Below are 57,671 nucleotides of genomic sequence, written 5' to 3'. Positions count from 1 at the left end.
ATCTATTTAAGGTCTATAAGGTGCTTTGCTCCAGAAAGGTTAAAATACTATATTTTGTTATCTTTAAAATTAAATAGTCTAGTTTGCATTAAATTATTAAAATTAATTGTTTTGTTGCTAAGTTTTCCGATAAGCCCAATTTAGGATAAAATTTAGGAAACAGATAGACTGGGAAACGAATATGGATCATTTTAAAGATAAACAATTTCAAAAAGATGTGATTATTGTAGCCGGAGGCAATTATCTTCATTACAACCTCAGCTATCGTGAAGTTCAAGAAATCCTGCATGATCGTGGAATTCATGTATACTACACGACGATTTATCGTTGGGTTCAGGAATACGGAAAGAGACTCTATCAAACTTGGAAAAAGAAAAATAAGCAGTCCTTTTATTCATGGAAAATGGACGAAACCTATATCAAAATTAAAGGAAAGTGGCATTACTTATATCGAGCAATTGATGCAGGTGGATCAACTTTAGACATTTGGTTGCGTAAGAAACGAGATACATAATCCGCCTATGCCTTTCTTAAACTATTTAGGAAGCAGTTCGTAGAACAAAAGGTTCTCGTAACAGACAAAGCGCCATCAATCAAAGCAACATTCAAGAAATTACAAAAAAGGAGTTGTATCAAAAAACAGAGCACCGAACAGTGAAATATTTGAACAATTTGATTGAACAAAATCATCGTCCCATCAAATGCCGGAATAAATTTTATCAAAGTTTACGTACCGCCTCCACTACGTTTAAGGGCACGGAAGCGATTCGAGGAATCTATAAGAAAAGTCGAAAAGAAGGAACTTTTTCGGTTTTTCAGTGACGTTTGAAATCAAGCAGTTGTTGGATATTTCAACTTAAAACAAAGCCATTCTAGGAGACACTCTCTATTTTTTGAAATTTTGCAACAGAACCGTTTTATGCTTGAAAAATCATAAGTCGTTAATCTTGGCAGACTAAGATATTTTACTCGGTTGTTTTTAAAATTGACTAGAAATTCGTGTTTCTTACTATTATTCAGTATATTTAACTAACTATTCTTCACCAATCTAAATTCCTTAAATAAACCATATTTCCCCTTATATGGTATACCTCATCATCATGACCATCACGCTAAAAAAATGCTACATAACTTTTACATATCTTTTTTTATGCATGTATTCTCTGATTTTGGTATCTGGCAACAATATGTATAAAAAGAGCTCACTTCTCTCAATTTTAAGTGTCATTCAACATAATAACGAGCAAATAGTCGAAGTGTATCTAATTCTTTATCATATAAGCCAATTAGAACACCTAAATTGTCGCTTTCCCCAATAAATGGATTGAGGTAAATTAAAAAGAAGCGATTATTTTTAGATTCAATACTTATTTTAACTAGGGACATGACCTGTTCTTCCTCTTAAAAAAACCAGAATCTGTTGCTTGCTCCGTAAAAAGTTTTGAAATGTTTCGGTTGTTAGTGTCATAATTCTTACCTGCTTTCTCTTTTTTTGATTTGTTTTTTGGTACTTGTCAATGGAACTAAGGTAAGTTACACTTGTGATACATCGATTTTTCAAGTATAACTACCTTTTTAGAAATCTTTTGTTCATAGCAAGTGGTTTCTTTTTTTACTTTTCAAGGGCGTTATTCCGATATTCTTCCCACTATTTACCAATAACGATATAAAGTTCGTTCCAGTCTTTGTTCATTAATTCCAACATTTGCTCTAATTCTTCGTTAACCTCAGAGCGGACAATTCCGTTTTCTAGTTTTTCCATTGCGTAAGCTAGTGAATCTAATGTTTTAAGGACTTATTCTTTGTTCATTTGATTTTCCTTCTTTTGGTTTTGATTCTGGCTTTTGACAATTCATTTTTTTGAAGACTTAGGAAGGGATGTTCTTTTGATTTTGTTGGTTCGGCATTTTTTTGTATGAGCCTCCTTTCGTTGTTTGCTGTTATGGTGTGAGCTTGAGGTTTCGGGCGTGCAGTGAAAAGACAACGGACACAAAGTCGCTCACTGGAAAAATCATCCCTGCAACCAAGTGAAGCGGACAAAAAACATGCCACAGAACCAATGCTCTTGACCTTTTCCTTGTGAAAAAAGGCTTTCTTCAGGTGGCGGTTGTAGTAAGGAAGAAACCGCTATTTTCTTTTAATTTTTCTCTATGTAGGGGTCAATTAAATATTTGGAAGAAAAGATACGCTATGCATCTGTTTGTCATCTTTTTGTATTATTTCTCTCGTGTCCTAAAAATCCTGATTTTCTGGACGTTCAGTTTATCGTTTGCTAATACTAATAATATCGTTTAATCTAATATTATATAAAAGAATAAGTTATGGGAGGGATTTTATGAGAAAAAGTAGTTTATTTGTGTTTGTACTACTAGTTATGGGTTGTTTATTTTCTTTAAATGTAGAAGCACAAGGAATTGAGAAAAAGGAGATTTTTAATATTTCGGAACCTACATGGATTTTTAATGCTGGAATGAGCAAAGGAAAAAATCATGATCGGCAAGATTTAGGTTTTATCTTGCGAGAAAATACGGAATTAAAGATGAGGCAAACAAATCCTAATTTTAAAGATAAATTGACGGTTAAATTATTAGGGAATGACTCTAAAATAGAAAAGAGTGTACAAGTCGGTACAGATTGGATAACTATTCAGGCATCGGATCCCTTGGTACCGTTTGTTGACACACCTTATGGAGACAATGCTGCACAATTAGAATATGAAATTAATGATTTTAAATCACAAAAGCCTTTACCAATTTATGAATACCACAATAATAGAGATGAATTTTTTAATACATGGGATAAGTTTGATGGAAATTATGCGTTGGTTAAAGGGGTAGATTTTCAATTACTGATACCTAAAAAAGACAAAGAAAGCGTAAGAAATTTAAAAGATTTTCAGTCTATAGATCAATTAATCGAGCATTATAATGACTTATTTTCTTACTACAATCAAATTGCTGGATTCGATAGCTCTTCTGATGTAAACAAAAATGGACAAAATCGTTATTTTTTAAAAGCAGATAAGAATGGTGCGGGCGGCGCATACTATGGCACTAACTGGACAGCAAATAGCTATGATACAATCGACATGTGGTTGACAAAAAACAGTTGGGGGACGTTACATGAAATTGCTCATGGCTATCAAGCAGGATTTGATGGTGTAGGAATGTATACAGGAGAAGTATCCAATAATTTATTTGGTGTACAGTATCAATACAATAAATATGGAAAAGAAGCCGATAATATCGGTTGGTTATTTGATTATGGAAATAAAGAAAAAGTGGATACTGATCTTTACACGAAAATGATATATCAAGAAGGATCCTATGATTCGGTAGGTCTACGAGAAAAACTGATTCTGTTATCTTTGTTGAAGCAAAAAGCTGGTGATAATTCATTCACGAAAATGTATCAAGAATACCGTAAGTTAGCAAACCAGCAAAATTTCAATAGAGCAGATTATCCTTTACCAGATTTAATGAATCGTATTTATAGTGAAAATAGTAAGCAAGATTTCACCCCCGTTTTAGAAAGATGGGGCTTATCTGTTAATGATTCTCAAGGAGAAAAGAACCGCGTTTCTGGATTCCCAGCCATTGCTTCTTTAGCTGACATTGTTCCAGAAAGTGAACTTGCTCGTGCACGTGAATTAATAGACCCTTCTTATTTAATTAACTCAAATTTTGAGATGGTTAGTAATGCTGAAATATCCTCTCTTAATTTAGCTGGAAATCTTACGATACAATTAAATACAACAAATATTAATGAGTTGAATGGTGTAAAAGTAGCTTTAAAAGATGGTAAACAAGAACTAGCTACGCAAGATATTCAAGAAGGAAAACTGACATTTAAAAATATCCCTAATGGCGTATATCACTTAGAATTTTATGGTGAGCAAATGAAAAATTATGTGCCAAAAACTCTCTATGTATATGTTAAAGATGCTGAAAATACTTCAAGTCTTAACGTAGAAAAAATCAATAGGAGTTCTTTACTGAACCAACAATTAAATTTTCTTGGTTTAGGTAATGCAAACTTTGGTTCATTTTCAACTAATCTGAATAATCAAGAAGCCACTGTTTCAATTACCAATGCAAACCCACATAGTTATTTTCAAGGAGAGTTATATACGAAAGTCACTATAAAGAATTCAAAGGGAGAAACAAAATATGAAAAATCTGTCGAAGGAACGAACGCGGAAGTTGGAACAGATAAGATTAAACTAGAAGAAAGTGATGTGGTTGAAATCTTCCATGCAGAGACAAAAGGACGCTTAACTTGTTTAGAAAATATTATTGATAAAACGAAAAACACAAATAATTGGGTTGTCACAAAGTTTGGATTACAAAACCAAACGCTGAAAAATGATCCTCAGCAAGATTTAATTCGTAAAATTGATGAAAGCGGGAACGTTCTTTTAAAGCAAGAAGAATTATATCCGATATCATTTGAACTATCGTCAGAAAAAAAACAATTGTTACATGCAATTCAGGCTTTGGATGAGCCGTATAAAGCACAATATATTGAAAAATTTTCAGTGTTATTTTCGTAATACTTAATAAGGACGTTTATAAAGCTAACAGATAGCAAGCAGTATTCTTACTATCTGTTAGCTTTATTTCTCATACTATATGCAATTATCAGATCAAGAATTATCTATGCCAAATAAAAATAAAATTTTTGCCATTTAAAAAGGAAAATAGCATCCAATATAGCACTAAAAAACAAAGAGATCAAAAACTTAGAAGTTTCTGACCTGCTAGTTTTAAATTAAGAACAAGACACAACTGGGTTGTGTCTTATTCGTAGTGCCGCTTTCTGTATTTAAAAATGGGTATGGGATCGACGATACGAAAAGTCACGCTTTGAAATTAAACACAAAGGATAGAAAAGCTACCATAAATCCTTCTATCTTTTTGGTATGTGCAAAAAATGTAAAGTTGGGATTCTGACACATGAAATGTCGGTCTTATCGAAATCTAAAGTCAACTAGCACCACAGGTAATTACTTATCTTCTAATAACCACAAAATAAGAAATAGCCCCACAAAAGGATAACAATCAAGAATTTCTTGAAAGTAAGCAAAATACAAGCATACTATAGCAGCAACAAACCAATACTTTTTAAAAAATCTCCATTTTACCTTTTTCATATGCATATTAATACACCTCATAAAAATAATTTTAAAACTTAAGTGAAGCATCTTTAAACCACTCATAATTAAAATAATTACGAAGGTTCTGTTGCAAAGTTTAAAGAAGAAGTATGCTGACCCCATTCAATCAGTGCCTTAGGCTGAGATTCCCAATAAACTCTTGATTTCAATGCAAACGGAAAAACCGAAGAGCGGTCCTTCTTTTCGGATTTTTTTATAGATTCCTCGAATCGTTGCCATACCTTTGATTGTGTCTGAGGCAGTACGGAGGCTTCGATAAAATTTACTTCGCCGTTTAAATGGACGATGATCTTGTTCAATCAAATTGTCCAAATATTTCACTGTTCTGTGTTCTGTTTTGCTGTACACCCCCTTCTTTTGTAATTTTTTAAAGGCACTTCTAATAGAAGGTGCTTTGTCTGTTACCAGGACCTTAGGTTCTCCAAACTGTTTTTTCAATCGCTTGAGAAAAGAATAGGCTGCTTGTGTATTTCGCTTTTTTCGTAGCCAAATATCTAAGGTTAAACCATCCGCATCGATTGTGCGATAGAGATAATGCCACTTTCCTTTGATTTTAATGTAGGTTTCGTCCATTTTCCACGAATAAAAGGATTATTTATTTTTCTTCTTCCAAAGTTGATACAGGACTTTGCTATATTCTTGTACCCAACGATAAATAGTTGTATGACAAACATGTATGCCACGATCAAACAAAATTTCTTGCACTTCACGATAACTCAGGTTGTAACGAAGATAGTAGCCCACGGCTACTACAATCACGTCTTTTTGAAATTGCTTCCCTTTAAAATGATTCATTACTTCGTTTCTCCCAAGTCTTTTTAACTAGATTTTACACTAATTAGACTTTATTGAAAAACTTTGCAACAGAACCGGTCTGTCTTTTACGGAATTATTTATCCAGTTTTTCCTTTGCAGCTTCAACAACATCTTCCACTTTGTCTTTCGCGTCAGAAGCGACTTCTTTCACCTTACCGATGGCTTGATCTAAAAAGCCTTCTGCTTTTTGTTTATCATCTCCAGTAACGTCTCCTGTGACTTCTTTTGCTTTTCCTTTGATTTTATCTGTTGTCCCTTTATCTGTCATGGTAAATTCCTCCTGATATTTTGTTTTAGTTATTTATTACTTTTAAAGACGCTAATTCTTTGTTTCCCTGTCAATGGATTTATTGACGCTGATGCTCACAAAATTTTAAGGTTATTTTGTTATAGACAAAGTATTACTTTTTCTCCCATTTTTTTAGCAGACATCCAATGAGGAATACAATAATACTATTTGAGTATAAGGATCCTTTGATAGAAATTTTTAGAGATAGGTAGACCATTGTTCCGATTAAGTTACCGATTAACACTATTAAAAAAATAAATAGATATGGGTGGTTTTTATTAAGCTCTTTAAGTTTTTTCATAATTACTCTGTTTTGTACCTAGTCGCTACAACTCTACCTGCAGCATCACACCCACGCTGATGATAGAATCCTACCCAACCATTCCCATTTCTATCCCATTTTTTAGCAACTGCATCTCCAGGAGCACCACCTATTCCTAACCAATTAGCACCTTCTAGTAAACCAGTAACAGCACTTGCAGGAATACCTACTGTTGAAGCTACAATTCCTATTCCGCCATTAACTGCCAAATTGATAGCATGTGCCACTGTTCCTGTAGGCAGAGCTATGTTGGTGTATTCCCAACCACCCCAACGATATACTGCCGCTCTTGCAGCTCTATTTTTTTGGGTAGTACCTTCTTCATAGACAGTTACACTAGGTCCTTCTTCTGTGTACTCTAAAGTAACATTTTCTGGGAGATTATCATTAGATGGTTTCGTATCATAAATAGGATTCGTTTCTTCCTCAATATCCCATAAACTGGGTTGCTGTTCTGGAGTTCTTTCGTCAGCGTATACATTTGTGCCAGTAATTACAATCGGGGTAACACCTAGTATCACAGCTGCACCAAACAAACAAAATTTTGTTTGTTTCAACTGAATAATCCTCCTAAATATATATTAGTATAATACGCTTAAACAATAGCATATTACAAGGCAGTATATGATAAAAATCCCTATTTAACGTTTATCCCATCCTAAAAAACCACAATACTGTTAGGATTGAAGTTTCTTCGGCTCTTAGCCATTTCATTTTAACCAAAAAAATGAGTTAAATATATAATAGAGACTGTCTCTTGGGGGAAGACAGTCTCTAAGGTTATAACTTATTTTAGCCTTTCATTTCTAACGAATAATCATAGAGCTAAACGATTGATTCATTCAGTCTGTAAGAAAATAGTTAAATCTGAAATAGCTATTTTTATTTTACAGTATCTATCTTGGCCTTTCAATTGCCTTGATATTACTTTTATTTCAGGATTATTTAACATGAACAAATACTTCTGAATCTTTTACATAAATGTCATGGTAATAATTAGATTTCATTAACTCACTTTCTTCTTTATTCTATGCGTTAATATCAAAGATCTCCATGTTCACGTTTAAACCAGTGTACGTTCTAAATAAAAACTGATTTGGCCAATAAAGGGCTTCATTTGGTGGAACCAGTTCTTTTAATATAGGATAATTCTTCGAACTATTGACAAATACTGGCGAATCCTTAAATAAAGACGTACTATGCACGGTCACCGTGTCACGGTTCACTAGGTCTTTTAAATCATCGGTTAATATCATACTTTGTCGTTCAAAAGATTCCTTTTGGTGGCTTAACGCACTAGCATAAACAAATGTAAAAGATAAAAGATAAACACAGAAAAGACAAACCGCTGTTTTTGACACATATCCTAGCACGTTTTTAGAAGTATTTGCCAAAGTAAGCATGATAATTGAAACTACAAAAAAACTAAATCCATAGCCGTATCTAGGCGAAATTAACAAAAGTTTTTCCGGAAAGATTAAAAAGACCCCGTAACTCAAAATAGAGCCTAAAAATAGAAATAATACTGCGTATAAAAAGCTTTTAACAGGCGATACTTTCCCATTAAGAACCGTACTTAAAACAAAGAAAATTACTAGAATAACAAACAAAAGTATCCATAGTTTTGTACTCTGTTCAGTTATTTTTGACAGATACATTTGACTATTAACCAGGTTTGTTTTAGGTATATCCTTAACACTTGCGATTGTTGTAATATCGCGAGTGTTGCTATTCTAGGATTAAATTTCGTTTCAATAAGATAAAAGTTTCTGACACCTAAAATTAATGGTTCTAAAATTCATTGACTCCCTATTTTTATCTGAACATAGATTTTGTTACAGACTTGTGTACACGATATAAAATTACTTCCGTATAAATTTTATACAAAAAAGAGTGCCCAGAACTATTCCTTTTTCTGGACACTTTCTACTTTGTTTGCTTATCCCTTAAGCTAAACAAAACCCACTCAATTATTTTGAGTTGTTTTCATTTTTACATATTAATTAGATTTTTCTTAGTACAAAAACTCTGCCAAAATTAAGCTAACTTAAAAAAACGTCCAAATTAGTAAATCAAATTTTGGAAAGCTGTGCCATTTGAAATGAAGTATGACTGCTGTAATTTTTTCATCTCAATCCTACTATTATTTTATTCAAAGAAATCATTTCAATCAACCCTTGAGCAACATCTGCTCCCTTATTTCCTGCCTTTGTTCCAGATCGCTCAATCGCCTGTTCAATGGATTCAGTTGTTAACACACCAAACATTACAGGAATTTTTGATTCCAGACCAATATGAGCCACTCCTTTTGCGACTTCATTGCTTACCAATTCATAGTGTGTCGTTGCTCCTCTGATGATGGTTCCTAAGGTAATTAAGCCATCATACTTTTTACTTTTAACTAATTTTTGGGTTATAAAAGGAATTTCAAATGCACCGGGTACCCAATAAATATCAACATTTTCTTCTAGTACACCATGACGAGTTAGATTATCCATTGCTCCACTCAATAGCTTTGCGTTAATAAATTCATTGAATCGTGCAACTACAATACCCACTTTCATATCTTTTCCATTAAGCTGTCCTTCAAACGTTGCCATATGTTTCTTCCTCTCTTAAATAGTTAGTAAATGATGAAATTTTTGTTTTTTTGTTTTTAAATAGTTTTCATTCTCCTTCACTGCTGGAATTTCCAGAGGTATCCGTTTATTGATATTTATTCCAAGAGCTTCTAATTGCTCTATTTTTTCAGGATTATTCGTGATTAAGTCAATTTTTTCTACACCCAAAGCATCCAGTATTTCTGCTGCAAACTGATAATCTCTTTCATCTGGTTTAAAACCAAGCGCCAAATTTGCATCAAACGTATCCATGCCTTGTTCCTGTAGTTGATATGCATGTAATTTATTTTTTAAACCAATCCCACGACCTTCCTGGCGAAGATATAAAATGGCTCCTCTTCCCTTTTTCTCAATCATTCGCATTGCTTCATGCAATTGTTCGCCACAGTCACAACGATGGGAGCCAAAAACATCACCTGTCAGACATTCAGAATGCACACGAATTAGCAACGGCTCTTTAGACTGTCGAATCTCTCCTTTTGATAATAGCAAATGTTCCTTAGCTTGTTGGTCTTCAAAAAGAGTCAGGTCAAATTCGCCAAATGCAGTAGGAAGGCTCACTGTTACCGGTTCTTCTGCGTTTAGGTAGTTTACTAATTCTTCCACTGTGATAAAAGGCAGCTTATGTTTTTGGGCAAATTGTTTTAATTGCGGTCTTCTTGCCATTGTTCCATCCTCATTTAAAATTTCACAAATATAGGCTACTTCACTTTGATTTGTAAGTTTCGCTAAATCGATGGCTGCTTCCGTATGCCCTCTTCGTTCCAGAACACCGCCTTCTTTACCAATTAGTGGAAAAATGTGTCCGGGACGATGAAATTCTTCCGAAACACTCTCTTTTTTTGCCAAAATTTCAATCGTTTTTGCTCGATCATAAGCTGAAATCCCCGTTGATGTCTCTTGGTGATCTACACTAACGGTAAATGCGGTTCCGAAGCTGTCAGTATTCTCTTTTACCATTTCTCTAAGTTTCAAACGATCAGCTATTTGTTTTGAAACAGGAGTACAAATCAAGCCTCGCGCAAATGTAACCATAAAGTTGACACTTTCAGGTGAAACTAAATTTGCTACACCAACCAAATCACCTTCTGCTTCTCGATCATCATCATCTGCTACCACAATCAACTTGCCTTTTCTTAAAAATTCAATTGCTTCCTGAATATTTTTTCTACTCAACTAATTCAGCTCCTTCCATTCTATTGACTTAGATATACTTAATTGTGCTTTTACATATTTCCCGAGCATATCTGTTTCAAAATTCACATACTCTCCACGCATTAACTCGCCTAAATTTGTCTGCTTCCTTGAATGAGGGATCAGGCTAATGGAAAAATTTGTGGCAACTACTTGTGTGACTGTTAAACTGACTCCGTTGATTGCGATAGAACCTTGAGAAATAATTTCGCCCTGAAATTCTTTAGGTAAATCAAAGGTCAAAACAAGGGCATTTTCCTGCACTATTTTTTCTCTAAGACGAGTAACACCATCTACATGCCCTGCGACTAAATGTCCTTCCAATCGTCCATTATAAGGCAGCGCCCGTTCCAAATTCACCTCATCATTTATTTTCAATCGTGAAAATGTTGTTCGCTGAAAGGTTTCCGGCATAATATCCACTGTAAACTGTTGATTCGCTTTTTCAACCGCAGTCAAACAAACGCCATTGATCGCCATGCTGTCACCAATCTGATAATCTTCAAGCAACTGTCGAGAAGCTTGACAAGTCAGCTTAATTGTTTGACCCATATGCTTTATTCGAAGAATTTTCCCTTTTTCTAGAATCAAACCTGTAAACATATTACGCTCTCCTTCCAACAATCTTAAGATCACTGCCTAATTTTTCGATATTCACAAATTTCAATGGGGTTCCGGAATTGCTTACTCGATTACTCGACATACTTGGAAGACTATTTCCACCAAGAAGTAATGGTGCTACGTAACAAATTATCTCGTCCCAGTAATCACTGGCTAAAAAAGCATCATGAATGACTGAGCCCCCCTCAACATAAACAGAGTGAATATTCCTTTTGTATAGTTCATTTAGAACATTCTGAATCGTAACGGAGGTTAAAGAGAGAACCTCTACATGCTTTGGTAATTGATTTGCATGTCCAGCTTTTTCAGTAAAAATCAATACTGGGACACTAAATTCTTTAAAAATACTTAACTTAGAATTAGCCAAAATTCTTCCTCTTCTATCCAATACGATACGAACAGGTGGAAATTGAGATTTTCTTGTTGTTAAAAGTAGCGGATCATCAATTAAAATCGTTTCACTTCCTACCAAAATTGCTTGATAATCTCCTCTTTCTTCATGAACTCTTTCAAATGCCTGCTTTTGAGTAAGATTTGTTCGTTTTTGCCTTAAAGAAATTTTTCCATCTAATGACATTGCCTGCTTTAAAGAAACAAACGGACGTTGCTTCTCAAAAAAGTGGTTATAATGTATATTTAAGTCTCGTGCCTCGTTTTCAAGTATACCTATTATTACATGAACACCTTGCTCTCTTAACTTATCCACCCCTTTTCCTGAAACCAGCGGATTAGGATCAAGCTGCCCGATTACGACACATTTTATTCCTGAATCAATGATTGCCTGCGTACAGGGTGGCTGCTTTCCATAATGAGCACAAGGTTCCAAGGTTACATAAATTGTTGAATTGAGTAGTTTTTCGGGAGACTTACATGCATTAATTGCATTTATTTCAGCATGTGCTTGGCCATATTTCAGGTGTGCACCTTTTGAGATAATTTCATTTCCACTGACAATTACTGCACCAACTAAAGGATTAGTAAAGGTTCTCCCCTCTCCCATTTTAGCTTCCTTAATCGCCAGTTCCATAAACGCTTCATGCAAGAAAATTCCTCCTTTCCAAACAAAACAGCCCTACGTATACACGCAGGGCTGGTAAAAAAATCAGACTTAAAGAAGACATGACAATAGAAGACACACTCCTCCTATCATATCCACTAAGTTCTTCTTCTCCCATCCAGACTTTAACTGTCGGTTCCAGAGTTTCACTGGATCAACCGCAAAAATGCGGGTCACGGACTTCAAGTAATTACTCGTCACCGTCGGTCGGGAATTACACCCTGCCCCGAAGAAATCTATTCAATTAACATATACAGAATACAAGTTAGAAAATAACTTGTCAACTTTTCATGTATTAGTTCCTCTATCGCTAATACTGCTTCACGTTCTTCTTTGGGTTTCTATTCAATAAAAGAATGACACCGACCATACTCCAGTCCCAAAAGTTAAGATTAGGATTTTTTACAAATAAAAAACTAGCTAATAATATTGATAATGCGTATCCAAAAGACTCCCAAGCTCTTGAGTAACCGCAAGAAAAACCAATTACTCTAGAGAATCTTTCTGCTGTATCTTCTAAAATACCTACTGCAGATAAATAAACTGTCGATAAAACAAGAGCTCCAATCCATGTTACAATAAGATGAAAAAGGGGCAAATGAGAGAGACAATTACTGCACTGAATATGAGTAAACTTCGTTTAATAAAAAGTTTATCTTGCACTATGACATATATAAACATAAGTAGTACACTTAGTATCAAATTAATAAAAAAATTTTTACTTACTCGAATCCTAGATAATCCTTAAACCAGTATCAGAGGTTAATCAAACTTGGTAAAAACTCCACTAAATTCCCCAAGATGCAAAAAAGAGAAACACTGTAGCAGAGCCTTGTAAATAATACGGATTTTTGTATTATCCATGTTTACTTAATGTTTTCATATTAAATCTACTCATAAATGACAACCAGTTATCATATTTCTAGCTTAATTAGAGCATAGGACATAAAACTGATTAAAAAATTCAATGTAACCGTACCGGCCATTCCACCTAGAAAGAAATTTTGCACCTGATCTGAAGCAGTTGCTAGCGCCATCGAGGAACGTCCTACTATATGAAAAGTAAACCACAATGGCGGTATATCCTATTAATAATTTTAAAAATATATATTTAAAAATTTTATCTACAACAATAGCTCGATGACTATCAGTTTTTATATTTGTATTTTTTAAGCCTGAGGTATCTGTATTGGATTTTCTAGCTATAGCTACAAGCAAATCAGACACTTCTGTTGTTTTACTTTACCAGCTCAAATATATATTATTTAAAAACAACTTTATATGATTCGTTTTATAGGTAAACCACACTTAATATCAATTTTCTTATCTAGAAAATCTATATATCAATGTTGAATTATCTTCTTCTCTATGCGTAAATTGATTGCTTTTTAACCCGTATTAATAAAAATTCGTTCTCCTTACACTTTGATCAAGTCTGGGCGTACTAAACGGGCAACTAGGTCCAAATATTAAAGTATGACCGTATCTTTCAAACTATGGCTAGGAAAGGAGCATGGTTAGATAATTCTTCTATGGGAAATTTCTTCAGTATTCTAAATAAGAAGTATATTGTGTAAAAGTTTATCAAAGCCGAAATGAGTTTCGACAAACCAATACGAACAATATTTATTATTACAATCATTATAGAATCAAAGAATACTTAATTGGAAAAGCCCAGTAAAATTTCGACGTTTCACACAAAAAACTGCATAAAAAATAGAGTGGATTGTTCCACTCTATAAAAAGTCTAAATTTTTTTGATCAATACATTTGTTTTTGTTAACAGTCCACTTTTATAGAATCAATATGTTTACAAATTACAAAACTATAGCAAAAGATATTACAAAAATTGTTTGAATTTGAAAGCTACATATTTATCTTGACATACTTCTTCAGACTATAAAGTAATACTTATTGTATATTTTTCTAGTTTTTTATAAGTTTCGTTTACAATATTTCCTAAAAAGTAAGGCTCTATTCTGATCTTGTTTTTTTCTAAAGTAATATAATACCCTATTCCTTTCTCAATTAAACCGTTCTCAGGGTAGCTGAAAGAAGGTGTATCTACTAAAAACCCAAATTTTTTCTTAATAATCTGATTACATCCTATTCCATTGTGTATATGGCCACTAAAAAAAACAATGTTTTTAGCTTTATTTAATATTGCCTCAACTTGACTATTCTGTGGACCAAAACCACGAAAATCATTGCTTCCAGAATGAGTATTATTTAATGCCTGATGCGACAGAATAAATACTATTTTCTTTTCTTTCTTTGATTTTTCAATTGTTTTTTCTAATGAGTTCAATTGTTTTCTTGTTAAATAACAGCTATCCTTTAAAGGTCTTTCCGTACATAAAGAAAAAATTAAACAATTATCGTATTCATACTCTCCAAAATTTTTTTTGTTAAATGAAGAAAATATACTTTTTACTTGATTGAATGAATTGAACCGTGAATCATTTAAAGTATCTTTTTTTGAATCCCAAAATACTTTCCAAAAATCTATCCAACCATCATTATCAACATTCTCAGCAAGCCCATTTTTTCTTCCTCTGACATCATGGTTTCCTAAAGTAATTATTGCTTCAGGAAAAAAATTTGAAATTTCAGTTAAACAACTTTTTGTATAGATTGAATCCCCATAATTTGTTAGATCCCCTAAATGAAAAAGATTTGCTTTTTTATTTATTTTTTTCATGTTTTTCAAAGCAATAGCAAGATCTTCCATTCCCACTGCTGAATTGCCTACATGACTATCAGAAATTAAAAAGAAACCTTCTAATTTACCTGACATTACTATCACCTCTTTCTTTTTTGTTTAAATCTTTATTTTCTTTCTGCTTTAATAAATAATGTAATAATAGTGATTGAAAATAGCTAAAAATAATACCGATTACAACTGAAATTAATCCATAAGTAAGCAAGCCGAAAGCTAATACAGTGTAATTTAAAAGTCGAATAGCTTTAGCTATGGCTATTTTAGGATTTTTTTTATGGATAACTAGCGCAATTACATCCATTCCAACAGTTGACGAATTTTCCGAAAGACAACAATAGTATCCTACTGCAATAAAAATAGTTGCAAGTATAAAATCAACTGGCAAATTTATTTCTATTCTAATTGGTAACGTATAAAAAAAACTAAAAAAAATATTATAGCACACACTACTTACAATAGACCGAATAAGATTTTGCCTTCCTAAAAAGAAAAATGAAGCAAAAAGTAGAAGTATCGTTATTCCAGACGTTAAATATAAAATATTAACATCTGTTACCTTGTTAACAATCATCGCAAGGCTTGTCACTCCGCCATTAATTATTCCTCGCGGTTTCATCCATTTTGAATAAGCTATTCCTAATAAGATATTTCCGCCTATAATTTTAAATAACGACTTACTATTTTTTATAAAATTTCCCATTATTACACTACCTTCGCTTCATTTAACTAAGTTTATGATTATCCTAAGATTTTCAAATTATATAGAACAATTGATAAGATTAAAAAGAATACAATCACACGCGTAGAATTCATTTTTTTTCGTCCTAACAACCAATAAGCAAGCCCTACTAACAATACAGGAACTAAATTAGGCAAAATCATATCTAAAGTGTCTTGAATGACAAGCTTTACACCATTATGTTTATAAACAAAGGGCACAGTCGTCCGAACTATTGTAGGAGCTAATGCACCAATAACTGTTATTCCTAAAATTAGTGCTGCATCTGTAAACGCATTCAATTTATCCTTCATAACAGTTACTAGTTTCACTCCTTGTTTATAACCTAAGTGAAGTAAACGTGATTGAAAAAAAACTAATACTAAATTAGCAATAACCCAAATAAATATACCTATTGGACTACCATTCATTGCTAATGTTGCAGCTAACGATCCAAACACCGTTCCCCAAATAACATGAAACAATGAATCTCCAATTCCCGCGAATGAACCCATTAAAGCCGTTTTTAATGCTACTATTGTTTCTTTTGCTTTGTACCCATCTGCTTCTTCAATAGCTAAATCAATACCCATAATTAGATTTCCAAAAATACCATTTGTATTAAAAAATTGGTTGTGAGTGTGTAACATATCTTTATATTCTTCTGGATTGTCTTTATATAGCTTCTTTAGTCCTGGTAGCATACCAAACAGGTAACCCGAACTCATCATTCGTTCATAATTCCAATTTAACTGACTTCCTAAGATAAATCGCCAGCTCATTACATTTAAATCTTTTTCTGTTAATATTTTTTTACTTTCACTCATCGCCATCATATCCCCCTTCTAAAAGTGCATGTTCTTTTGTAGTGGTTTCTTCTTTTTTTGTAGAATTCATTTTATAAAATAGCATAGCAATTACTAGTCCTAATAAAAAAACTCCTAATATTGGTAATTTTAAATAAGAAGATAAGACGAAGCCTAAAATTAAAAATGGAACAAACTTTTTCACAGGTAAATATCGCAATAACACACCTATACCAACTACAGGAAGTACTCCTCCTGCTGTTTTTAATCCACCCATAAGCCAGTCTGGCATGCTAGTTGTGATTGATTGGATTGTCGCGGATCCGGCAAGTAGCATAATTAAAACGGGAATTGCTCTACTTAACCCCCATAGCATAGAACCAGATAAAACAAGAGGACTTATTTTTTGATCTTCTAAATTATCAATTGCTTTATCGATTCTATGCAATAGAAATACATTACAAAAACGAGCTACAACATCCAGCTGTAACATTAATAATGATACTGGAACAGCTAATCCTACTCCAAATTTTGCTCCTTGACCTGATAATACTGCAAAAACAGTTCCTAGCAACGCACCAGAAAAGTAATCCGGAATGCTTGCTCCACCGAATGCTGCAATACCTAAGCGCATTAGCTGTAGAGTGGCGCCGACTGTTAAACCTACTTTCATATCTCCCATAATCAAACCGGCTACAAAACCTGATACTACTGGCTGAGTTAAAGTATTAGTGATAAGTGAATCATTGATTGCAATAAATGAATATACTGTAAGTAACATTACTTGATAAATAGTTAATTCCATTATCTTTCCTCCAAGCTTATAAATAAAATTGATTAGTTTCCTTATAAATCAATTACTTAGTTACCGTTTTTAAGCGCTTACATAAACGTCTTTAAATTCTATGATTTAAAAATATCTTCTTCAGATAAAACCTGAATACTCTTGGTAATCTTCTCTACCCCCTTTTTAATAACTCATATTTTCAACATTGGCTACTTTAAGCAAATAGCTTATAGATTCTAGTTGATAAAAATATCAGTTAATTTTTATATTTTTCAGAACTAATTTTTTTCAAGATTTTAATTGCCAAAACAAATAATCTTATTGAATAAGTAGGCGCCATTCGTATCAATGGCTTTTATAAATGATTGATAACAGCTTTACCATTAACTAAGACTATTATTGATTGTTTAGATTAATTGTCTAAATATTTGCAATTTGTCAATACATTAAGTGTTTATCAATTAGTGAATTGACTGTATTTTATTTCCTGTGTACATACTATAAATACTTAGTCCTCACTCCTTATCCGATCTATAATTTCCAATCGGCTTTGTTCTCCTCTACTTATGCATCGATATAATCTTTTTTTGAAAGATTAATTAACTATTTTATAGATGTTTGTGGATTAACTACTGCTTCAGTCACTAGACACAAAATCATTCTATCAATAACTTCAACTCCATTTTTATTTAACTGGTTCTTTGTTGCTACGTAGAATTCCACATAAAAAACCAGCAATAATAGTCAATCTGTTACAGAGTTTCATTGTCTCGGGTACTTCTTCTTTAAATTTTAAAGATTATCTTCATTTGGTCTTAATCAAAATGCATAAAAATTCTCTTGTTTACCAATGATTATTTCTACGCTATCTTTAGTTCCTACTGCCAGTCCGCTGTGATTAATTAATACAATGTTTTTCACTGAACCCTCTCCTTGTGTCTTTATTCATCAACTGTATAATCTATATTACAAAAACACTATATCACATATTAAGTTATCAGTAAACCTAACATTTTAACATATTAAGCAAAAATAGGTCGCTATTCTTCATTTATAATTGCTTATGGCTGTTTGCTTTAAGCTTTGTGACAATTCACCATGGATTGCAATATTGTTCACTTTTTCTCCCCTTCTTATTAACACTTTTATATATGCAATTTCCGCGCCAAATTTTGTTTATGTCAAAACTAATAGAAATTCCAACGATTTCCAAAAAAATAAATTTTGTCAAAAAAAAAATTGTATTAAAAATACTACTGTCCCTTCTGGTCGTTTAATAGCTTTTTTGTAATATATGATATTTATATATGAAAAGAGAGTTGTGCGCTAATACAACTCTCTGGTGTAGAACATTTTAAAATCATAGCGAAAAAATGATTATTTTAAGAAATAACCATTTTTTCACTAAAGTAGATAATTATTTCTTTTTTATTTTTAAACAATTTCACAACAGACTTAATCAATGCAATAGTAAACATATAAAAATTTAATGCCATATGATAAGAAACTTATCATCATTAATTCTACTCAATTACTCTTATAAGAATTATAAACTTACCAAAAATTACTTTTCATATATAATTTCTTCTAAACTGCATTTCAATTGTTTGACAGCTTTCTGTCGTTGGTACCAAATACTCCCTGCGCTGAGTCCTATCGGTTCACCTATTTCTCGATCATTGAAACCAGCATAATAAAATAATAAAACTATACGTTTTAGTTCATCAGGCAATTTGTTGATTGCCTCTGCTAATTCAGGATTCGCTACTAAAATTTTCATTCCATTAGTCAAAAACACCTCACTATTTCCTATATTTAGATCTATATAAGACAACTCCTCAAATTCTCGTTCTGTGAGCTCCGTCAATGGAAACTGTCTTTCTCGGAACCTTTTATATTGCTTTTGAATATTTCTGGCTTCATTTCTAATAACCGTACGACAATAGCTATCAAATGTACACTGAATAAGATTTTTTACCGAATCATTCATTTTTATGCCTCCTGCTTTACAAATATGTTTTTTCATATCTACAACAACTAGAAAAAACTATTTTCAAGAAAACTAGTCAAAGATATGAAAAAAACGTATAAGCTCTATTGCTTATACGTCATATAAGTGTTAATTTTATTTAAAATCTATACTAAAAAAACTAGCTGTCTACTAAATTATGTTGCTCATTTTTATTTCTGACATTGATAATCAATTTAATTTTTTAACTTTATCATAGAATAGCTTTCACCATGTAAGACCATACTTTAAATCTATTATATGTATTTTTTAACTTTTTCTACTTGTACTACTTTTTGAAAAATATTTTCCAGTTAGTCCTGTATTTAAAAAGAATCAATGAATACGCATCTTGCCAACTTTAACTATATTTTTCTTTGCAGGACTAATTCTCCCTAGGTTCTTTAATAATCAACCACTACAAAATATTGATTTCCTTTATTTAGGGATCGCGTTTATCCTATCAAGTGGCTTAACGACCTTTAATCGTCTCATAGATAGACAAAAAACACTACTACCCCATTGATATCTAAAAACGATTCAGAAAGTGAACTAAATATCATTCAAACTAGACAATAAAAAATCTATCAACAGATTACAAAGTGTAGCCGGTTGCTATATATACTAGGAATATGGTTTATTATAGATAGACTATTTATTTAACAAATAATGTTTCCAATAACCTCTGTCTTTGAATTGAAAATTATTAAGGAGTGATTACTATGTTTCATGACACCATGCTATTTTTTTATTACATAATCATAGCTATCTCAATCATTTTTACTTTGAAGTATCTAGTACAATTGTTATTGTTAAATAAAAAGTATCGACCAACATTAACTCTACAACAATTGAAAATTTATAACAAAAAGATACAAAACTATTTAGAAAGTGAAAATCCAATATTTAAGATTCAAAAAAAAGTTACTCTCTGTTTATTTTTAGTAATTATTTTATTTTTAGGATTAGTCTTTCCAAATTTAATACAGTTTATTAATCAGAATAAACTAGAAAATAAAAGACTTGTTTCGCTTTATATAGGAATCGCAAGCATTATTCTCAGTATCTTAGTTTTATTTAATTTGAAAATGGATATCAATAAAGATAAAATACTCCGCCAATATTTGAAAAGACAACCTAAAAACGAGCTTGGTGTGATTCAAATTAACAAAGGAGAAAAAGAAAAAATATTAAATGTTTGTAAAAAATTTGGTATTTCGTTACTTGTATGTGGATTGCTTTTTGTAATACATTATTTTTTCTAAATGATACAAAAAACAGAGGGGTTCATGAACCTCTCTGTTTTTGTATCATTTCAGACTAAAATTTAATTGAACTAGCTAAGAAAGTTACTGCCGAAACTATTAGTGTAATAATTTCATAACTTGTTAATGCAGCTCCTGCATACATCACAGTACCCGCACAAACTATTATGAATAATACAAATAAAAACCATCCAAAGACACTATTTCCTACTGTACTTTGAATCCAATCAAGCACATCTTGGAATGGTTTACCAATTTTGCCTAAGTCAATCTCAAGATTATATTTTACAGACGTTGTAATTTCTGTACCGTCCACTGTATTTTTTGTCATATTAAAGGTAATCGAACCAGAAATGACACTATTCTTATAACCACCACTAAATTCAGCATCACCTGTTTCAATGGCACTTGTTAATCCAGAAACACTGTCTTCAAGTTTCGCCGTAATTCCAGACCCCAAAACATCTTCAATTTTTGCAGTAAAGGCTGGATCTAATTTTCCATTCATTATACTAAATTTAAGTGAAAAGTCCTGTGCATCTGGCGATTGAGCTTGAGCGGCTAATGTTTGCGTTAGTTTAAAGATACCCCATTCAAAAATAACAAATTCTTTGCCAAATTCAAATTGTTGACTATCTAATATGTCATTAATTAATTTAATTCCTAATCCTCGCAACATACTAACGGCGGGATCTTTTTTTGACACTGCTGTCACACCTGAGTCCGTACCAGATACATTCACTTTATCAATCATAACCAGTCCAGCACCAGTGCCAATACCGTCTGCTGGCTCAGCAAACTGATCAAAAGACCAAGAAGCTGGCTGCGAAAATCCTAAGTTACCTGACCAACCGGTAGACATATTGGATACATAACTAGCTACTGCGTATCCTGCATCAACTACACGCATGCACGCATTTCTTGTCCCATAAATCCCGATGTTGTAGCGTCTATTATAGTTCATCGTATCAAACAGACCGTTAAAATAAGGAATAATATTGGTAGTAATATCTGAGTCTAACGCATCAACATCCACAGCAAAATAAATAATGGTCTCCGTTGCGAACCCTAGATTGTCTGCTGCTACAAAAGCTGATCGTGCATCTTAAACCCCTTGCCCATACGTGTAATAATCAACCGTCGGAAAATTATCTTGGTAAATAGGAATAATGGCCATTCCAGCTCCGATAATATTATTCGCTTCACCAATTGTTAAATACTTAGGTTTAAATTCAGAAGCGACTGTCCCCGTTAAATAACGTTCTACATATTTAATGCCAGCCTTTTTTAAAGTTTCAATTTGAGCAGGTGTCAACTGTGCAGCAGTATCCACCGCGGTAAAACTACGATTTGGGTCTCCTGAAGATAGTAACAATGACATCACCGTTGATAAATCGGGATACCCTGTTTCGACATTCTTTAAATGCAAGAATGATTGGAATAATCCAATAGCAAAAGAAGTTTCAACGTCTAGTGATCCTGAAAAAGGGACACTACTTGGTAATACGTTGATTAGATTTTGATACAATGCATACTGGATTAATGTTACTAATCCAGGCTAATAGGCTAATTGATGATTACCTGCAATTTCTCCGTAGTCTTTTTGAGTGGTAGGACCAAACACGCCGTTAGCGATATCCCCTAGTCCTTCTTCAACTTGCACTCCATAAATCAAGGCTGTATTCGTTGCACGCTGATAAATCCCATCACATGGTAAAATCCCTGTCCATTGGTAATATTTATTATTTAAATCTTGTTGCATTTGTCTTGTTCGTTCATCACCGCCAGGCACTAATACAAAGGCACTCATATCAAATAATGCACGGGCCCACATCGAATTGAATTTACTGTCTGGTTTGCTAAATCCAGCAGCTTTTTTTATTCAGTTAAAGCTGATACATTTTCTTTTGAATAAGTATCATCAAATTTTCCAGAACCCATTCCTTTACAACGAAATCCTGCATCAATTAACTTTACAATATTTCCATTTTTATAACCGATAGCTAAGTTAGGAGTTACTTGATTATCCCAAGCAGCTACAGTTCCAGCTCCAAAATTATTTACTGGTGTATCTGTAACTTTCAGCTCTAACTGAATTGCTCGAATGATTCCATAGACTGTATCCCACCCTGTTTGTCCTGTTTCTGCTACAGTACCATAGTTTGTATTGCTTCCAAATGTTTTATTTAACCATTGTTGGACCTCTAAAACCCAAGGATCTCCTAGATTTTTACGTGTGGCCATTTTACTCTCCTCTTTTCTCTTTTTTTGTTTATAATTGGTGCCTACCTGTGTTTATTTAGTTAGTATCAGCTATGTCTTTACTGTCATTACCGAATATATTCTTTCTAAAGTAACCACTCAATAACTAATGAGTTGCGATAATTTACCACTTTCACGTTCAATTTTTCTGTTGTAACCATCGTAATTTTTCTTAATAACTCCACCGATTTCCATAAAAATTCTATTCTTTGATATCTAGTGATTAGGAACTTGATATTTCAGAATGGCTTCCATTAATTTGGTTTCCAAACTCCTACGAAAAAATTCATCTACCTGAACAGATACACTGCCTTGCTCATCATAAACCTTCTGTAAAGCAAACCGACAGATATAATTTTGATAGTGACTTAAAACCAGTGCTATAGACTCCGCATCCCCTTTCTGAGCAGATAAAATAGTAGAGACATCCAACATATGCAACTGCTTTTCACTTCTTTTTTTCACTTAGCACCTCCACTGAATTAGACTAATTAATAAATTTTCCGAAAGATAACGGCTATTAATCATTTCTCTAGCTATAATCGTTAAATGATTGATTGCATTGGTTTAATTATGGTACAAGTTTCCAATTCTTTAATACTTAACTTTAAGTCTTCAATAAAATCACCACACACTGTCATTGACATTGATGGTCTGACTACAATGCGACTGATCGTGGTGTCTTCTCGATTTTTAGGTAATGGATACGCAGGAACTTGCCAGCCATGTTTAGACAACACTGACTCTAAATCGTATAAAGACCATGGAACATCCATATCCTCTCTCAGCTTCCAACAAACGATAGGTAATTGAGACCCGTCATTTATAATTTCAAAAAATCCTGTATTTGAAATTTCGTTTGAAAGTTCTAAAGATACTTTTCGAACACCTTCCATAATTTTTTTATAACCATAATACCCAAAACGAATAAAGTTGTAATACTGTGCAACAATGTGTGCACCACTATGAGAAAAATTAATCGCTATCGAATCCACTCGATCGCCTAAATAAGCGACTTCAAAACGCATACTTTTAGGTAAAATGTCGTAATTATTTTTCCGCCAAACAATCCAACCAATTCCTGGATATACCATTCCATATTTATGTCCCGAAACATTGATTGAAACCACGTTTTCCAGTCTAAAATCCCAAGGTTCAAATCCATCCATAAAAGGAGAAAACAATCCGCCAAATGCAGCATCAACATGAATACGTAGTTCAACTTTTGCTGTTCTATTGTACTCGGAAACCAATTTATCTAATGTTGCAATATCATCCACTGCTCCTGTATAAGTTATTCCGTGAATGCCTATGACTCCGATAGTGTTCTCATCAACATGATTCATAACCGAACTAGTGTCCAAAGACATATGCTTTTTATCGACAGGTACCGCTCTTAATTCAACATCCCAATATACACAAAATTTTTCCCAGACAACTTGGTATCCAGACATAATTACTAAATTCGGCCGATGATTTTTTAAATCTAAAACATCTATTCCAACTTTTGAAGCACGCTCTTTCCATGACTTCAAAAGGGCCAAACCTCCTAACATACATCCTTCTGAAGAGCCAACTGTCGAAGTACCAATAAAATCTTTATTTAATTTTTTAGAATCCCCGATATTCCATAAATGAGCAATCATACTAATGCAAGCATTTTCTAATGCCGCAGTTTTTGGATATTCTGATTTATCGATAGCGTTTGTATTCAAACTATCTAAAATCAATGCATCGGCCTGTTCTTCCATTTGGGTTGTGCAAAATGTGGCTAAATTTTGATTTGCTTTCGCTTCATTCAAGCGAAAATGTTTGATTAAATCTCTTGCTAAATTTGCATACATTGGACCTTCTGGCAATTTAGTATTCGGTAATAACTCCTGAGAACCTTCACTTCCTAAAAAAGAAGCCTCTAAATATTTTTGATAATCTATTGATGTTGTCATCCTATTCTCTCCTTATAATGAATCATTATTTTGTAATGCTGACTTCCAACTCTTTCTTTTTTTGTACATTAAGAATGGAATAATAAGAACTATTACAAAAGCAGTTAGTAACATTAAAAGATACGCATGCTTTTCATTTGTAGGCAAGGTTTTATCAGGAACGAACGAGACAACAAACCCAAGTAGAGACAATAAAAACCCTACTATGCCAACTAAATATTTTATAAATTTAGATTTTGTGAAACTATAACTAGGAATTAATCCTTCATCTTTTTTTGTCTGGAGCACGATATAGCCAATAAACATCATCATGTACATCAAAGTATATATAGCAACCGTCAAACTCATCGCAGTTCTAAACGATAAGTTATCTTTCGAGCCGCCAGCGCCAAAAGTTAATAGTGCTCCCATTATTGAAACAATTACTCCTTGTAAAATCATGATATTTGTAGGGATATTATAGTCATTCACCTTAGAAAATCGTTTTGGTAAAAATCCTTCTTTTGCTGCTTCATACATACCAGTATTCGGGCCTACTACCCAGCTGCTAATTTCTCCTAATACACCTGTTGCAAGAAGTATTCCTGAAAGTTTTTCAATAATAATCCCATGACTTGCAATAGAATCTAATAATCCACCAAATGCATACACTATCCCGTTACTGAGTATAATTTTTTCGTTTGGAATGGTCATCGCAATTGCCATCGATCCCACAATATCAGAAACCACAGCACAGATTCCCAAAGACAGCATTACTTTGGGATATGATGCTGGATTTTTTAAATTTTTAACATGTGGCGCTGAACCTTCTGCACCTGCAAAGGCTAGAATAAATGGTACAAAACCAATTAGTGTTTGAATACCTAAGCTATGAGGCATGATTGTATGCCAATTAATCGTTATATAGTGATTATGACCTTGGATCAAATAAATAATAAACATAACTAACAGAATCAAAATTGGAAGAATCACTCCAATGGTAAAACACCATTGCGCAATTTTCCCAGTAATTCTCGTCCCATGTTGTTGTAGAGCAATTAACCCCCACAAAATAATCATCATCAAAATAAATTTAACTATAGGGTTATCATTGATAATTGGTATATTCAATGAAGCGCTAAAACAGCCAATAATAAAGTACATCATCGTATTAATTCCAACTGTTATATGGATCCATTGATAAAATAATGCTAGCCAACCATTTTTTTCTCCCAGTGTCCCTTTTACCCACGTAAATATTCCACCTTTTTCCCATCCATCAATAGAGGCCATTTCTCCTGAAGTTAGTATCACAGGTAAAAACCATAAAACAGCGGCTAAAAATAAAAAGAAAAAAGCACGTGGTCCTTGTTTCGCAAAAGCAGCAAAACCATAAACCGTCATAACCATAGATGTTGTCATTGAAAACAACTGAAGCGAGGTAATCTGGTTACGACTATCTTTTTTATTTGATTCGTTACTCATTCTTAAATTGCTCCTCTTCATGCATCTTTTTAGTTGTGCTATTTTGCAAAATAGACTGCATTACGACTTACTATATGTTTACTTCCTTTCTTTTTCATTGACATTACATTTAGTCAATTCTGATTTGAGCTGTATACTAGCTACGCTAATTATATTAGTATGGTTGAACATCTATGTATAACGATTATTTTTCATATTAAATATTCTAAAAAGGAATATTTTCTTTTTAACTAGATTTAACAGCTATGAAAAATGAAAATAAATAAGTCGAAAAATACTCTTAGATCTTTATATATCAATAAAGAAACATCAATCATAAGGATTTTTAACGGATCAAAAAATAGACAAATTTAAAAAAAACGATTCTAAATAACTAAATCAAACAACGATAAAAACTTGATGAGCATTGTTTTATTTTATCCCTATGCTATAATCAGCGCATGTATTCAATAAGTTAATAAAACGATTAATTGTTAATTTTTTCTTACATTTTTTTACGGAAGGAAGCTGGTTCTATTGATTTTCTACACAGAACAAATAAAATTCTTTATTTTATAAGAGGTAAAAATTGGAGGGATAGACTTGAGAAGAGAAAAAATAGAAATAACCGGAGAAGTTCGAGTAAGATACGCACCAAGTCCAACAGGGTTTTTGCACTTAGGAAATGCCCAGTCTGCTCTTTTTAATTATTTGTTCGCTAAACATTACAAGGGCACCTGGGTTTTAAGAATTGAGGATACTGATTTAAAAAGAAATGTACCCCACGGTGAAGAAAGTCAAATGGAAAATCTCCATTGGTTAGGTATCGACTGGGATGAAGGGCCAGATAAACCAAAAGAAGAATTTGCACCTTATCATCAAAAAGAGCGTGTTTCTTTATATCATAAGTATGTTCAACAACTATTAGATGCAGGGTTGGCCTACAAAGATTATGCAACTGAGGAAGAACTAACTGAGTTACATGCTCAACAAATAGCAGCTAAAATTGCTCCCCACTACGATGGTCGTTGGTATGGCGCAACAAAAGAACAAATAAAAAAAGCCGAAGCTGAAGGTAGAAAACCAACAGTTCGTCTTCACTTGCCTAAAAATCATGTCTATTCTTGGGATGATATGATTAAAGGGACTGTTTCTTTTAACTCTGATAATATTGGCGGAGACTTTATTATTGAAAAAAGTAACGGGATGGCAACCTATAATTTTGCAGTCGTAATTGACGACTACTTAATGAAAATCAGTCATGTACTTCGTGGCGACGATCACATCGCCAATACGCCGAAACAACTTGCTGTTTATGAAGCATTAGGTATCCCTCAACCACTATTTGGTCACATTACATTAATTTACAGTTTAGAAACCCACAAAAAATTAAGCAAGCGTGACAAAAATACCTTACAGTTTATTAGTCAATACAGAAAATTTGGTTATTTAAACGAAGCATTAGTAAATTTCATTGCTTTTTTAGGCTGGTCCCCTATTGGCGAAAAAGAGTTGTTTACTAGAGATGAGCTAATTGAAGCTTTTGATATTCATCGAATGTCTGCTTCCCCTGCTTATTTCGATCAAAAAAAATTAGACTGGATTAATAGTGAATACATTAAAAAAATTCCAATTGCTGAATTAGCCAATCGAATAGTAACTTTAATAAATGTAGCTGAAACAGATACAGCATTAAAATTAAAAGAGCTAAAAATGCAAGAGAATCTAGATTTTATAAAAAAAGTGATTCAACTTTACCGTGCTGAAGCAAAAACACTAATGACTTTTATGGAAAAAATTTATTTTATTAAAAATTCAGATAGACACAAATTTTCCTATGCAGACTTAGCAGAATTTGATAAAAATAATGTCCATAAAATTTTATTAGTTATGCAAAAAGAAATCCAAAATGCTGTTGAACCAATTGACTATGACTCCATTCTATTGGCTATACAAAAAGAAACTGGCCAAAGTGGTCGAAATCTCTATATGCCATTAAATGTTGTTTTTACAGATAATAAATCTGCCCCACAAATAACTGAACTGTTAGCTATTATGCCAAAGCAAAATGTTGAAATTATGATAACTAACGCCTTAAAGTGGTTAAACCAATAACAAATAATTATTTACGAATTAATTTAGATAAGCAATGTTAAATGGAAACTTTGACCAGTAACCAAAGCTTTCTATTTATCATTGCTTATATTTTTTCAGAAACAACTGATTTACTTGAACTATTAATTTTTAAATGAGGATGTGTTTTTATGAATCTGGAAGATATATCTATTTATTGTAAAATCTGTCAAGAAGAAACTTTTTTTAAAGCATCTGAACATGAGCATATGTCACAATCAGCAATTTCTAAAACTATTCTTAGATTGGAAGATTTTCTTGGCAAAAAGTTAATCGAGCGTAGCCGTGGAAAACATAAAATTACTTTAACTCATGATGGAGAAATCTTTTTGAATTATGCAAACAAAATTGAAGAAACAATTACTGAAATGAACAAGTATTTTCTATTAAACGATTTCAGACATATCCCGATACTTATAACCGATTACGCAATGGAACAAAATATTTCTAAAATTTTTGATCAATACGAAAAATTATGTCTGTTTAAAGAAGATACTTGTAGACAACTTAATGTCCAACAAGGAGAGATTCGAATAATAGAAAGTCCAATTAAATTAGATTCCAATCCTCATTTTGAGACAACCTTATTTTACCAAGAAGAACTCTTTTTGGTTTGTTCAAAAGATAATACATTAACTGACTATTCAGATTATCGTGCGCTATCTTTCATTCAAAGCCAGGTTAATCCCTCTCTAGCTCATAGCGTACAAATTTTTTTCGATTTGTATAAAATACCGAAAAATAATATAGTCATTCGAGAAGATTTAAAAATTGTTAAAAACATGCTGACTCTCAGTAACCGTGTTACCATTCTCCCAGCAAGTTTTATTGGCAGTAATGATGGACTTCAAAAAATACCCTTAGCCCACAAACTTTTTTACTATCACTATTTAGTCAACAGCACAACAATGTCTGCAAAAGAACAAGAAGTTTTAGAGCTGATAAAAGATAAATTATTGAGTTTGGAATCAATTACCGTTAAATAGCATTCATAGATCTTGCTAGAATAAAAAACCTCCAAACAGTATATAATTTGGAGGTTTTCTTAGTTTTGAAATGAACCTTAAACTATAGAATACAACTATGATAATTGGGAATAAAGAACTAACATAATATATCTACTTGCCATTTCTCCTGACAATTTTTTTATTCTCTACTTCTTAAAATCTAGTTCCGTATAAGAGATTTTGAAAAACTTTTTTATTAATAATAAATTGAACAATACTCCAAAACGAATAAACTTTTACCATTTTATTTTTTTCTTTTATTCTTATTTCTCTTTCTCATAAGTACTAACGTTATTTGAGTGACTGTGCCAGCTACAACTATTCCTATCACAGAAATTAAAACGGATGTGCGTTCTAAAATAATATGAAAATGATTTAATATTATTGCTAATAGTGATATCAAAATAATGACTCCATAAAAAATTTTTTGTGAAAAAACCCATTTTGTTTTTGAAGCCATGCTTTCTTTAGTTCTGAACCCAATACCAGCATTTTGACTATTATCAAAAAAAATAATATTGATTAATAACACCACCGCCACAATTAAAATAAAATAACTATAAATATTCACTATATTTCCTCCTATCTCAGAGCTAATTGTTCAATCAGTTACATTTACATATTAACTTTACTACTGGGAACATTATTAAAAATGAAGTGTATTCAACTTGAATGACCTACTAAACTTCTAAAAGTGATCACAATAAACAAAAGAACCTATAAGGCTTACCTTGTTGGTTCTTCTCTATTAATAACTTATAGCAGTTGTTTTTTTATGTTTTATTTTTATCAAAGTTTTTTAATTTTTCTTTATACTATCAGCACTTTTTGTTTGTAAATCTATATACGATACAGGTAATCCAACGTTCTTTATTTTTCATCAATATATGCTATATCCATCTCATTTAGATTATATGCCTTCATTAATATCAAAAATCACTAACAATTTGAACTCCTATAGGTATTTCTTTTTTATTGGTAATTTTTGATAAACAATACTCCTATATCGTTAATTAAATACTTCCACCGGCTAGTAATGATACAGGTAATATATAATCTTTACTTATCTTTTCACCCTTAATTTTTTTTAATAAAACGTCAACTATTAACTTTGCAATTTCATCAATGGGTTGTTTAATTGTAGTCAATTGTGGTAAAAAATCTTCAATAAATGATGTTCCGTCATACCCAATGATTTTCACATTTTCTGGAATATTTAGGTTGAGTTTCTGAACAATTTTTATAGTAAGAATGGCTGTTAAATCATCTGAAATAAAAATTCCATCTGGTTTGTTATTCGAAATGATTGATTTAATTTCCATTTCTCGACGAATAGTAGACAAGCTATTAGGAACTTTAAAGACCTTTCCACCTGGAATTTGGAAAGAAAATCCTAAAGCACGTAACCCTGTTGGAGAGTCGGTATTGTCATTTCCAGTAATCATAATAATGTTTTGACAACCACTTTTTTGTAAAATACTCGCTGCCAATTTACCACCTTCAAAATTATCTGATGCGATAATAGGAACATTTGGTGCTAAATTTCTATCAAAAGCAATAATTGGCGCTTTAACGCGCTCGTAGTCAGAAATTCCAAGATTATGACTAGAAGAAATAATACCATCGACTTGATTTGCTTCAAGCATTTCAAGATATTCACGTTCTTTTCCAGGATCATTTTCGCTATTACAAATGATTGCTTTGTATCCTTGTTTAAATAATTCAATCTCAAGATATTCAATGAGTTCCGCATAAAAGATATTACTAATGTTAGGAAAAATGAGACCTACTAGTTTAGGTGATTTTCCTTGTAACCCACGCGCTAAGTTATTTGGCTTGTATCCTAAAGTTTTCATAGCTTCATGGACTTTTTTCTTGGTTTTTTCCGACAAGTAGCCTTTGTTATTAATGACACGTGATACAGTTGTCGGGCTAACTCCAGCTAATTCAGCTACATCTGTTAATTTTGCTACCATATTAGTACTCCAATCCAAAGTATTTTCCAATAGGTTCTCCTGATTTTATTTGAATACCATTTTGATACTTCTCAGGAAATACACGACTGGTAAATACTTTCTCTCCTTTATTAATAAAAATTTCAATGATTGAGTTATCTACAAAAATATTAGCAATTGTTTCTTCAGTATCTATTAAGCATTCACGAGTCGTACCAAAATCAATTGCATATTGAGTCCCCACTCTACTACGATCTAAAACAACTTTCCCTTTTTTAGTATCTACTGTTAAGCTTAGTCCATTTCCTTTATCATCAGCAAAAAGAAGTAATTCTGATTTCTGATTGGCTGGAAAAGTCAATTCCAGTTCATAAGTATTACTTGTTTCTATTTTTGACGTAAAATCTTCGCAACTAGTTCGCAGTGTCTTAATAGCATCTACAGGGTATTGATAAAGCTTTCCATTATTGATAGAAAGCTCTTTAACAAGACTCATTGCACCTTGATAATCATATTTATCTGTAGGGTATTCAATATCAGGAAGCCCAATCCAACTAACAATTAAAGTACGTCCGTCAGGAGAATTAAATCCTTGTGTTGCATAGACATCAAAACCGTAATCAAGATTTTTAATTTCAGAAGAACCCACAAGCTTTGCATTTTGTTCATCAAAACTTTGAAAAATTTTATAAGTATTTGGATAAATATTATCATAATTAAGTTCTGATTTATCAAGTCCTTGAGGACAATAAATAAGAATTGGTGTTTCATCTACAAATAAAAGGTTAGGGCACTCAATCATGTATTCTGATCCGCCGCTACAAAAATCCAAATTACCTACCTCTTCCCAATTTTCAACATTGTTATTGGAAGCTTGATAAAGTTTTATAATTCCTTTTTTTTCAAGACTTTGTGCTCCAATAATTGCATGAAATTTTCCTTTATAATTAAAGATTTGTGGATCCCTAAAATGATCTGTGACATCCTCAGGCTGATTAATAAAAACATTCTCACATTTTGTAATACTGTAACTTGTATCCATCCATGCTCCTAGTTGAAACGAATTGCGTATCCAATTTTTATTTCGAACATTTCCTGTATAAAATAGAAGTAATTTGCCATCTACTTCATATGCTGAACCAGAGTATGCTCCATGACTATCGTATCTTGTACTCGGAAGAAGTTCTGCTCCTGTCACATAAAAATGAACTAAATCATGTGACTCAGTATGCACCCATTTTTTTAGTCCATGTGATGCTCCGAATGGCCAATTTTGATAGAAAAGTGTAAATTTTCCATTAAAAAAAGAGAATCCGTTCGGATCATTAAGCAATCCTGTTGTAGGTTCAATATGATAGTTAGTATGCCAAGGAGACTGCTTGACATGTTTATTTATTTTTATAATTTCATCTTTACTCCATTCAGAATAGGCACGATATCGTATTTCTCTAGGTAATTTCATCTTCTACTCCTTCAGTATAACTTTTTATTATAAATATAGTAAACGTTTTCTTCGAAAAAATCAATCATTCTATTACCAAATAAAAAAAATATGACAAACGTTTGACATGTTTACGAAATGTGCTAAAATATACGTAATTAAAAAAGCGCTTTCTTTAAAATAAAATGTTATAAAAGGAGCTATTAATATGGATTACACTAAATTAGCTTCCGACATAATTCAAGCAGTCGGAAAAGATAATCTTATCGCTGCTGCACACTGTGCAACGCGTCTTCGTCTCGTGCTCAAAGATGATACAAAAGTTGATCAAAAAGCTTTAGATGAAAACCCCAATATAAAAGGTACATTTAAAATCGATGGGCAGTATCAAGTTATTATCGGTGCTGGAGACGTTAATTTTGTTTATGACGAACTTATAAAAAATACTGGTCTTTCAGAACTTTCAACAGATGGTTTAAAACAAATAACCTATAAAGACAAAAAATTCAATCCAATCATGGCATTAATTAAACTACTATCCGAGATTTTCGTCCCAATTATACCTGCACTCGTTGCAGGTGGATTATTAATGGCATTGCGAAACTTTTTAACCGCCGCTGGACTTTTTGGACCAAAATCAATAGAAGAAATATATCCTGCTATTAAAGGAATTTCCTCAATGATTCAGATTATGTCAGCTGCACCTTTTATATTTTTACCCATTCTAGTAGGAATTTCCGCAGCTAAACGTTTTGGAGCGAATCAGTTTCTCGGAGCTGTAATTGGTATGATTATGACAACACCAGACCTTGGAGGGTCTACTGAGTACTGGAATATTTTTGGGTATCATGTCTCCCAAACGAACTATTCATATCAAGTAATTCCAGTACTAGCCTCTGTATATCTTTTGTCAGTACTGGAAAAATACTTTCATAAAAAACTTCCTTCATCTATTGATTTTACATTCACGCCATTATTATCCGTAATAATTACTGGGTTCTTGACATTCACAGTTATTGGTCCTGTAATGTTATTACTATCTAATGGAATTACAGATGCTATTGTTTGGCTTTATAATGCAGCTGGATTCATAGGGATGGGTATTTTTGGAGGAACATATTCGCTCATTGTAATGACTGGTCTGCATCAATCATTTCCAGCAATTGAAACACAATTACTTTCAGCATGGTCGAATGGTATTGGTCATGGAGATTTTATCTTCGTAGTTGCTTCTATGGCAAATGTAGCACAAGGTGCTGCAACATTCGCTATTTGGTTCTTAACTAAAAATTCTAAAACAAAGAGTCTTGCTTCTTCTGCTGGAGTCTCAGCACTTCTTGGTATTACTGAACCAGCGTTGTTTGGTGTAAACTTAAAATATCGATTCCCATTTTTCTGTGCTTTAATTGGTTCAGGCATTGCTGCAGCAATAGCAGCTCTATTGAAAGTTGTTGCTGTATCGCTTGGTTCAGCTGGGTTCCTTGGATTTCTTTCAATCAATGCAACTTCTATCCCTTTTTACTTGCTGTGTGAATTAATTAGCTTTGCCATTGCTTTTACAGTTACTTACTTCTATGGTAAAACAAAAGCTGCAGGTATCTTTGCAGCAGAAGAAATTACTGAACAAACTGCGGTTAATACTTCAGAAATAATAACAGAATCAACAGTTACTGTTAATGCACCTACAAAAGCAAACACTTTAGTAGAAACGGTTGTTAGTCCCCTTTCTGGTGAAGTAATTACTCTTGATTCAATAAATGATCCGGTATTTTCTTCAGGAGCTATGGGGCAAGGAATTGCTATTAAACCAAATGGAAGTACCGTTTATTCTCCAGTAGATGGCACTGTTCAAACCGTATTTGAAACAGGACATGCTTATGGACTTAAATCAGATACTGGTGCTGAAGTACTGATTCACATTGGCATCGATACAGTATCGCTGAAAGGTAAAGGATTCGCTAAAAAAGTTATTGCTAATCAAAAAGTAAAAAAAGGAGATATTCTTGGAACATTTAATAGTGCAATAATTACAAAATCAGGACTTGACGATACAACAATAGTCACTGTGACAAATACTACAGATTATTCAGAAATAACTCCAAGTTCTAAAGGTAAAATTACTGAAGGTTTATCTTTATTAACAATTAAATAGCTTTTTTGAGATTTAATAGCCCTTCTATATAAATTGTAAGGAAGGGCTATATTTTTAAGTTTCTGGCTGTTATACGGTCCTACCGCAAATACTATAAAATCATATTCATTTATATAATTACATATACTCTATAGCTTCATTACATTTTAACTATAATAATTAGGTGTCTTAAGAACGAGTTTGTTCATATCTACTATACAAATTTTATTATTTTTTATACTAATAATTTGTTCTTTCATTAATTTTGAGAGATGTCGCGTGACGTAAGATCTTGTTACGGATGAAAAAGAAGCGATAATATCATGTGTAATATAACTTGGCATATGAAAACTATTTTCCTTTACCCGCTCTCCTAAACAACAAGCCAAATTTATCAATGTGAAGTTTATTCTTTCAAACCCAACTGAAAAAGCACTTTGCCAATATAAGTATGAGATACTTATATAATATTGAAAATTTAGTCCAAGTAAAGTCAAGCTTTCTTTATAATTTTCTAACAACAATTTATTTGTAATTACTAAAATTTCTGTATCCTGTAAAACAGTTGTAGTCCATTGAATTGGTACTTCTCCAAATAAAGTTGCAAATCCTAGAATCTCATCTTTTGATAAAAGCCCCACGGCTTTTACATGACCGTCACTATCAGAAAAAGAGCGCATAACAACACCTTTTTTAATATAATAAAGGTTTCCTGGCTCAAGAATGTTATCTATTGCAAGCTTTTTTTAAAAGTGAATTTTTTTAAACATGTTTTACCATTGTGTTCTAAAATTTTGTTTAAAAAGGTTTTATTTTGTTCTTTATGAATATTTTTTATATCTTTAATCATGTTAGTACACATTTTGGTCCTCCCTGCATTCCTAAATAAGCCGAATCAACTTCGAACAATTGATTATTAAATGTTGTTACTCATTTCTTTTTGTTAATGTAACTTAAAGACACTAAAATGATACCTATCAGAATGAAATAATCTTCTGTTTTCCAATTTAATTTTGGATAATAGAGGGGCTTTTTATTATCTTCAATCGTTAGGTCAATTTTATCTTTCTTAATCAGTTTATTATTCGACGAATATATAAAGTTCGCGTAATACACACGTTCTTTAACAATTTGCTCTTTACTCCAATCAACAACCGCTCTCTCATTATCATCAGTCCATCCGCCAAAACTAAAGCCGGAATTAGGAATTGCTCTTGGTACCATATAATCTTTTATAAAATTCCCTTTTTGTAAATAAATGGAAGGTGTCCCAACTAGTACACCGTTTTCCTTTGCTTTAAACATTACTTTATATTTAACAATAGTTTTTTGCCCACTATAGATAACTACAGTTTCATTAGCATAAGTTGTAATAAGCGCACAGTTCAATAAAAAACAAAAACTAATTAATAACATTGAATAGCTATATTTTCTTATAAGTCGCACGCTTCCATCTCCTTTTAGGTCAAACTATTTATTCAACAAACAATTTAACATCCCAATAGGCCTGATTTAATTTGCGCTTTACTTTTTGTTTTGTGTATTCATTTTCTGTAAAAGTAAAGGCATGTACATCGATTTTACAAAAATATTCCCCTTTATCTATGTCTTTAAGCACGTCTTTTTCAAGTTTAGGTGATTCTAATGCTTTACCAGATTCAATAAGTTTGGATTCGTAAATTTGTTTTGTTTTACCCTCAACTACAACTGAAATCTTGTATGTAAGAAATACTTTTTTATTAATTTTAGGATTAACTAGTTTGATAGGGAGCTCCTTCTGGTCTTTATTCATCTGCAAATTTTTTTCATAGGCAGGAAAGACAATATATCCAGGTGAAACATCTCTGTACTCGGAATTATACTGAACTGCACCTTGCTCAATCTCTTTGTTCAAGAAAAAATGTTTAAAAATTAAGAAACTTGCCAATATGAGCGTCACAATCCCTATAACACTTACTAAAATCTTTATAGTTCTTTTATTATTTTTATTCATTTACATATCTCCTATTATTAAAAAAATTAAATTCTTACAAACAAATAGAAGATGTAGAAATCATTTTTATTTTTATCTACATCTTCCACTAGCTTAGACGTAATATATATTACTCTTCAATAGCTGTTCTTTGAGCTGTCCATTTCATAGTTGCATCTAAATTGTATTTTGTAAGTGAACGGCCATCTTCAACATTTTTTAAGTCGGATTCAAAACCGATATTTTGGACTGGCTTTTTAGTGCCACTTGTATCTGTTTCGAGATAAAATGGAGTGTACATAGGCAGTGGGGTAGAAGATTTTATGTGTTCAGACTCATCTCCCTGTTCATTTACTAAGCCTACGTTTAACACAGATCCTACTGGAACTTCAGGATTGGTCAACAATAACCTATCTTTTTCTGGATTTATTAGGGTATCTCCACCTGGTACATACGCAATGGTAAAGATGTTCCTTAAGTTCTCATCTTTAAATTCTCCCCCCTCGATATTTGTGATTTTAACTTTGTTAATTGCGACATACGCTTCTGGATATTTGGAATCTTTTTTCAATTCAACTGTAGCCGGTACTTCTAGCCCCCAGCCTGCTGGTTCTACTTCCTTTGTATAAAATACTTTAGTATCCGACTGCTTTTCATCATTTGCAAAAGCAGTGATTGAACCCAAATCTACAGCATTCATTCCTAAAATCGACAATGTTGCAACTCCAATAACTTTTTTGATCATTTAAGATCCCTCCAATATATATTTTTTTATTACGTAAGCATCGTATCATGAACGAATACTTACTAAAAAGTTCCTGAGGAACTAATAAACATAAAAATTGTTTAAAAAATAGACGAAAAAAAAAGTAGAAGCTTTCAAACTTCTGCTTATCTTTGTTTTTTATTGTATAAATTATTTTAGTCTAGCATAGCCAGGAGTATACTCTAAAAAATTAATTTTTACGTCTTTCTTGATGTTAACTGAAGCATTAGAAGAAAGCAACGAACATTCTTGTCAGATTTAGCTTCCTTTTTTGTCACTTTAGTTACACTTAATATCAGAAAGATAAAAACATTTAAAAAATATGTTAAATAAGTGGTATTTCCCTTCGAATCATTATAAATCCGAAGAATCCTATCATCTACTATAAAAGTCTCTGTTTTACTAATATATGAAATAAGGACAGAATATTAATGGAAGTTAATGGAAAACAATCAATTGTTAGCGCATTCATAACTACAATTTAAAACTATTTCCGTTTTAAACACATGTCAATACTTGACTGATTATAAGAAATAAAATTTCTCTTAATTATTACATTACTCGCTAATTAAAAAGAATATACAATAATATTTATAAGCTTCTATTAATCTATATTGGTATTATTTTTGAAACTCAGCTATTCCTAAATTTAAATCTAATTTATTTTATCAATCACCCAATTCTGTTTCTTCTCCAATTTCACCTGATACTGACAAACTAACGTAGCTTTTGTTTCTTGATTCAAGTACTTAACTGAAACTTCGACTCCTAATCCATCCTTATCTTTTCTAAAATCAGGTGTTTCCAGTTCTGAATACAAATAGTTCTTATTTAACGGCTGAACAGTTTTATCTTTTACGTAGTAAGCCAACTCATCCTTAGTTGCTTTCGGATACAACTTGAAGAATGTTTTCAAAAACTTCGTCACTTCATCCCGTGTCTTGGAATCAATAGTACCATCGTTCTCCCATTGTTTCGGATGAAAATTCGATTTTCCTGGTTGACTAGTAATTGTTGGATTTTGAGTAATTGCCTTATCTCCATTATCCTCTTGATGGACAGTGACTTGGTATGCAGAAGAAATAACACTTGCTTTCTTCCCTTCGATTATCCGTTGTTCTACCATGAAGTTCACTTGAAAATCTTGCTTACTTTTCTGAGTGATTTTAAAAATATGAATAGCTTGAACTTGGGAACTCGTAGGAATATCCGTACGAATCAACTCTTGATTCAGCTGTTGAAGTTCTTCTGTTAAATAACCATTGATTTTCTTGGTACGATTTTCAATCGCTGCTTTTCGATTTTCCAAAGTAAAGTAGTCTTCCGCAAAACTTTCTACATAACTTTGAATACCTGTTGTATCCACTAACTTTACTTCTACTTTCACTTTTTCGTGAATTGTTTGACGATCAATCGCAGTAAAATTTTTATAAATTGCAAAGCCTAAACTAAGGCATAATACTGTCCATAAGAATAGAACAGATTTTCGTCTCTTGCCTATCACTAATACGGGGACTTTACGGTTGTTCTTAGTTTTTTTGAGCGTATTCTTTTTTACTTTCTTTTCTCTTTTTGTCTTTTCAATCGTAATCTTCATTTCTTCACACCTTTCATCTTTTCACACGTCCAGCACCAATTAAATGCGCTTGCCAATAACTATCGGTTAAATCACCATATCCAATTGGATCTCCAGCGTTATACATTTTCATCTTTCCTACATAAATTCCCACATGGGTCACGTATTCTCCAGCATCATACGTTGAGTGAAAAAAGACCAAATCGCCAGGCTTTGCTTCTTGAATGGAAAGATGTGTTGTCACATCATATTGGGCTTGTGCTGTTCTTGGTAATTGAATTCCCACTTTTCCATAACACCATTGGGTTAAGCCACTACAATCAAAACTCGTTTCTGGATTAGAACCGCCAAAAACATAGGGATACCCTTGATATTTTAAGGCTTCATCGATAATTTTTTGAACAAGCTTATCATCAAACGTTGGTGCTTCCTGTTTAAGGTATTGTTTCACCAAAAGCACATAAAATTGATTTCCATAAGCGTACCGCCAATAGCCTTTGTCCGCTGCAATTTCATTATGATAAGGAACCTTTCTACCACCTGATTTTTCTTTGGCAAAAGCTGTTGCTAACTCATAGTTATATTTTTTACCGTTTTTTATCACATAATCTAGAAAACCAGAGCCATAATTATAGCTCTGAACCACACTTTCAATATCACTGCTTTCTCGTTTCATCTTAGTCACCATTTGTGAAAAATAGATACAGGCTTGTTTAATGGATGCTTCGGGACTTAAAGAATTAGGAGCTAGACCTAATGATTCGGAACTTTGCATCACATCTTGGCCTTTTCCACCTGTCTCCACTTGCATAATCGCCAATAGGTAATCACTGTATTCACTAATATGATTCTCTTTTGCGTATTTATTAACTAACTTTTGATAGTTAAGGACTTCTTGGCTAACAGATAACTGAGTTTCAGAAGGTTCAGTGGATGCAGAAGAATCTTGATCCGTTGAAAATAGTAATAGACTAGCTAGCAACAATCCTAATAGGCTCAGAAAAAAACTACTTCCGAAACATAGTATTTTTAGCTTCATAAATCATCCCTTCTTCTTCACAGATTTTGTGGAACTATTTTTCCATTTCACTGTATTAGGTCTCATATATTTTGGAGGAGTCATTTGAGTTTTTCGTTGGTGTACTTTTTTGCCTGTACGATTTACTTGGGTCATTTTTCTTTGAGATTTAAGAAGTTGATAGGTTCTTTTTTTATCTTTTAAAGCCTTATTTTTATAGGTAATAATTGGCTGTTTTGGATGATTTTTATAATTCTTTTTGGTTCCTTCTTTAGTTAAAATTCTTCGTTTATTCTTTTGATTCGCTGTATTTAATTCGAGATTCTTTTTGGTTGAATACTTGTTTTTATCAATTGTCTTTTTATTTTTGTTCAGAGGTTTTTTGTCCTTGATTTGCTTATTTTGATGTCTATTGTTAGTAATTAGTGTTAAATTCTTACTGCTGTTTTTCCGATTAGGTGAACAAGTTTTAGAGCCTTTTTGCTTACTTGGTCGTTTTGACAGAAGAGAAGCACCTACTAACGTTCGTCCAATGTTGCGTTTTAAGCTTCGGATATTTCTTTGCGCCAGTCTTTTGGGTCTCTGGGTGATTCTTCGTCCAAAATGTTGACTATCTCCACTTTGTAAGCTAAACATTCCCATCAAGTCACTTAATTTTAGATAAATGCCACCAAATGTAACAATTTGTAAAAAAGCAACCATAAAAAATGGATAGTTTCCTGATAATGCATAAAACATGGAAGAGATACTAAAAGCTGTCGTAATAACTAACGTGATCCCCGCACGCATCATAATTGCATTGAATAGCTTTTCAATTGCCTTTTTAGCCATTCCTTGATACGTCGGTAGCATCGAAAGTAAAAAACTGATTGGTAGAAACATCGCAAAAATCACGAATAGTATTTGCGAAAAGATCATGATACCTGTTAATAAGAAGATAAAGACCGAGATTCCCAGATCAAATAGAAAGAGAAAAACCACGGTTCCTAAACGATTCATGGTTTTGGTAAGCGTTAAATTTTTATTGTTGTATTTGGTAATTTCCTTTTTGACTACTTCCTCACGTTTCTTTCCATTTTCACTGTTTGGATCAACGGCTAATAATTTATCTACTCGCTTTACACCAATTTTTTCTTTGTTAGAATCATTAAATTGTAACAATAACCAAGGCTGTTGGACTTGAATAGCAAATAAACTATCTCGAATCAAATCCACACTATCTTTTCCTTTGGTTGTCGCATCTGGTACCACTATTTTCGTACCTAAAGATAACGCTGCTGAACTAATATCCGTTGAAAAATCATTCATCTTCTTTATATAACTTGGTGCATAGGCAATAAAGGAAGCAGATAATAAAAAAACAGTCACAAAATTAATGACTGCTCGAATCCCTTTAGATGTTTCCTTTTTAATTAACCCCACATAAGTTACATAAATCCCCACAAGTAGAATAAAAATCAAAAGAAAGCCAATGTAAAAGCCTTCTTTGGCAAAACCATGGCTTGAAATCCCAGCTAAAACTTGAATATTTTTACCAATCGCATCTGCAGTATCTGAAATAAAATCGAGCCGATACGCTTCTTGAATCACATAACCGGTTGCATTGGAAATATATAAACTAACGGTCCATAAAAAATTAGTAATCGCATATAGACCATACATGACAGATTTACCTACCCCATCTGACCAATTCCATGGCAACCAATCCCATGAACTATCCACAAAAAAATCCAATTGATAATGGTCTAAGCTATACGTTGAATAGAGATTCCCAGCCTCAATTTTATTGTCTACTAAACCACTAGCATTTGCTGAAAGAGTAAAAAGACTCATTATTGCCCACAGAAAGAAGAGCATCACTACTATTCCTATGAATATTTGTTTTTTAGTTTTCTTTTTCATGAGACACACCTGCTTCTTTCAATAAAGGTGGTCGTGTATCAAAAGCTTGGAAGAGTTCTTCGAAGACAGGATGAAATTGAAGAATCCCCACATGACCATATAAATCTTGAAATAAACATTGACCATTTTCTAAATTGCTCAACCGTTTTTGATTCTCTTCATCTTCTTTATCAAGCCCAAAGAACTCTAGTGTTTTCTTAATTTCATGAATATCTGTACTACGAAAAGCAAATTTTAAGCCAATGTTATTTTTCAAGCGCTCATCCAATAAATCATCACTGTTTTGCGTAACAAAATATACCCCAGCATTCATGGAGCGCCCTGCACGAACCAGTTTATTCGATAATGTTTTTCCTTGTGCTACTTGCAAAATTGACCACGCTTCATCTAAATCAACAATTTTAAAGACTTCCCGTTGACTATGAATAAAATCTAAGGCAAAGGTACTAATAACCATCAACATAGAAACACTCAATAATTCCATCGTGGTATATTCTTCAAAATTTGTCTCCGCATCTGGCAACACTAAGTCTGCTACTTGGATAATGTTTAACTGTTTGTCTAAACTAATAGATTGCTTCACTGAACCATCAGAAAATAACAATTGAGCAAAATCGTAATCAGTAAATGATTCAATGTGATCGGCAATATTCAGTGAAATAGCACTATTTTCTTTACGTAATTCTTCAATCACACAGATTAATCCACGCTTATGACTTTGAGTAACAGAACGAATAGCTTTACGTAAGACAGGAAATTTTTCGCCATCTCGACTAGAAATTCCCGTTAAAAACGTTAAAATATCAATAGCTAAACTTTCTGAATCCTTCCTGCTTTTCATGATGACATAAGGATCTAACATTCCTTGATTTTCACTTTTACTGGTTAAATTCAAAATATTAATTTCATGGGCAATATCGGGTAATTTTTCTTGCCAATTGCCTCGTTCTGCTTTCGGGTCAAGAATCAACGCTTGACCACCAAATAATACTGCATAATAAACGATTAAATTGTTACTAAAAGATTTCCCTCCACCTAGTGAACCGAGAAAAGCCGCTGCTAGCGCATTCGTAACAGAACCCTTCACTCCTTGGCTTGCTAAACTAGGTTTTAAATAGACATTTTGTCCTGTGTCTACATTGTAGCCAACATACATTCCTTCTCTTTCCCCTAACTTTTGAGTAGCACCAAAACCTAATCCAGCTAAGAAATCTGAAGTAATATACTGAATATAATCGTTCATATACCGTTTACTAGCTGGCAAAAATTCTTGATGTAAGCCCAGCATATCGCCAAACGGTCGAACTAATTTAACATTTAAATCATCATAAAAATCCATGACCTCTTCACAACGTTGCTTTAATTCTTCTTCATTTTTAGCTGAAACTCGGACGACATAACTTAATTTATACATAGATTCTTTGGACTTATCTAAATTAGTTTCCAATTCATCAACAGAATCCAATGCTTCTACGACACTATTTGTTGTTTCATTATTTGACTCCCACGCGTGATCATCTAAATCTTTTAATTCTTTTTTCTTATTACGGACTGTCGATAACGCTTTTTTATTAGGAACAATTTCAATATTCATACTTGTATCAATAGGAAACGAGAATTGTTGTTGCTGGTAGTAAAAGACTTCTGACGACGGAAAATCTAGCTCGCCCACAATTAAGTTGATGGTTAAATAAGCCACTAGAATGGACTGCTTTTCATGCTCAATTTTTAAATAACGTTGATTCTCTGTGATTAAACAACGAGTTGGACGAATAAGATCGTAACGTTTGATTAGAGTTTCCTTGTTTAATTTCCTCTTAGGAAACGCATACTCATATTCTTCATAGGTTGCTACTTCTCCTCCATAAATATGTTCTATTAAGTAAGCAAAGTCTTTTGAGAATAATGGTTGAATTTTAAAGCGGCGTGAAATTTTAGCCGCTAATAATTTTTCCAACTTCTGATAACGAAAAACTTCCTCTTGAGGGATTGAAACAAAATCACCCATTAGCTGATGATTCACTTGATAGGTAAATGCATGCAATGTTTCTTTGAATCCCTTACCAACATTTTTAACCGTCAATTCCTGATCTGTAGATACGAGTTTAAACCCAATAAAAAAACGATAATCCAATTGATTATCGCCAATCATCGAGACCAAAGCTTCGGTCTGCTCTTCTATTTTTTCTTGGGCAATTGCCTTTAAACGTCCTGTAATTTCTGCTTTAGAACGTTCTTGCGTTGCTCGTAGACTCGTTTCGGTGGAGATTTGAAGTGCATGGATTTTTCCTTCACGATTTTGCGCAATTAATTGTTGAAATTGTTCGTGTACTTCAAATTTTTGTTCTTCTGATAAAAACGAATAGTTATACGGTAGTAATTCATAATACGCAAAACATTCACCATCCGTATTCCAGACTAAATTGTTTTCAATGTACTTGATTTGGGTCATAGACTTCACTCCTAACTGTTGTTATTTCCAGTTGCACTTTTTGTTTATTTAACGTTACTTTCTTTCCTGCATAAGTTACCTTTGGACGAACAAGATACAAAATAACTGATCGTAAAAAGCCATAAGGACGTTTTCCATCAAAAGTTTTCTTAGACATAAACCATGTCACACATGCAGGAATGGCTAAATATTTTAGAAAAGCGCCTTGAATAAATACTAGTGGTGGCAAATTCCCAAAAAGAATCATTGCCAATAAGGTTAAAACAAACCATGCCATTTGGCTAAAAGTAACAGGAAAAGGCAGTTGAAAATCGTTGATCGCATAGATCACCTTTTCAACTGCCCAGATGCTGGTGTAGCTTTTAAGTTTTTTCATAAATTTATCCTCGCAGAAAAAATAGTCGTACTCGCTTATAAAAAGTACGACTAAAAATCTATATTTATCTTAGTTATTTTTTCGTTGGTATAACTTTAAATTCGTCATCTTTCTCTGAATATGACGAAACTACCTTTAATTTTTTTAAATAGAAAAGGATCTTATTAATACTATCATTTGCTGGTACTTTAGGTCTTTTATTATTAACAAATATCGTCTGTAGTTGGCTAAGTCCAACGCTTGGCAGATAATCTTGAATTTCTTTTTTATCAAAAAGCTCTATAAAAGCGGAAAATAATTCTTGCTTTTCTTGATAACCTAGAGTATCTTTATCCAACAAATCTTTAACAAGTGATTTTTCAATCTTGTAATCAAATATAGTCTTATCAGTGACCATGTTCTCAGCTAATCTTATAATTTCTTGTTTAGCCAGTTTTTTAAAGTCACTATATTCTCTAAATAAAACAGCATACTCTTTTTCATCGATATGGTCTCTAATAATTAATGATATACCCAAATCACTAAAATTAACATCTTTAATAAGAATAGGTGCTTCCGAAATATATGAAAGTAATTTTATTTCAGTCGATTCAGACACTTCATCGAATTCTAAAGAATATATGACAGATAACATTTCATTCTCTGTATATTCCCCATCCTCTATTTCTAAATATTCAATATAAGCATGGATGTTTAGAATAATAAACTTAGTGAGTGATGCTGGATAATAGTTTCTAAAAGTAGCAAGTGTCTCATGATTCAATAAAATTTTATTAAGTTCCAATAAAATATCTATCTTTGATTCTGACAAATAATCAATAGTAAAATTGGATTCTTTATAATCTAAAATAGATAATATATTCCGATAAATATCATCATTTAAATCATTGTTATAGATTGTTTGTTTAGTAAACATTTCCTCTAGATCACTTTCAACAAGCGCATCTTTCATATTTAAATCGAATTTCTCAAAATTATTTAGATTATTATTAACAAAATTAGTCAGAGTTGAATTCCAAACCATATTATTTTTTTCAAAATATTCAATAATGTTCAGATAGTTTCTCTCAGCAAATCCATAATCTAATGCCAAAGATTGTCGTTCTATACTGTTAATATTACTTAAGAATCCTGTTGTTGTTAAATTATTCTTTAAATAACTTTCTAGTATTTCATCTGAAATTTTTTCATTATTTAAAAGATCATAAATAACATTTTCTTCATCCGAATGTTGAGAAGAGCTAATTAAAAGCAAATATTCTTCTATATTGTCTTGAATATAGGATTTGAAATTTGGCTTACTACTTTTTTGAATTAAAGTTAGATTTTTCAAATTAATGTTTTCAAGTGTTTCTTTATCATAGAATGTAAGAATAGAAAATATATTTTCTTTATTTATTTCATACAAATTTTTTTCTAACAATAATTCTCCTAAATCTCTATCTATTGTTGAAAAATCTACATGAGTAAATTTTATTTTTAGTAAAAGTACTTTACTAATAAAAACAGTATTTATGTTAGATATTTGATCTAAAAATCTGCTACTATGTTTAACATAATTTTGTAATTCTTGGGTTTCTTTTGTAATTTCCATTATTTGTTTTGGAGTTGAATATTTTAAAAAATCATAAGCAAACACGTCAAGTAACTCTTTGAAATTAACTTCTTTATAAATAGTATCAATTAAATTTGGAAGATGCATATTCGTCTTATTAATGAGAGATTTTATCAATTCATCTGTATTTTTCCAGTCTTTTTTTTCAAAGTCCCTAATGTTTTGATAATAGTTTATATAAAATTCATAGTCGTCATCAATTAAAGTAAATATGTTATTAAGTTTCTGTAAATTGCTTATTTTTTCAATAACCAAAGTAAAAAAGTCAAAATTCAGAATAGCTTGTTTTAAATAGTCTTCCGTGGATATCCTATCTAAAACTTCTTCAGCAACTTCATCGTCCTTAGTCAAAGGATGTAATCTACTCAATGGATTATTCTCAACAATACTACGAAGGAAAATTTTGTCAGTACTTTTTAAACCCTTTTCGTAAAAATATGTCATATAATCAGAATAACTTTCTGAAATATAACCTTCTGTTATCAAATAAATCAAAAGTTCAATATACTGGCTATTCTTCATATCCGCGTACTTTTCTAGTTTAGCTAAAATATCCTCTCTCGTTATAACGTTTTTTAATGGCTGAACAGATGCCTTAGCAATTTGTACTCTTAGTTCAGATATTTTTTTATTTAGCTCTTCGACTTTCACTGGATTCTTATCTAAAATAGCTTGTTTTCTCTGAATGTATTCTTTATCATTAACTATTAGCTCAAATACAGTTTCAGGTAATTCACTAGATGAACGTCCATTCATATTAAATCCTATATAAGAAGAGCTTTTAAGTTTATCCAATCGTTGTTTAGGGGGATCTTCTGGCTCAATATAGCTACGACTAAAGTTATATCCATATTTTTGAATCATAAGCAGTTCTAATTCTGCTAAATCATTAATTGTCTCCTCATCACTTTTTTCTAAACTTTTCTGTATATGATTAATATTTTCCTCTAACATTTTTATACGATTATTTATATATACTTCTTTGTCTTGAATTACTGTATAGGTAAACCCGCGCCCCATCAATAAATCAGAATAATCTGAAGGAAATATATTTTTGTATATAATCATTGCCAATAAATTATTCATGTCTAATTTATTACTAACTAAATCAATATTTGCATTGTAAATCTGATACTCATTGATAATATTCTTTAGTAACCTTAAATCATCGATATAAAGTGTAACTTTTTGAAGAAAAGTTTTATCAAAGCTCTTATCGTTTTTCAAAACTTCCCCACTATCTAGACTCTTTTTAACAGGATTTAATTTAGCCTTCTCAATATATTCTAAAATCTTTTCATAGGCATTTGCGCCAGTCATAACAGGAACAACCGAGATTAAAAAATCAAAAAATTTTGTTCTATCTTTAGAAAAAAATGTATCATCTTTAAGTAAATATAAAAAAATTTGCTTATTCTTCTTTAAACTACTGTTTTTTAGTTTATTATTTACCAGGGTATTTATTTCTTTTAGTTTTTCAAAAATTGAGTTTCCTTTAAATCTATCAATGTCCTCAAAAACTATCACATCAGCATCTGAATTAATGAACAAATATAAAACATCATCTAAATATTTATCAAAATAAGAATCTTCACTATTGTTAAATATTTCAATATTCGTTTCAAAAGATGAGTTTTTCAAACTAAATTTTTTTATAATCTTTTTATTAGTCTGGAGTTTCACAAAATAATAAATTAAAATCCCTAGGGTAGCCACTACGATTACACTATTTATAAGCACTTCTATTTCAGATGACAAAAATGGAAAAGGGAACATATTATAGACTACTCTGATTTTTTCATGTATTGGTTTTATTTCAAAAAAATTCAAAATAGCTAGCAACGATATTATAATCAATATCGTTATCCGTAAGAAAAATAACCTACTTTTTTCAGGAGATTTAACTCTAAAAATTGTTTGTGGAATTCTTTTGGAATCAACCTGATGTAAAAGCTGATTTAATATTTGGCCTTCTAATTTTACCTTCATCTTTTCTGTGCTAGAAGAGTCTTCTCCTAATTTATTATCTTTTGCTATCTTACTTACCTCAGACTCATCAAAATGAGCAAGAGAAATATGAAGAAAATTAATATTTCTACCTTCATTTTCTATAATATTTTTATAACTTTCTATTATACTACTTTTACCTGAACCATAAGAGCCAGTTACTGCCACATTTTTTATTCGTTCATCATTAATAGCAAAATCAAGTGCTTCTTTGTAACCTTTCATTTCATCTTCAGATAAGCTAGTGACAGGCATTAAATCAAAAAAATTCATTGTTTCATCAGTATTGGTCGTTGTTTTTTCATTTTGTTTATTATATTTTGATTTTAAAGTTTCAATCATTTGTTTAAATTTATTGAAAAACATTAGTATACTCACTTCCATTTCAAGTATTATTATATCATTGAAATAGAAGTAAGTTCCATCATTAATAATAATTAACAATTTAAAAATATTCTAACAAAAACTTTGATTTATCTTGCTCTATTATTGAGCTAGTACTCAAAAACTCCATTCCTAGTAATCAAAAAATTCCCTTCCAATTCCAAATCTCGTCCAAAGGCTTCATAATCAATATAATTCACCAATTTTGCTGGTATTTCGCCTAACATGCCTTCTTCTACTAAAGAAGCGGCGACATCAGCCATTGTTTCGCAATCTGAATAACAGACAATATCATCTTTATGTTCCACCATTTCTTCAAAGCTATTAAAAAAGGCTTGCTGAATTTCTTGAATAGAATCTTCAAAAGGCATGCCTTCCAACTCTTGTGCTAATGTGGCTAATCGATTTAGTTCTTCCAAAGAAGTATATTCGTCGGCTTCAAAAGGTAACTCATAATCGTGAATCGCATATTCTTCATAAATGTCATTTAAACCAATCTGCTCGGCTACTTTTTCTTCATCAACTGGTAAAGTAAACCATTCGCCAACTAGTTCTCCTTCGTTATATTTCCCTAAATTTGCAATATAGACACGCAGTTCATCCATTTTTTTTAATTCCTTTCTGTCTATGCGCCCACTATTCGGTTGAAAAGTCCTAGTAGAACATCTTTCACTCCTTGGGCATTAAAAACTAAACCAACAGCTATCAAGGCAATCACTAAAAATCCGATTAACTTGGAAAATTCTCTTTTAAAACCTAGATATAAGCCAATCACAACGATGGCTAATAACACTAAAGACTGAGCGTTACTCAAAAACCATTGATATAAATTCTGTCCAAAATTCATTCTTTTTCCTCTTTTCCTTATAAAATTAATTCATTCAGTTTGTGACTTTGTTGTTTCAAAATCTTTTGATGTTTTTCTGTTAATTCTGCTTCTACAATCATTTTTTTCACATGGTGTGTCTGCTGAAGCTGGTCTAATTTCATAGCCATTTTTAATGTAGGAACTACTTGATGGGCTAACCAGTTTAAAGTTCGTTCAATGGTATACGGTTGCGGTTCTGTCGTTAACCGTAGTTCTTGGCGATTTTTTCCAATAAACCAGAGCCATCGTTCATTGGTTGGCCACTTCGATCGCTGCTTATTTCCATCATTATCCGCAAAGCGTAAATAATGGTTAATAATGGAAAAAGCCGTTTTTTCAATGTTTCTATTTTTCACAAAATCAATTAATGCTAAATACGCACGTTCATTTTTCAAGCGAATTTCAAAACGATTTTTTGTTTCTGCTTCTTCTAGTGGAATTCCTAATTTCACGTATTGTTCGTAATTTTTTTCATACAAACAAAAATATACTTCACTTTTTAAACTACCAATGTACAAGGTGTTGCCCATACCAACTTTTTCATGATTCCTCAATAATTCACCAGAACGATAGCTTTTAAAACTACGAAATAAAGAAATACATTCTTCGTTTTTACACTTCTTCGTTAATTCAGGAATAGCTAAAATTCCTGTTCGATCATTAATGGCTAAATCCAAGCGCTTAATTACTGCACCGACTGCCAAACAATCGCAGAAAAAATCATGCCACGTTCGTTGTTGGGCTAAGAGAAACGTTTCATATTGACGACAACCACGCCCTTTTAGTTCAAGCAAAACACCTTTGTCTTTCTCCTGGGAAACCATCACAATAATATCTCCCATCACATACTGTTCTTGATAAGAATAAAACGCGTAATCTTCATGAATCATATAATCAAAACGCAAACGTAAAATTGTTTCCGTTATTTTCTTAACATTAGTCGTTGGAAAACGAATCCGGATATAATCAAACAACAAGGTTAATGGTAGTTCTGGATTAAAGCTTTCTAAATGTTGAAAGATTTCTTCTCTCAATGATTGAGAAGGTTCTATTAATCCAGTTTCGATTTTATTGAAATATTCTCGAGAAATGCCACAGGCTAAAGCTAACTTATTTTGTGATAGTCCATAGTCTATTCTCTTCTTTTTCAATTGTTCAGAAGTAAATTTTTGTGCCAAACACATTCCCTCCAAATCTGTGAACCAAAAAGTCTTTGTTCACACTTTGTATACTTGATATAAATGTTGATAAGACAATAGTTGTTTATCCTATTTACACATTTATTTGTGTTTTTCTACCCCCCTGTTAGATAAAGGGGGCTTGTGCCTCATGATTGGACTTCGTCCAATCATGAACAGGCCAAATCATTGTGAAGGGCAGTTTGCTTGAGGCAAAGCCCTCCACAATGATTGCCTATCATGGTTTTAATCCATCAATTCCTTCCTTTTGAAGTTATTCTCTTAGACCGTCTAAATGAAGACTGACATTTGGAAAAGGCGAACAATCCGAAAGTCGGGAAAGGGTCGCTAAAATAGATTGAAATTCAATGCGTACATCGTCATCCACGTCTTGTACTTCTGACTCTCCCAGTCCTTTCACTCCATTTTTACGTACCTCGAAATTTAAAGCATACAACTGTTGGAGATAAAGTAATTCTTTTTCATCTTCTCCCGTCACATGATGTTCATATTCATGGCAAATATCGTATAATTCACCGATCAACGCATCGTAATCCATTGAATTCACCTTTCTTTCAATCCTTTAATTGTCTAGCAATATCAAAAATAACCGGAACGGTGACAGAGTTTCCGGCTTGAAGGTATGCGCCACTTGTTTACCTACTCGACCTCGCCGTGTTTGAGAATTGGGATAAGATAAATTGACGCTATCTCCTGGATAGACACGTTCGACCTGTTGATTGGACTTTCGAACTAATATTTTTGGTGATTCTACTTTTGTAGTTAGCGTGGGTGAAAGACTATCCGTTGAGAAAACGCGACTGCTTTGTTGGTATTTTTCTGGTAATTTGCCTACAACAATTATTCCTTTCTTCGGATGAATAACTGGTTTGTCTTCTCTGGTGAGAGGAAATATTTGTGGGGTACGTTCTGCTCGAGAATGTCCAATAATGAATACTCGCTCTCGATTTTGTGGTACATAGGCTTTAGAGTTAAGACACGCCCATTCCACATCATACCCAAGTTCATACAGCGTTCGGAGGATTGTCTCGAACGTAGCCCCTCTTTCGTGGTTAAGCAATCCTTTGACATTTTCAAGGAATAAAAACCGAGGTCTGAGAATAGCGGTGAAGCGAGCAATTTCAAAGAAGAGAGTTCCTCGAGTATCTGCGAAACCTTGTCTTTTTCCCGCAATTGAAAAAGCTTGGCACAGAAATCCGCCACAGAGAATGTCGGTATGTCCGATAGATCGAATAAATTCGTTTGAGACACTGGTAATGTCATGTAATTCTATTTCTCCTTTCGTCTGATGTATCGCTTGATAACTCTTTCTGGCATATTTATCAATTTCACAAAAGCCAACACAATGGTGACCTGCCATTTCCATTCCTAATCGAAAGCCACCAATACCGGCAAATAAATCTAAAAATTCCACAAGCTCCTCCTTTATTGATGGTTATTTTTTTCAATAATTGTTTGAATTTCAACTAAAAAATCATGCCCTTTTGGTACAATCGGTGTATAAAATTCACTAATGACGTTGGTTCCTGTATCAATATAGCCACGGCCTTTGATTTTCTTTAAGAAAAATTGTTTATTAGTTTCGCCAAACATCATGGAATAACCTAAATCACTCATTCTTCCTAGCGCAACACGTAAATTAAACTGATCTCGGATGCCATCACCTAAATATTTCGCATCAGGACGTTGACAAGCCAATATTAAAAAGAACCCTGCTTGACGTCCTAGCATGACAGTTTGTTTCAATTTATTTAGAATATTGGCACTTTCTTTTGGCGTTAACATTTCCATAAAGGCTACATATTCATCAAAAATTAAAAAGTTAGGAGCCAAGCCTAAATAAGCATAGCTTTCTCCTGTTTTATAGTTGGGCAGCTGCTTCATGTCTTTGCTACGCTGCATCATTTGACTATAAAAATCTTCCACACATTGAGAGATATCATCTTTAGATGAAGAAACATTGGGCATCACGGTTTGTAAGTCAGCTAAATCCGCATTTTTAGGATCCAAGACAAATACCGTGGCTTGAGCTTTTACTAGAGCTTCAATCAGCGTTAAAATAAAATAGGTTTTTCCACTTCCAGTTCCTCCTGCAATTAACAAATGTGGCAAGGTATCATAGGACCAATCCAAATTTTTCATTAACTTTAAAGAACCTTTTTCTGAATACATCTCCTCACTAGAAATTCGGTTGGCAATCATGTCGTAAAGCAACGTGTATTCGACATAAGAGTCTTTTAGCTCTTTCTCTGTCAGCTCACAATAAAGCCCACTTTCTAATTTCTTTTCAAGATTCAATAGTGGTTCTTGGTATTTTCCTAGAGAAATTTCAACTAAAATATGAATCAACCCATTACTCTGTCGATAGAAAACTTTAGGAAAATAAGTTATCTTTTCTTTTGAACGTGGATTAAAATCTTTAAAAAAATGAGTATTTTGTACTTGCATAACTTCATACCAATGATTCTCCATGAACATTCGCGCCAATTTCTGACGATGCTTCAAACTTTGCCAATGATTTTGGAAACACTTTAAATACAAAATCATTACTATCCCTTGAATAAACACTGAAACAAAAAGAGACAGCCAGTGAAATGTACCTAGCTGTCTATCTAAAGATTGATTTTGAATAATTTTATTTGTCATATTGTAAAGTTGTCGGTAGTGAAAAAAGCCTACGGTAACAGTTAAAATCAACAGATTCATACTAAAGATAAAGCGATAAATTAACTGTGTATCTCTTGGATAAATCTTTTTGCCTTTTCTACGTTGGAATCTCATTATTTCTTAGGAACAGGCTTTTCTTGTTGCTGTGAAACGTTGCTATTCTTTTTCAAAATTAAATCTTCCGCTTTAATGAACCAGCTGACAGTCGTTCCTTCTCGGAAGACATAGTTAGCCACGGTATCTACAGTTGGTTGTACCAGTTCGACTTCCGCATCATAAGAAAACTCTTTTAAAGGAACATCTGCAGGGATACTAACTTGGATCATTCGCCCTTGTGTACTGGATTTTAAATTATAGGTTCGTTCTTTGATTTCTGTACTAACCGTACCATCTTCATTTTGTTTTCGAACTTCTCGACGTAATGCAGAAAACTTTAATGTCCCAAATGTTTTTTCTTGGTTAATGATAATTCCTTCAGCTAATCTCATATTTACATTCCTCCATTTACTTTCACTAAATCATCAACTGTCAAAAGATAATTCGTATAGCCACGGTTATCAATTTGATAACCTTCTACTTGGATCTTTGGATTCACTACTTTGACTAGCTCCCCATCCTTAAAAATCTTTTCACCTGCTTCTGGTGCTACAATAATTTCAATATCATCTGCTCGTTGGATATCTGAATATAAGTGATAACTCCGGCCAATAACTACCCGATTTCTGCCACTTCCTTCAGTTAGAACTTCTCCTTCTCCAGCATAGGTCAAGTGACCAAATGTTTTCTCCATATTCGGTACGACAAATTTTAATTCCATCTTTTTTCCTCTTTTCTTTTTATTAAAATAAGCACGTTATTTCCAGCAAAACTGGTGGATAACGTGCGCGCTGTAAGCCATGATTCTGTTTTTCTTTCATCCATTAGTCCCGATGGCGCCAAACATAATAGCCTGCAACAGCAAACATCAATGTAAAACCAACTACCAATAATGCAGAAGAACGTTTTTCCCCAGTATTTGGGAACGATGCTTTCCTTTGATTTGGCACAGAAATCGTTGGTTTCGATTCTTGCGGAACGACAGTTTTTTGTTCTTCTTTTGGTGTTAAAGTTTGTGTTTGTTCTGTTAGGTCTTTGTTGTGTTCACCATTTACTTTACCGTTTTTATCATAATTGGTTTCTGTAAATGTAAATCGAGCCCCTTTTGGATAACGACTCGTATCAATTTTTTCTGTCAAAATCGTTTTAGTAAACGTGGCATCATCCACTGCATAATCAATTTTTCCAGAAGACCAGATAAGTTGATTGGTGCCATTAGGGAGTAACGCATATAGTTTTGTTTCAAATGCTTCTTTGGTTCCGTCTAAAAGATCATGGGTAATTTTTACATCATCATACATAGCCAAAACATCGCCATAAGTAAAGGTATTACGACCATCTGCTCCATGTGCTTTAGTTTGAATAATTACCTGTTGTTTAGTTTTTGCTTTCACAGTTTGTGCTTGGTTATTCAAATCAGCATCAATAGCGATTGGTTTTGCTCCTTTGTCATAGGCTGCTTGATTTTCGTACACTTCATTAAATAAAACCAGCGTTTTACCCGCTGCTTGTTCTGTCGTTAATGAATGTTTCATTTCCCAAGTTCCTGTTTTTTGCTCATTTGCTAGAGTTGTTTTATCTTCCTTAACAATAATTGGTTTCGCCTGTTTATCTTTTTCTTGAGCTTTTTTCGTTGCTACAACATCTACCATTTTTGTAACAACATACCAATCTTTTTTAACCGCATTCAAGTTATAACTTAAACGGTCTACTATCGTTGGATTTTTCATTGTTTCTAAATTTTTTTCTCCTGATTGCCAAGTTGCTAAAGAAGAAAGGTGATTTTCTGTTTCTGGCTTGTCATAAAGCATAAGACGATTTAAGTGAACGGAAAAAGTTTGATTCGTTAATTCTTTATAGGGTACTTTGACTACTTTAATAGGCTCTTTCTGACCTTCTTCGGTAATAGTAAAAACGTACTGACTCGCTTCATAATTCGTAGTATTTTCTTGGAAGGTAGAATGAATTACTAATGGTTGAATCTTTTGAAAACCAGTTGGTGCTTTTACTTCTTCAAAACGGTAATCACCAAAAGGAATATTTTCAAACTTACCATAGCCATCAAAACCTAACACTTCGTTAAAGCCCGTTGTTGCTTCATCGTCTGCACCTGTAATGGGTAACGTTGGTTTAATCGGAGTTAATTTAAAGTTTAAATCATTGAAACCACTACTAGTTGAACCAGAAGCAGAATTCGCAAATTTGAAAAAATCAAAACCAAAACGAATCACTTGTTCTTTGGCAGTTACGTTTTGTGTAATCACGGCATTTTCTTGATGGTCATCTACTTTGGTAATAGTTACTGGGTATTTTGTTTGGTCTAAGGTATAACCAATAGGTGCTTTAGTTTCTTTCCAATAATAATTGGAAATGGCTAAGTGTTTCACTCCCACTTGATTTTCTTTATCAACGGTTAACGTTACTTCTTGTTCAGAGGCTTTCTCACCTTTTATAGCTTCTGGATGACTTTCATCTTGCCATTTTACAGGGGTATCTTTAGCATGATTTTGATTGGTTTCTCCATAGAATAAGGTATATTGTGCCCCTTTAAACGTAGCCCTTCCTTGCGTGTCCGCTCCTGTATCTTTGTCTTCTTTGGTTAAAGTGGTTTGTCCTGTAATTTCTTGGTTGGTCCCTTTTACATATTCTACTGAAACAGGCACAGTTTGATTTTGATAAGCTAAGACTACTTTGACTGGTTTAAACGTATTTACAAACCCTGCACTGGCTTTACTTTCAGTCACATAATAAGTTCCCAATTCTAACGCTTTTAAAACATCTTTTGACGTTTCTGCATGTCCTTTTGCATCCGTAGTTATCGTTTGAACAATCGGTCCATCTGGGGTCTCTTTACGTATCTCAAACTGATTGCCCGCTAATGAGTAATGTTCATTCCAAAGGGTGGTTCCTGTTTCAACACCTTTTTTATCTAAAACGATCTGTCCTTTTTCACGAAGGTTCTTAGATACTTTTTCAATCGTTTCACCTGCTTTGATGGTGGCAGAAAGCGGCGTTGGGTCAATCGTATACGGCGCTGGAACAGATTTTTCAGTAATAGTCACTTTTGTGTTATGAGGAATCTCCTCAATTAGACTGGTTCCATCAGCCCCTGTTGTCACTTCTTGTGTAGGAAACTTTCCGCCAAAATCTAAATGAAAGACTGTTCCTGGTAATTTTTGACCTGACTCTTTATCTATCTTTGTAATTTTTAATTTGCCTTTTGTTTCTATATCCAGTTTGACTGTATAAGTCGTTGGTTTATCAATGGCACCCGCCATCACGGTTTGTACACCAGCTTTTTTATAAGCAACTGGCGTGCCTGTTCCTTCTGACTTTTCTAGTGTGAGTATACCCGATTTTGACTGTTCATTCGTACTCAAAGTTAATTGGTTACCGTTCACATGATAGTCAATGTTCGCAGTATTTTTGACCACTTTATTAAATTCTGACAAGTTTAATTGATTCGTATCTGTTAAAACAGTCGATTTTCCTAAGTTTAGTTTGGTTGTCGTTCCATCAAAGCTTGGTTTTTTTTGATAGTCTTGGACAACTTTATTGATTTTTGCTTCAATGCTTGGAATATCTACTGTACTGCCGTCTGGACGAGTCATGGTATGGATAGTATAACCATTAGCTACTTGCCAGATGATTTTTTGCGCAACGGCTTGGGTATCAGGATCTTTACCAACCTTTTTCCATAAAATGGAAACTAATTTTGCGCGGTCTGGCATATCAGCTAAAGGATTTTTTTCATAACCTGGATTGATTGGATTAATAATATTCACTTCTGGCTCAATGCAGAAAACAGGTTGCTTCTTCCCTTTATAATTAGCATAGGTAGGGGCTGTATGCGTATTAAAAACTTTTCCATTATTATACACCCCAAAAACATTGTAAATATTATTAGCATCATACTCAATTGTTACTTCTTCAGGATAATCTCTTTCTTCTGCATGAGCGATAAGTGGTGTTATACCCGTATTTACAGTTTGGAATAGCAATACTAAAGTAGCTAGTAATTTACTATTTTTTATTTTTAGTCTTCTCATCTTT

The 57,671-nt window shown here is 32.7% G+C and carries 44 protein-coding genes, 6 pseudogenes and 1 riboswitch; of the genes and pseudogenes, 6 read left to right on the top strand and 44 right to left on the bottom strand.

What is annotated here, in order from left to right; genetic code table 11:
* The first annotated feature begins 181 nt into the window (after positions 1-181).
* Positions 182-860: pseudogene (locus MKZ30_RS04155) on the top strand (IS6 family transposase).
* A 364-nt stretch (positions 861-1,224) separates the two neighbouring features.
* On the opposite strand, the gene MKZ30_RS04150 reads toward MKZ30_RS04155, so the two are convergent.
* The gene (locus tag MKZ30_RS04150; protein WP_202563092.1) at positions 1,225-1,386 is read right to left on the bottom strand and encodes a hypothetical protein; all 162 of its coding nucleotides are present in this window, start codon (positions 1,384-1,386) and stop codon (positions 1,225-1,227) included.
* Between the two features lie 949 nt (positions 1,387-2,335).
* Here MKZ30_RS04150 and MKZ30_RS04145 point away from each other — a divergent pair.
* On the top strand, positions 2,336-4,552 hold the full coding sequence (locus tag MKZ30_RS04145) for a putative mucin/carbohydrate-binding domain-containing protein (protein ID WP_207435183.1): 2,217 nt from the start codon (positions 2,336-2,338) through the stop codon (positions 4,550-4,552).
* Between the two features lie 738 nt (positions 4,553-5,290).
* On the opposite strand, the pseudogene MKZ30_RS04140 reads toward MKZ30_RS04145, so the two are convergent.
* The 15 genes and pseudogenes from MKZ30_RS04140 to MKZ30_RS04075 form a co-directional block, all read right to left on the bottom strand.
* Positions 5,291-5,971 (bottom strand): annotated as a pseudogene (locus MKZ30_RS04140) (IS6 family transposase).
* A 94-nt stretch (positions 5,972-6,065) separates the two neighbouring features.
* On the bottom strand, positions 6,066-6,260 hold the full coding sequence (locus tag MKZ30_RS04135; RefSeq protein WP_202563089.1) for a CsbD family protein: 195 nt from the start codon (positions 6,258-6,260) through the stop codon (positions 6,066-6,068).
* 324 nt (positions 6,261-6,584) lie between these two features.
* The gene (locus tag MKZ30_RS04130; RefSeq protein WP_249958789.1) at positions 6,585-7,124 is read right to left on the bottom strand and encodes a hypothetical protein; all 540 of its coding nucleotides are present in this window, start codon (positions 7,122-7,124) and stop codon (positions 6,585-6,587) included.
* A 420-nt stretch (positions 7,125-7,544) separates the two neighbouring features.
* Positions 7,545-8,365 (bottom strand): annotated as a pseudogene (locus MKZ30_RS13360) (glucosyltransferase domain-containing protein); the annotation flags it as partial.
* A gap of 364 nt (positions 8,366-8,729) precedes the next feature.
* Complete coding sequence (gene ribH, locus MKZ30_RS04120) at positions 8,730-9,203, bottom strand: 6,7-dimethyl-8-ribityllumazine synthase (protein WP_202563079.1); 474 nt, start codon at positions 9,201-9,203, stop codon at positions 8,730-8,732.
* A gap of 15 nt (positions 9,204-9,218) precedes the next feature.
* Positions 9,219-10,400, bottom strand: coding sequence for a GTP cyclohydrolase II (ribA, locus tag MKZ30_RS04115; protein ID WP_202563077.1), 1,182 nt, complete (start codon positions 10,398-10,400; stop codon positions 9,219-9,221).
* Positions 10,401-11,021 (bottom strand): riboflavin synthase, encoded by a 621-nt coding sequence (locus MKZ30_RS04110; protein WP_173950782.1) that lies wholly within the window; start codon positions 11,019-11,021, stop codon positions 10,401-10,403. It lies immediately after the preceding gene.
* A gap of 1 nt (position 11,022) precedes the next feature.
* Positions 11,023-12,081 carry a bifunctional diaminohydroxyphosphoribosylaminopyrimidine deaminase/5-amino-6-(5-phosphoribosylamino)uracil reductase RibD gene (ribD, locus tag MKZ30_RS04105; protein ID WP_407057405.1) on the bottom strand — a complete coding sequence of 353 codons (1,059 nt, stop codon included), beginning with the start codon at positions 12,079-12,081 and terminating at the stop codon, positions 11,023-11,025.
* Between the two features lie 117 nt (positions 12,082-12,198).
* Positions 12,199-12,334, bottom strand: a riboswitch (FMN riboswitch).
* 72 nt (positions 12,335-12,406) lie between these two features.
* Positions 12,407-12,694, bottom strand: coding sequence for an MFS transporter (locus MKZ30_RS04100; protein ID WP_242696124.1), 288 nt, complete (start codon positions 12,692-12,694; stop codon positions 12,407-12,409).
* 316 nt (positions 12,695-13,010) lie between these two features.
* Positions 13,011-13,169, bottom strand: coding sequence for a hypothetical protein (locus MKZ30_RS13390; RefSeq protein WP_368754231.1), 159 nt, complete (start codon positions 13,167-13,169; stop codon positions 13,011-13,013).
* A gap of 824 nt (positions 13,170-13,993) precedes the next feature.
* Entirely contained in the window at positions 13,994-14,893 is a 900-nt protein-coding gene (locus tag MKZ30_RS04095) for a metallophosphoesterase family protein (protein WP_249958787.1), read from the bottom strand.
* Positions 14,883-15,518, bottom strand: a complete 636-nt coding sequence (locus MKZ30_RS04090) for a YitT family protein (RefSeq protein ID WP_174126174.1) — start codon at positions 15,516-15,518, stop codon at positions 14,883-14,885. Before MKZ30_RS04090 ends, MKZ30_RS04095 begins: the two co-directional genes overlap by 11 nt.
* Positions 15,519-15,556: 38 nt before the next feature.
* A complete protein-coding gene (locus tag MKZ30_RS04085) occupies positions 15,557-16,372 on the bottom strand; it encodes a PTS system mannose/fructose/sorbose family transporter subunit IID (RefSeq protein ID WP_174126175.1) in 816 nt (271 codons plus the stop codon).
* Complete coding sequence (locus tag MKZ30_RS04080) at positions 16,356-17,147, bottom strand: PTS mannose/fructose/sorbose/N-acetylgalactosamine transporter subunit IIC (protein ID WP_174126176.1); 792 nt, start codon at positions 17,145-17,147, stop codon at positions 16,356-16,358. The genes MKZ30_RS04085 and MKZ30_RS04080 overlap by 17 nt, the downstream gene beginning before the upstream one ends.
* A gap of 1,546 nt (positions 17,148-18,693) precedes the next feature.
* The gene (locus MKZ30_RS04075; protein WP_174126177.1) at positions 18,694-19,119 is read right to left on the bottom strand and encodes an RNA polymerase sigma factor; all 426 of its coding nucleotides are present in this window, start codon (positions 19,117-19,119) and stop codon (positions 18,694-18,696) included.
* A 740-nt stretch (positions 19,120-19,859) separates the two neighbouring features.
* On the opposite strand from MKZ30_RS04075, the gene MKZ30_RS04070 reads away from it, so the two are divergent.
* Positions 19,860-20,402, top strand: coding sequence for a hypothetical protein (locus MKZ30_RS04070; RefSeq protein ID WP_207434967.1), 543 nt, complete (start codon positions 19,860-19,862; stop codon positions 20,400-20,402).
* Between the two features lie 55 nt (positions 20,403-20,457).
* Here the strand turns inward: MKZ30_RS04070 and MKZ30_RS04065 are convergent.
* The 6 genes and pseudogenes from MKZ30_RS04065 to MKZ30_RS04040 form a co-directional block, all read right to left on the bottom strand.
* Positions 20,458-21,783: pseudogene (locus tag MKZ30_RS04065) on the bottom strand (glycoside hydrolase domain-containing protein).
* A 177-nt stretch (positions 21,784-21,960) separates the two neighbouring features.
* Positions 21,961-22,236, bottom strand: a complete 276-nt coding sequence (locus MKZ30_RS04060; RefSeq protein ID WP_242696123.1) for a hypothetical protein — start codon at positions 22,234-22,236, stop codon at positions 21,961-21,963.
* A 44-nt stretch (positions 22,237-22,280) separates the two neighbouring features.
* Positions 22,281-22,646 carry a hypothetical protein gene (locus MKZ30_RS04055; RefSeq protein ID WP_242696122.1) on the bottom strand — a complete coding sequence of 122 codons (366 nt, stop codon included), beginning with the start codon at positions 22,644-22,646 and terminating at the stop codon, positions 22,281-22,283.
* Positions 22,647-22,880: 234 nt separating this feature from the next.
* On the bottom strand, positions 22,881-23,129 hold the full coding sequence (locus MKZ30_RS04050) for a helix-turn-helix domain-containing protein (RefSeq protein ID WP_202563074.1): 249 nt from the start codon (positions 23,127-23,129) through the stop codon (positions 22,881-22,883).
* An 80-nt stretch (positions 23,130-23,209) separates the two neighbouring features.
* Positions 23,210-24,610 carry a glutamate decarboxylase gene (gad, locus tag MKZ30_RS04045; RefSeq protein WP_075320433.1) on the bottom strand — a complete coding sequence of 467 codons (1,401 nt, stop codon included), beginning with the start codon at positions 24,608-24,610 and terminating at the stop codon, positions 23,210-23,212.
* 12 nt (positions 24,611-24,622) lie between these two features.
* The gene (locus tag MKZ30_RS04040; protein WP_202563073.1) at positions 24,623-26,074 is read right to left on the bottom strand and encodes an amino acid permease; all 1,452 of its coding nucleotides are present in this window, start codon (positions 26,072-26,074) and stop codon (positions 24,623-24,625) included.
* A 582-nt stretch (positions 26,075-26,656) separates the two neighbouring features.
* On the opposite strand from MKZ30_RS04040, the gene gltX reads away from it, so the two are divergent.
* Both gltX and MKZ30_RS04030 read left to right on the top strand, forming a co-directional pair.
* Positions 26,657-28,168: a glutamate--tRNA ligase gene (gene gltX, locus MKZ30_RS04035; RefSeq protein WP_202563072.1), complete on the top strand. Its 1,512-nt coding sequence runs from the start codon at positions 26,657-26,659 to the stop codon at positions 28,166-28,168.
* A 149-nt stretch (positions 28,169-28,317) separates the two neighbouring features.
* On the top strand, positions 28,318-29,172 hold the full coding sequence (locus tag MKZ30_RS04030) for a LysR family transcriptional regulator (protein ID WP_202563071.1): 855 nt from the start codon (positions 28,318-28,320) through the stop codon (positions 29,170-29,172).
* Positions 29,173-29,437: 265 nt separating this feature from the next.
* On the opposite strand, the gene MKZ30_RS04025 is transcribed toward MKZ30_RS04030, so the two are convergent.
* The 3 genes from MKZ30_RS04025 to MKZ30_RS04015 form a co-directional block, all read right to left on the bottom strand.
* Positions 29,438-29,764, bottom strand: a complete 327-nt coding sequence (locus MKZ30_RS04025; RefSeq protein WP_202563070.1) for an SdpI family protein — start codon at positions 29,762-29,764, stop codon at positions 29,438-29,440.
* A gap of 442 nt (positions 29,765-30,206) precedes the next feature.
* A complete protein-coding gene (locus MKZ30_RS04020) occupies positions 30,207-31,169 on the bottom strand; it encodes a LacI family DNA-binding transcriptional regulator (RefSeq protein WP_202563069.1) in 963 nt (320 codons plus the stop codon).
* A 1-nt stretch (position 31,170) separates the two neighbouring features.
* Positions 31,171-32,610 carry a sucrose-6-phosphate hydrolase gene (locus MKZ30_RS04015; protein WP_202563067.1) on the bottom strand — a complete coding sequence of 480 codons (1,440 nt, stop codon included), beginning with the start codon at positions 32,608-32,610 and terminating at the stop codon, positions 31,171-31,173.
* A 187-nt stretch (positions 32,611-32,797) separates the two neighbouring features.
* Between MKZ30_RS04015 and MKZ30_RS04010 the strand changes: the two genes are divergently transcribed.
* Positions 32,798-34,741 (top strand): sucrose-specific PTS transporter subunit IIBC, encoded by a 1,944-nt coding sequence (locus tag MKZ30_RS04010; RefSeq protein WP_202563065.1) that lies wholly within the window; start codon positions 32,798-32,800, stop codon positions 34,739-34,741.
* Between the two features lie 146 nt (positions 34,742-34,887).
* Here MKZ30_RS04010 and MKZ30_RS04005 read toward each other — a convergent pair whose 3' ends face one another.
* From MKZ30_RS04005 to ecbA, 19 genes and pseudogenes are all read right to left on the bottom strand, one after another.
* Complete coding sequence (locus tag MKZ30_RS04005; protein ID WP_283959065.1) at positions 34,888-35,445, bottom strand: Crp/Fnr family transcriptional regulator; 558 nt, start codon at positions 35,443-35,445, stop codon at positions 34,888-34,890.
* A 205-nt stretch (positions 35,446-35,650) separates the two neighbouring features.
* Complete coding sequence (locus MKZ30_RS04000; RefSeq protein WP_202563062.1) at positions 35,651-36,136, bottom strand: hypothetical protein; 486 nt, start codon at positions 36,134-36,136, stop codon at positions 35,651-35,653.
* A 58-nt stretch (positions 36,137-36,194) separates the two neighbouring features.
* On the bottom strand, positions 36,195-36,713 hold the full coding sequence (locus MKZ30_RS03995; RefSeq protein ID WP_249958786.1) for a hypothetical protein: 519 nt from the start codon (positions 36,711-36,713) through the stop codon (positions 36,195-36,197).
* Between the two features lie 109 nt (positions 36,714-36,822).
* Positions 36,823-37,437: a hypothetical protein gene (locus MKZ30_RS03990; protein WP_202563058.1), complete on the bottom strand. Its 615-nt coding sequence runs from the start codon at positions 37,435-37,437 to the stop codon at positions 36,823-36,825.
* A 676-nt stretch (positions 37,438-38,113) separates the two neighbouring features.
* On the bottom strand, positions 38,114-39,055 hold the full coding sequence (locus tag MKZ30_RS03985) for a conjugal transfer protein (RefSeq protein ID WP_249958785.1): 942 nt from the start codon (positions 39,053-39,055) through the stop codon (positions 38,114-38,116).
* Positions 39,056-39,068: 13 nt separating this feature from the next.
* The gene (locus MKZ30_RS03980) at positions 39,069-40,073 is read right to left on the bottom strand and encodes a bifunctional lytic transglycosylase/C40 family peptidase (RefSeq protein ID WP_202563054.1); all 1,005 of its coding nucleotides are present in this window, start codon (positions 40,071-40,073) and stop codon (positions 39,069-39,071) included.
* Positions 40,074-40,487: 414 nt separating this feature from the next.
* A pseudogene (locus MKZ30_RS03975) lies at positions 40,488-41,954 on the bottom strand (CD3337/EF1877 family mobilome membrane protein); the annotation flags it as partial.
* Positions 41,938-44,406 carry a conjugal transfer ATPase TcpF gene (gene tcpF / locus MKZ30_RS03970; RefSeq protein ID WP_249958784.1) on the bottom strand — a complete coding sequence of 823 codons (2,469 nt, stop codon included), beginning with the start codon at positions 44,404-44,406 and terminating at the stop codon, positions 41,938-41,940. The pseudogene MKZ30_RS03975 and the gene tcpF, both read right to left, overlap by 17 nt.
* On the bottom strand, positions 44,384-44,782 hold the full coding sequence (locus tag MKZ30_RS03965; protein WP_104869772.1) for a conjugal transfer protein: 399 nt from the start codon (positions 44,780-44,782) through the stop codon (positions 44,384-44,386). Before MKZ30_RS03965 ends, tcpF begins: the two co-directional genes overlap by 23 nt.
* Positions 44,783-44,855: 73 nt before the next feature.
* A complete protein-coding gene (locus MKZ30_RS03960; RefSeq protein ID WP_207434956.1) occupies positions 44,856-48,848 on the bottom strand; it encodes a YobI family P-loop NTPase in 3,993 nt (1,330 codons plus the stop codon).
* Positions 48,849-48,898: 50 nt separating this feature from the next.
* The gene (locus MKZ30_RS03955) at positions 48,899-49,393 is read right to left on the bottom strand and encodes an antirestriction protein ArdA (RefSeq protein WP_202563047.1); all 495 of its coding nucleotides are present in this window, start codon (positions 49,391-49,393) and stop codon (positions 48,899-48,901) included.
* A 20-nt stretch (positions 49,394-49,413) separates the two neighbouring features.
* Positions 49,414-49,635 (bottom strand): hypothetical protein, encoded by a 222-nt coding sequence (locus MKZ30_RS03950; protein WP_002408635.1) that lies wholly within the window; start codon positions 49,633-49,635, stop codon positions 49,414-49,416.
* A gap of 17 nt (positions 49,636-49,652) precedes the next feature.
* Positions 49,653-50,840 carry a MobT family relaxase gene (mobT, locus tag MKZ30_RS03945; protein WP_202563046.1) on the bottom strand — a complete coding sequence of 396 codons (1,188 nt, stop codon included), beginning with the start codon at positions 50,838-50,840 and terminating at the stop codon, positions 49,653-49,655.
* A gap of 268 nt (positions 50,841-51,108) precedes the next feature.
* Complete coding sequence (locus tag MKZ30_RS03940; protein ID WP_202563045.1) at positions 51,109-51,393, bottom strand: hypothetical protein; 285 nt, start codon at positions 51,391-51,393, stop codon at positions 51,109-51,111.
* Between the two features lie 16 nt (positions 51,394-51,409).
* Positions 51,410-52,269: pseudogene (locus MKZ30_RS03935) on the bottom strand (DNA cytosine methyltransferase).
* 11 nt (positions 52,270-52,280) lie between these two features.
* A complete protein-coding gene (locus tag MKZ30_RS03930; protein ID WP_202563044.1) occupies positions 52,281-53,636 on the bottom strand; it encodes an FtsK/SpoIIIE domain-containing protein in 1,356 nt (451 codons plus the stop codon).
* Positions 53,636-54,010 (bottom strand): YdcP family protein, encoded by a 375-nt coding sequence (locus MKZ30_RS03925; protein WP_202563043.1) that lies wholly within the window; start codon positions 54,008-54,010, stop codon positions 53,636-53,638. Before MKZ30_RS03925 ends, MKZ30_RS03930 begins: the two co-directional genes overlap by 1 nt.
* Before the next feature lie 2 nt (positions 54,011-54,012).
* Positions 54,013-54,339: a YdcP family protein gene (locus MKZ30_RS03920; RefSeq protein WP_202563042.1), complete on the bottom strand. Its 327-nt coding sequence runs from the start codon at positions 54,337-54,339 to the stop codon at positions 54,013-54,015.
* A gap of 103 nt (positions 54,340-54,442) precedes the next feature.
* A complete protein-coding gene (gene ecbA / locus MKZ30_RS03915) occupies positions 54,443-57,667 on the bottom strand; it encodes an MSCRAMM family collagen-binding adhesin EcbA (RefSeq protein WP_207434954.1) in 3,225 nt (1,074 codons plus the stop codon).
* Positions 57,668-57,671 lie beyond the last annotated feature (4 nt).

Source organism: Enterococcus sp. LX10 (assembly GCF_023539285.1).
GTDB lineage: Bacteria > Bacillota > Bacilli > Lactobacillales > Enterococcaceae > Enterococcus > Enterococcus faecalis.
The sequence above is the reverse complement of the archived record's forward strand: the minus strand, read 5'-3'. Positions and strand labels throughout refer to the sequence as shown.

Bases quoted from the DNA above. Each gene is read 5' to 3' on its own strand.
- tcpF (WP_249958784.1), bottom strand. From the start codon at position 44,406: ATGACCCAAATCAAGTACATTGAAAACAATTTAGTCTGGAATACGGAT.
- MKZ30_RS04040 (WP_202563073.1), bottom strand. From the start codon at position 26,074: ATGAGTAACGAATCAAATAAAAAAGATAGTCGTAACCAGATTACCTCG.
- MKZ30_RS04075 (WP_174126177.1), bottom strand. From the start codon at position 19,119: ATGAATGATTCGGTAAAAAATCTTATTCAGTGTACATTTGATAGCTAT.
- MKZ30_RS04110 (WP_173950782.1), bottom strand. From the start codon at position 11,021: ATGTTTACAGGTTTGATTCTAGAAAAAGGGAAAATTCTTCGAATAAAG.
- MKZ30_RS04150 (WP_202563092.1), bottom strand. From the start codon at position 1,386: ATGTCCCTAGTTAAAATAAGTATTGAATCTAAAAATAATCGCTTCTTT.
- MKZ30_RS04145 (WP_207435183.1), top strand. From the start codon at position 2,336: ATGAGAAAAAGTAGTTTATTTGTGTTTGTACTACTAGTTATGGGTTGT.
- ecbA (WP_207434954.1), bottom strand. From the start codon at position 57,667: ATGAGAAGACTAAAAATAAAAAATAGTAAATTACTAGCTACTTTAGTA.
- MKZ30_RS04060 (WP_242696123.1), bottom strand. From the start codon at position 22,236: ATGTGGGCCCGTGCATTATTTGATATGAGTGCCTTTGTATTAGTGCCT.
- MKZ30_RS03925 (WP_202563043.1), bottom strand. From the start codon at position 54,010: ATGAGATTAGCTGAAGGAATTATCATTAACCAAGAAAAAACATTTGGG.
- mobT (WP_202563046.1), bottom strand. From the start codon at position 50,840: ATGTGTTTGGCACAAAAATTTACTTCTGAACAATTGAAAAAGAAGAGA.
- MKZ30_RS03980 (WP_202563054.1), bottom strand. From the start codon at position 40,073: ATGAAGCTAAAAATACTATGTTTCGGAAGTAGTTTTTTTCTGAGCCTA.
- MKZ30_RS04070 (WP_207434967.1), top strand. From the start codon at position 19,860: ATGTTTCATGACACCATGCTATTTTTTTATTACATAATCATAGCTATC.
- MKZ30_RS04090 (WP_174126174.1), bottom strand. From the start codon at position 15,518: ATGGGAAATTTTATAAAAAATAGTAAGTCGTTATTTAAAATTATAGGC.
- MKZ30_RS04020 (WP_202563069.1), bottom strand. From the start codon at position 31,169: ATGGTAGCAAAATTAACAGATGTAGCTGAATTAGCTGGAGTTAGCCCG.
- MKZ30_RS03985 (WP_249958785.1), bottom strand. From the start codon at position 39,055: ATGAAGATTACGATTGAAAAGACAAAAAGAGAAAAGAAAGTAAAAAAG.
- MKZ30_RS04085 (WP_174126175.1), bottom strand. From the start codon at position 16,372: ATGATGGCGATGAGTGAAAGTAAAAAAATATTAACAGAAAAAGATTTA.
- MKZ30_RS03930 (WP_202563044.1), bottom strand. From the start codon at position 53,636: ATGAGATTCCAACGTAGAAAAGGCAAAAAGATTTATCCAAGAGATACA.
- MKZ30_RS04000 (WP_202563062.1), bottom strand. From the start codon at position 36,136: ATGTTATTAATTAGTTTTTGTTTTTTATTGAACTGTGCGCTTATTACA.
- MKZ30_RS03955 (WP_202563047.1), bottom strand. From the start codon at position 49,393: ATGGATGAACTGCGTGTCTATATTGCAAATTTAGGGAAATATAACGAA.
- MKZ30_RS03990 (WP_202563058.1), bottom strand. From the start codon at position 37,437: ATGATCAAAAAAGTTATTGGAGTTGCAACATTGTCGATTTTAGGAATG.
- MKZ30_RS03950 (WP_002408635.1), bottom strand. From the start codon at position 49,635: ATGAATTTTGGACAGAATTTATATCAATGGTTTTTGAGTAACGCTCAG.
- MKZ30_RS04030 (WP_202563071.1), top strand. From the start codon at position 28,318: ATGAATCTGGAAGATATATCTATTTATTGTAAAATCTGTCAAGAAGAA.
- gad (WP_075320433.1), bottom strand. From the start codon at position 24,610: ATGACAACATCAATAGATTATCAAAAATATTTAGAGGCTTCTTTTTTA.
- ribH (WP_202563079.1), bottom strand. From the start codon at position 9,203: ATGGCAACGTTTGAAGGACAGCTTAATGGAAAAGATATGAAAGTGGGT.
- MKZ30_RS04095 (WP_249958787.1), bottom strand. From the start codon at position 14,893: ATGTCAGGTAAATTAGAAGGTTTCTTTTTAATTTCTGATAGTCATGTA.
- MKZ30_RS03995 (WP_249958786.1), bottom strand. From the start codon at position 36,713: ATGAATAAAAATAATAAAAGAACTATAAAGATTTTAGTAAGTGTTATA.
- MKZ30_RS04015 (WP_202563067.1), bottom strand. From the start codon at position 32,610: ATGAAATTACCTAGAGAAATACGATATCGTGCCTATTCTGAATGGAGT.
- MKZ30_RS03920 (WP_202563042.1), bottom strand. From the start codon at position 54,339: ATGGAATTAAAATTTGTCGTACCGAATATGGAGAAAACATTTGGTCAC.
- MKZ30_RS04135 (WP_202563089.1), bottom strand. From the start codon at position 6,260: ATGACAGATAAAGGGACAACAGATAAAATCAAAGGAAAAGCAAAAGAA.
- MKZ30_RS03940 (WP_202563045.1), bottom strand. From the start codon at position 51,393: ATGGATTACGATGCGTTGATCGGTGAATTATACGATATTTGCCATGAA.
- MKZ30_RS04055 (WP_242696122.1), bottom strand. From the start codon at position 22,646: ATGGCCACACGTAAAAATCTAGGAGATCCTTGGGTTTTAGAGGTCCAA.
- MKZ30_RS04010 (WP_202563065.1), top strand. From the start codon at position 32,798: ATGGATTACACTAAATTAGCTTCCGACATAATTCAAGCAGTCGGAAAA.
- MKZ30_RS04080 (WP_174126176.1), bottom strand. From the start codon at position 17,147: ATGGAATTAACTATTTATCAAGTAATGTTACTTACAGTATATTCATTT.
- MKZ30_RS03965 (WP_104869772.1), bottom strand. From the start codon at position 44,782: ATGAAAAAACTTAAAAGCTACACCAGCATCTGGGCAGTTGAAAAGGTG.